The following is a 56,542-nucleotide window of genomic DNA, read 5'->3' as shown; positions in this document are numbered from 1 at the left end:
GGCTTTGGCGCGTCAAACATGCACGAAGATCTTTATACGAAAGATTATGCCGAGATTATGAGACTGTTTTTGAAAGAGATAAATATCACTCCAACTCTTATCGTCGGACACTCGTTTGGCGGAAAGGTTGCAACCTTGCTTAAGCCTGCAAATTTAGCTCTTTTAAGCAGTGCAGGCATAGTTACTAAAAAGCCGTTTTTTGTGAGGTTTAAAATCACCATTTTTAAAATTTTAAAAGCTCTTGGATTTGGCTTTTTATATAAATTTTTTGCCACAAAAGACGTAAAAGGCATGAGCAAGCAGATGTATGAAACACTTAAAAACGTAGTTAATGAAGATTTTACGAATAAATTTAAAGAATACAAGGGTAGGGCGCTTATATTTTGGGGAGAAGACGATAGTGCAACTCCGTTAAAAAGCGGCGAGAGGATACATGGTCTCATATCAAACAGCGATTTTCATCCGCTTAAGGGCGATCACTTTTTCTTTTTGCTTCATGCAAGATATATCAGCGGAGTTATCGACTCTGAGCTAAATTTAAATGAGAAAGAGGAGCTAAAATGAGCGAAAATTTAACTCAAATTTTAACAAGCGGCGGATTGATTATTACTCACTCTTTATTTACTCTTGCGATTGGATTTTATCTTATCACCTGCTTGCAGTGGTTTTCGTACAAATTCGAGCGTGTGCTGTTTCACTTCACAAAGCCTGCTTGGCACGTATTTTTTGCGATAGTTCCTGTTGTGCTTTACTATACGACGGGCAAGTTTTTTTGGATATATTTTTACTTTGCGATGGTGCCAAGCCTATATCTTTGGAATAAAAGGCTTGACAAGAAGCTAGTTTTTACCCCAAGAGTTAAGCGATTTTTCATCATACTTATAATCGCCTTGGTGCTTGAAAATATATTTTGTTACATCTCGGTTAAGTGTCAAAATTTAGGCGTTATACTTCCGCTTGCAATTTCATTTATACTTAGCTTTATGCTTGAGAAGATGAATTTTAAGATGTATGAAAAAGCGGCTTTAAAAAAGCTTGAAAACATGAAAGAGCTTAAAATCGTTCTGATAACGGCAAGTTTTGGCAAGACAAGTATTAAAAATTTCTTGTTTGAAATTTTAAAAGATGATTTTAAGTGCCACAAAACTCCTCGCAGCGTAAATACTCTAGCAGGCTTGATTCAAGACGTGAATTCAAATCTTTCTAGCGACACGCAAATTTATATCGCCGAAGCAGGGGCAAGACTGAAGGGCGATATAGCTGAAATTACCGCGTTTTTACGTCCTCAAATCGTAATCGTAGGCGAAATAGGGGCTCAGCATATAGAGTACTTTAAAACACTTGAAAATATCCGCACAACCAAGCTTGAAGCGCTTGGATCAAAGCGACTCAAAAAAGCCTTTGTGCATAGCTCAACACTGGCAAAAGAGAGCGAAAAAATAGAAATTTTTGATAAGAATTTAAACGAGATAGAAGCAAATTTAGAAGGCGTAAAATTTAACCTTGAAGGTTTTAAATTCAGCTCGCCGCTACTTGGTAAATTTAACTGTGCAAATTTAGCAGCCTGCATAAAAACCGCTCTTTATCTAGGGCTTAAAGCGGACAAAGCACAAAACCTAATATCCAAGCTTAAAAACGTCGAGCATAGACTGCAGCGCATTGATGCCGGCGGTAAAATCATCATAGATGATAGCTTTAATGGAAATTTTAACGGTATGAGTGCATCTTATGAACTTGTCGCAAGCTATGAGGGCAGAAAAGTGCTTATAACACCCGGAATAGTAGAGAGTACCGCGGAAGATAATGAAAAACTAAGCAAGATCCTGAATGAAATTTTTGATGTAGTGATGATATCAAGCTCTTTAAATGCGGCTTCCTTACTAAAATACCTAACAAAACCAAAGATAATCATTATCAAAGACAAGGCTAAAATGCAAGAGATACTTGCTCAAAATACAAGAGCAGGGGATCTAATACTATTTTCAAATGATGCGCCTAGTTTTATGTAGAAATTTGGACTTTGATGAAAACTAATCTGCAAGGCTTTTGTTTAAAAATGGGCTTTGTGGATTAAAATTATTGCTATATTTAGAGTAATTTAATATAGGGCTTAAAAATTTATGTCATGCTGCAAACAAACTCCATACTTTGCCTCTTTGATGTTTTTTGTTTCTAGTTTATTTGATTATTTGCCGTTTTTTGTCAGAGCCGCCTTATAGCCAAATTAAATAAGGTTAAATACAAACTATTTTTACTATTTTATATTGAAAACTATAATTTTCAATTTTTTATTTATAGCTTTGAAATATCATACAAGCACTATCCTTTAGCATCGACAAATACGATATTAAAGCCAATTTACATTTTGAGTAATTTAAATTTATCCATTAAATAAAACGTATAGTTTTGCAAGTTATTTAGTATATATTTTTATGTATCGGTTTCTTTGTGTTTTTAATAAAAATATCAGATAAAAATTACAATTACTCCACTCCATATTTTTTTAATTTTGGATATTTATGCAAATATTTTTAGAAAAAATAATGAGAAATAATATACTTGAAAGAGTTCAGTCTTTGTTTTTATGTTTCTTTGGGTAGTCAAAAAATAACGCTTTGCCGCTATGCTCTGAAATTTCAGAAAATTGGCATTCAAACTCTATGCAAAATATCCCGCAAGTAGGTATATTGCCTATCACAGCATCGCTTAAAAGCTCACAAATTTCAGTTATTGTGTCATTGTGCGAAACTATAAATACGCCACTAAAACTATCCTCAATGCCCTTTATAAATTTCAGCATATCCACAACGCTTGCTTCGTAAAAGATATCTACAAATTTTATTTTTTCTTTAAATTTTACCGCATCTGCCATTTTGTTGGCAGTTTTTACGCAGCGTTTAGCAGGGCTTGAAAATATAGCTTCCGCCCTCACCTTGTGTTTTTTAAGCCTATCGCACATCAGCGCAAGATCTTTTTTGCCTCGCTCGTTCAAATCACGCTCAAAGTCGTTTTCGCACTCTTTTTGCGTAGCCTTTGCATGTCTTATGAAGTAAATCTTTTTCATCTGAATTTCCTATATATTCGCCCTACTTTTGGCTATTTGCTTGATACGCTCAAGCTCGCTTGCGCTAAAGCCTGATTTTAGCCTTGCCTCTTCGTTTAGCTCTCTAGTTTGCAAAAAAGAATTTGGATAAATTCTTTGAACAATAGCAATATATTCGCTTGGATCAACTCCCTTGCGTTCGCATTCGAATTTAAACCACCTATCGCCCTTGCTTACGTGTGAAATTTCCTCGTCCAAAATAACCTGCAAAATCTCTTTTAAACCGGCTTTCGTATCGTCATTTTCAAGTTTTTTAAGCATAAAAGCGTTTGCGTCAAGCCCGTTTGCCTCCATATATCTTGGAAGCACAGCCATGCGCTCAAGAAGAGAATTTTCAGTCATCTTAAGCGCTACAAAAAGTCCGTTATGCACCTGCATATCGCCGTATTTTACTCCAAAATTTTGCATATATTTTTCTATCATCTTGAAGTGTCTTATCTCGTCTTCAGCCACCTCAAGCCAGTCGTCATAATACCGCTTAGGAAGCCCCCTGAAGCGATAAGCGGCATCAAGTGCGATATCTATGGCGCTATATTCTATGTGGGCGATTGAGTGAAGAAAAGTGGCTTCTTTGTTTTGTTTTTGGGATTTTTTATCTAAATTTTTCATCTCTACTACATCACAAAATTTAGCGTAACTAGGCTCTTTGAGAGGTAAAATTTCGCCATCATCTACTATATCGTAATGTCCAGCCTTGTAGCCGTCGTAAAAATTTTTAAATGCAGCAAATTTCTTATCCTTGTCGCCACATCTTAAAATTTCGCCAAGCTCTTTAAAAAACCTCATAAAACTCTCGCTTTCATTATCAAATACCCAACGCCAAAGCCGATTATGTGAGCATACCAAGCTATATTTACTCCCATCATCAAAGGCACAAAACTCATAAGCAAGATAGCCATCAAAAGCCCTTTAGCGCTACTTCTATCAAGAAACGCAACTATACCAAGCAGCACGCTTATAGCCCCACTTGCTCCTACTAAATTTATAAAAGAGCCGTTAAATTTATAGGCAAAATAGATATAAACAAAGCTTAAAAGCGAAGTCGAAACGCCTCCGAGCAGATAAACGGCGCTAAATTTTAAAGCTCCGAATTTATACTCCAGCATAGAACCAAACTGAAAAAGAACCGCCATATTCATAAGCAGGTGAGTTAAATTTGCGTGCATAAACATCGAAGTTAAAGGTTGCCAGATCAAAAGAGCATCGATAAAATATAAATTTAATCCAAGCACGAGATCGTTACTAAAATTTGCATAATTAACCAAAAAATATATCAGGCAATTTAGCGCTATAATAGGTGCGGTTACGTTCAATTAGGCTCCTTAAAAAGCGCTATGATATAAAATTTCTCCCTAAAATTAGCTAAAATTTCACGCTACCAAAGCCTGCAAATCTATTTGAAGCAAGGCAAGAGCTATTTTTCTTTTTACAATTTACGATGTAAGAATTTAGAACTTTATCTTTGCTTTTATGTTTGTTTTTTTCACTGAAATTCATAAAGCCATGCTTGCTTTTTTTGCCGCTATGATGAGTAAATCTAATAGTTCCGTCTTCATAAATTTTATCCACGATTCCGATGTGAGTTATCACTTTAGTTTTTTTGTAGTTTTTTGTCTTATCGGTGGTGTTGTTAAAAAATATAAGATCCCCTACTTTGGGTTCGTTTTGGATAATTAAATTTTGGCTTTGATAAAGATTAAATATCGCTTCTGATTTAAGCCCTCTTTTGGTATAAAATTTATCCAAATTTCGCTCTTTAAAATAAATATTTTCGCTTTTTTTATTGATTAAAGAGACAAAACCCGAGCAGTCCCTGCCGTCTCTTTTGTTTAGATATTTATTCATCAGGCTTGATATCTCGTTTGATTTTTTTAGCCTAGATTGCATCGCAATCTTACTTAATGCTTCATTTGCGCCTCCTTGCATAACAAAGTCAAAATCAAACCTCTCTTTTGGTTTTATCTCGGGCGATACAATAGAACACCCCGTCAGTAAAAAAACGCTAAATGTTAAAAAAGTTATATGTTTTTTAAATTTCACTCTCTATCCCTAAAATTTAATAAACTCAATTATATACGCAAATGAGTAAATATGAGCCGAAATTTAGGCTAAAATTTCTTTTTATAAGCTAAATTTCATTACAATATCTTTTTTATATAAGGATTTATTATGCACTATTTAGAGATTGAAGGCAATGCCAAACTAAGCGGAGAGGTTACCATAAGCGGAGCAAAAAACGCCGCTTTACCATTAATAGCCGCAACGCTCATAATGAAAGATGAAGTTACTATATCAAACGTTCCAAACGTAGCAGATATCAAGACGCTAGCTAAACTGCTTGAAAATTTAGGCTCAAAATGCAAATTTACAGATCATAATACGATTAAAATCAATACAAACGAGATAAATTCCACCAAAGCCAACTACGATATCGTTCGCAAAATGCGCGCCTCAATCCTTACTCTTGGACCGCTTCTTGCGCGCTTTGGGCACTGCGAAGTAAGCTTGCCGGGAGGTTGCGCTATAGGTCAGCGTCCAATAGATCTACATTTAAGCGCACTTGAAAAGATGGGTGCCAAGATAGATATAAAGCAAGGATATGTAGTAGCAAGTGCTCCTGATGGGCTAAAAGCAGCTGAGATAGTGTTTGATAAGATAACCGTAACGGGCAGTGAAAACATCATCATGGCGGCAGCCCTCGCTCACGGAGTAACAAAGCTTACAAACGTGGCAAAAGAACCTGAAGTAGTGCAACTGTGCGAGGTTTTAGCAAGTGCCGGAGTGCAGATAGAAGGTATCGGAACCGATGAGTTAAGCATAAAAGGCACAGGTCAAAAATTAATAAATGTAAAATCCATAGAAGTTATTCCCGATCGCATAGAGGCAGGCACCTATCTATGTGCAGGAGCCATAACCAACTCAAAAATCACGATAAAAAAAGCAAATGCAAACCACTTAAAAGCCGTCTTAACTAAATTTAAGCAAATGGGCTTTAGCATAGAGGTTCAAGATGACGCCATAACCATACTTCCTGCGGATAAAATTCTGCCTACCGAGATAGTTACTACCGAATATCCGGGCTTTCCTACCGACATGCAAGCGCAGTTTATGGCTTTAGCGCTCATGGCCGAGGGAGTTAGCACTATAGATGAAAGGCTCTTTGAAAACCGCTTCATGCACGTTAGCGAGCTAACCAGAATGGGTGCGGATATCAGGCTAAACGGGCATATCGCAAGCGTTTATGGCGGAATTAAACTAAACGCCGCAGACGTCATGGCGACTGATCTTAGAGCAAGCTCGGCTCTTATCTTAGCCGCACTTGTTGCCGATGGCACTAGCAGAGTGCATAGAATTTATCACCTTGATAGAGGCTATGAAAATTTAGAAGTTAAACTTGCAAATTTGGGCGCTAAGATAAGAAGACTGGAGGAATAGATGCTAATACAAGAAGCTCTAAAAAAGATATTTGAAAACATAAATTTAAAAAACTCGAGCGAATTTACAAGTATAGATAATGCGGTTGATAAAATAATAGCAGAAGACATTGTTGCCGTTAAAAATCTGCCCTCGTTTGACAACTCCGCACTTGACGGTTATGCGATAAATTTTGCCGATAGAAAAGCTCCTATTAGCATTACGGATACGGTATTTGCTGGAGACGGTAGAGAAATAAGCATAAAAAGCGGCGAATGCGTAAAGATAATGACGGGCGCTAAGATGCCAAAGGGTGCCGATACGGTGGTTCGTTTTGAGGATGCGATCATAGAGAGCGGCAAGCTAATAGTGGATGAGCGAACAAAGCAGTTTAGCGCGTTTAGACACAAAGGCGAGGAGATAAAATCAGGTGATGTGCTGTTTGGCAAGGGCACAAGATTAAGTGCTACTCACGTGATGATGCTAGCCGCGCAAGGAATTTCGTTTGTAAAGGTATTTTGCGAGCCAAAAATAGGAATTTTTTCAAGCGGAGACGAGATAGTAGAGCCTTGGCAAAGCGCAAGCGAAGATCAAATTTATAACGCAAACGCAATCGGCATGCAAGCTCTTTTGTCCAAATTCGGCTTTAAATCTAGCTACTTAGGAATCATAAAAGATGACTTAAACGATACTATAAACGCTATAAATTCTGCCGATATGGACGTGCTTATCTGCTCCGGAGGAGCTAGTAAAGGAGAAGCTGACTTCATGAAAACCGCCCTGCTTTCACTTGGATTTACCGAGCTGTTTGGCTATATAGATGCTCGTCCCGCTCGTCCAAGCAAGGCTTATGTAAAAGATAGCAAGATAGTTTTTATAATGCCTGGAAACCCGATGTCGGCATTTTTAAGTGCGTTTTTGCTGATAGTTCCGTTTTTGCTAAAAAGACCGCTTGAAGCAACTAAAGCTTACATAATGCAAGATCTTAAAGTAAAATCAGGCCGTGAAAACGTAGTTCTAGGAAGGCTTGAAGAGGATAAATTTTACGTAACGGATGATAATAAATACGGCTCGGGCATGATCATGCCGCTTGTAAAAAGTAATGCGATCTGTCTTTCAAATTTTGATCAAAGCGAATTTAGACAAAACGATGAAGTTTTGGTCTATAAATTTTCTTGACAAACGGATATGATTTTGCTAAAATTGCGACTTCTTATCCGCGGGAATAGCTCAGGGGTAGAGCACAACCTTGCCAAGGTTGGGGTCGCGAGTTCGAATCTCGTTTCCCGCTCCATTTTTTTTACTCTATTTTTTCCGATTTTTTTATTTGCAAACTCCATCACTATAAATCCTATGTATTGTATAAATGATGATGCCATAACTCTTAAGACATTAGGATTTAACGGCAAAAATGAAGAAATTTTAAATCTAAACCAGCAAAAAGCCGCCAAGATAAATTCAAACAAAATGGCTGAAATTTTAAAATTTCATCTCATAAATTTCACCGACAAAAGCGGTGGAGAGATAATCTTCGTAAAACATTGCGATGAAATTTTAAAGCTTCAAAGAGATTTTTTAGTAGCCGTTACAAAAGAATATCCACGCATTAAATTTAGCCAAATTCCAACTATTTCTGCGCAAAGCGAACTTCCGAAAGATTTTTCTACATATAAATTTGAAAAACTTTTCATAAACTCTCTAAATAGCCAAAAAGGAAGCTTTAGAGCTACTTTTATCCTGCCTGATAGTAGCGTTAAAAGCATATTTTTCAGATACGAATTTAAAGCTAAAATGCCGATCTTAAGATCTAGCAAACAAATTTCAGCCAGACATATTTTAAGCGTGCTTGATTATAGGTTTGACGAAATTGATTTTGGCGATTTTTCAAAGGATTATTTTACCGAAATTCCCGTTTCAAAAATGATATCAAAACAAAACATAAAAGCAGGCGAAATCCTTGCAAAAAGGCAGTTTCAAATGCTTTCGATGATCAAAAAAGGAGACAGCATTCAAGCCGTTTTTAACGACGGCTCACTAAATGTAAGCATAGAAGTAAAAGCCTTGGAAGATGGAAATTTAGGCGATGTGATAAAGGTTAGAGGAAGGGATAAAAAGGTATTTTATGCTACAATAATTTCAAAAAAACAGGTGCTAATCAGATGAGCAAAATTCTAGTGGCTATCAGCGGTGCAAGCGGGGTAAATTTAGGCGTTAAGCTTGCTAACGAGATAGCTAAAACAAGCGAGTGTCACGTCATCATAAGTCATAACGCAAAGCTTGTGCTAAGCAAAGAAGAAGAAATTTCACTTGAAGATAATAATAAATCTAGTGAAATTTTTCAGATTTACAAAAATCTTAAAAATACGGCTAAAATTTATGATGATAGCGATATCTCAGCCTCGCTTGCTTCAGGCTCTTTTGGCATAAGAGCTTCCATCATAGCGCCCTGCTCCATCAACACGTTAGCAAAAATTCATGCAGGCTTTGCCGATACGCTTATAACTCGTGCCGCAGCGGTTGCGCTTAAAGAGCGAAGAAAGCTAATACTTGGGGTTCGCGAAATGCCTTTTTCTACCATCGTGCTTGAGCAGATGGCAAGGCTATCAAGTATAGGCGTTATCATTGCTCCTCCTGTTTTGGGATATTACGCAGATATCAAAAACGTAGAAGATATGGAAAATTTCATCATCGGCAAGTGGCTTGACGCACTTGGCATAGAAAATCAAATTTATAAAAGATGGGGTAAAGAGTGAAAAAATCTTGCATATATCCGGGAACTTTTGATCCTATCACAAACGGACATATAGACGTTATCAAGCGCGCTACGAAAATTTTTGATAAGGTGATCGTGGGCGTTGCTAAAAGCGAGAGCAAACAGCCTTATTTTAGTATCAAAAAGCGCGTTGAGATGGCTAAAATCGCAACGGCAAATTTAAAAAACGTAAGTGTGATTAGCTTTGATAACTTGCTTGTGGATTTTGCAAAAAGCTATGATATAAACATCGTTATACGCGGGCTTCGTGCGGTTAGCGACTTTGAATACGAACTTCAAATCGGCTACGCAAACGCTACTCTTTGGGATGAATTTGAGACGGTTTATCTCATGCCAAGCCTTAAAAATGCCTTTATATCAAGCTCTATAGTGCGTTCGGTTTTAAGACATAACGGCAATGTAAGCAAGCTGGTGCCAAATGAAATTTTAGAAATTTTAAAGGAAAAAAATTAGATGTATATCCTGTTTGAAGGGGTTGATGGAGTAGGTAAAAGTACTCAGATAAAAAAAGTGGCGAAATTTTATGAAAACGCCGTTATCACTTATGAACCGGGCGGAACAGAGCTTGGCAAAAAACTAAGAGAAATTCTGCTTGGCAAAAACTCACTTAGCAAAGAGGCTGAAATTTTGCTGTTTTTAGCTGATCGTGCCGAGCATTTTGATAAGGTTATAAGCAAGAATAAGGATAAGATAATTCTAAGCGACAGAGGATTTATCTCAGGAATGGCTTATGCGATGGCAAATGAAAACCGAGCCGTCAAGGCGTGTGATGAAAGCTATATGAAAAAGCTTCTTGAGTTTAACAAATTCGCTCTGCAAGGAAATCTGCCCGATAAGATAGTGTTTTTTGAAGCGGATTTAGAGCTTTTAAATTCTCGAGTTTTTTCTCGCGGGCTTGATCACATAGAAAGTCGCGGAGCGGAATATCTGCTAAAGGTTCAAGAGTGCATGAAGCGCGTTTTAAACTCACTTGATATAAAATTTCTAGCCATAAATGCAAGCGACGAAATGGGCAAAATAACAAATTTGATAAAGGAATTTATAGATGATTAGCGCATTAAGGGGTATGAAAGATCACCTGCCGCCAAGCGGGCAAACTTACGAATACGTTATCAAAATTTGCGAAGAGGTAGCTAAAAACTACGGGTATGAATTTGTATTAACGCCGCACCTTGAGCAAACCGCGCTTTTTAGAAGAAGTGTCGGAGAAAGTAGCGATATCGTAGGAAAAGAGATGTATCAGTTTATCGATAAAGGCGAAAATGACGTCTGTTTGCGACCAGAAGGAACTGCCGGAGTCGTGCGGGCTTTTATCGAAGCGAAATTTGATAAGGCGGGAGGTGCGAGAAGATACTTTTATCACGGCTCAATGTTTCGTTACGAGCGCCCGCAAAAGGGACGCTTAAGGGAGTTTCATCAGTTTGGATGTGAGTGCTTTAACGAGCCAAGCGTCTATGAAGATGCAAGCATTATTTTGATGATAGATGAAATTTTTGCCAGACTAAACATAAAAACTGCTCTTAAGATAAATTCGCTAGGAGATAGCGAGTGTATGCCTACTTACCGCCAAAAGCTGGTTAAATTTTTAGACGAGCATGAAGCTGAAATTTGCGAGGATTGTAAAAGACGCAAACTTACAAATCCTATACGCGTGCTTGATTGCAAAGAGCAAAAATGCCAAACAATCTACAAAAACGCGCCTTTAATCATAGAAAATTTAAACGATGAATGCAAAGAGGACTTTAAAAAGCTACAAGAAATTTTAACTACAAACGGAGTTAAATTCGAAGTAGATCCAAGGCTTGTGCGGGGGCTTGACTACTACTGCAAGACGGCTTTTGAGTTTATCAGCAACGAGATAGGAAGCCAAAGCGCGGTTGCAGGCGGCGGCAGATACGATAAGCTGGTTGAGTATCTTGGCGGCAAATCAAGCTACGGAGTCGGCTTTGCCATGGGAGTTGAGCGCATAATGGAAATTTTAAGCTCAAGAGAAAATAGCAGCGACAGAGAAGGAATTTATATCTGTGCGCTTGATAAAGAAGGTCTTGATATCATCCATCAAGCCGGTATAAATTTAAGAAAAAAACACAAGACAAACATATCTTATGAAGCTAAAAATTTACAAAAACATCTTAAAAACGCTGATAACCTAAATGCCGAAATTTTTCTTTGCATGGGCGAAAACGAGCTTAAAGAGGGTAAAATTTGGTATAAAAATCTAAAAAATAAAGCTGAAAAGACAATAAATTTAAATGAGCTTGAAGGAGTGCTAGGTGAATAACTACGGTTTAAATTTATGGGGTGATTCAAATTTTATCATCGAAAACGGCAAGGTATGCATAAATAACGGCTCAAAGCCCGCTATCATAGATATCGTAAAAGATATTAGAAGCGAAGGCTATAGAGGACCCTTGCTGCTTCGCTTCCCGCATCTAATCAAAAAACAAATTCAGCAAATTTATTCAAATTTCAAATCGGCGATTAAAGAATTTGACTACAAAGGCGACTTTAATGCCGTCTATCCGCTTAAAGTAAATCAATACCCTGGCTTTGTAAAAAACCTGGTTAAGCACGGCAAAAGCTATGGATACGGGCTTGAAGCGGGCTCTAAAGCGGAACTTTTACTTGTAATGGCTTACAATAACGAAAACGCTCCGATAACGGTAAACGGCTTTAAAGATAAAGAGATGATAAATATCGGCTTTATCGCTGCTGAAATGGGTCATAATATCACTCTTACGATAGAGGGGTTAAACGAGCTTGAAGCTATCATAGCCACGGCAAAAGAGCGCTTTGCGCCAAAGCCAAACATCGGACTTCGTATCAGGCTTCATAGCTCAGGTTCGGGAATTTGGGCAAAGAGCGGCGGCATAAATTCTAAATTCGGACTAACTGCAACCGAGCTGATTGAAGCCGTAAATTTGCTAAAAGAGGCGAATTTGCTTGATTGCTTTAATATGATTCACTTTCATATCGGCTCTCAGATAACCGAAATCCATCCGCTTAAAAAAGCACTAATAGAAGCGGGTAATATATACGCAGAACTACGAAAAATGGGAGCAAAAAACCTTAAAGCTATAAATTTAGGCGGCGGTCTAGCGATAGAATACTCACAGTTTAAGGAAAACTCAAGCCGCAACTATACCCTAAGCGAATACGCAAACGACGTCGTTTATCTGCTTAAAACCATAGCCAATCAAAAAAAGGAGCTTGAGCCTGATATCTTTATAGAAAGCGGTCGCTTCGTAGCTGCCTCTCACGCAGTGCTTGTTGCGCCCGTGCTTGAGCTCTTTAGTCAAGACTATACCGAGGAAAAACTAGCGCTTAAAAAGAAAAATCCTCAGCTCATAACCGAGCTGGTTGATCTACTAAACACTATAAAACCGTCAAATGCGATGGAGTATCTGCACGATAGTATGGATCACATGGAGAGCATTCTTACGCTCTTTGACTTGGGATATGTTGATCTGGTAGATCGCTCAAACGCTGAAATTTTAACTCATCTTATCATTAAAAAAGCGGTTAAAATGCTTGGAGCTAAACAAAACAATCCCGAGCTTTTAAAACTTCAAGAAGAAGTTCAAGAAAGATACCTCATAAATTTCTCGCTCTTTCAGTCACTGCCTGATTTTTGGGGGCTTAAGCAAAATTTCCCCGTCATGCCGCTTGATAGGCTTGATATTCGCCCTACCCGCTCGGCTTCGCTTTGGGATATCACTTGTGATAGCGACGGCGAGATAGGCTTTGACGATGAATTTAATCCGCTGTTTTTACACGATATCGACGTGGAAAAAGAGGAGTATTTCTTGGGATTTTTCATGGTAGGAGCATATCAGGAAGTGCTTGGAATGAAGCACAATCTCTTCACTCATCCTACCGAAGCGACGATAGATATAGACGAAAACGGCTATAAAGTGGCTCACCTGCTTGAAAGCCAATCGATCCTTGATATCATGGAAGATCTTGACTACGATATATACGAAATTCAAGACACTCTAAACGAACGAATCGAGAAATCAAAACTAGTAAATGAGACTCAAAAAAAGCAAATTTTAGGCGAGATGTATCTCTTTTTAAACGATAATGGTTATCTAAAAACCATATCTTAAATTTCACAAAAAGGAAAAACATGCTGTCAAATAGAGTTCAAGTATTAAGCGAATCGCTTACCATAGCTATCAGCTCACTTGCTAAAGAGATGAAAGCAAAAGGCGAAGATGTCGTGAGTTTTTCGGCTGGCGAGCCGGACTTTGACACTCCAAAAGCCATAAAAGACGCAGTCGTAAAAGCACTTGATAAGGGATGTGGCAAATACACGGCGGTTCCGGGCTCTCCTGATGTCTTAAAAGCTATCGCTTCAAAGCTGGAGCGTGAAAACGGGCTAAAATACGAGACAAGCCAGATCATAACAAACGTAGGCGCCAAGCACTCGCTTTTTAATATCTTTCAAGCGCTGATCGATGACGGCGACGAGGTTGTAATCCCAAGCCCTTACTGGGTGAGCTATCCTGAGATGGTGAAATTTAGCGGCGGTGTGCCTGTTTATATAGATACGTGCGAAAATAGCGGATTTAAGATAACACCTGAGCAACTAAAAGCGGCAATCACGCCAAAGAGCAAAATTTTAGTTCTAAACAGCCCTTGCAACCCGACAGGAGCGATATATAGCCGTAAAGAGCTGCTTGCTCTTGGCGAAGTTTTAAAAGATACCAAAATTCTCATAGCAAGCGATGAAATTTACGAAAAACTTAGCTACGACACTCCTTTTACCGCAGCTGCAAGCGTGAGTGAAGATATGTTTAAGCGCACCATCACCATAAACGGACTGAGCAAATGCGGAGCGATGCCCGGCTGGAGATTTGGCTATATGGCAAGCGTGATACCTGAGCTAAATGCCGCGGTTAAAAGGCTTCAAAGTCAAAGCACAAGCAACATAAGCTCGATCGTCCAAGAAGGAGCGATAGCAGGACTTTCAGGAAAAGCCGATGAAGATATGGCTATGATGAGAGCGGAATTTATCAAGCGCAGAGATAAAGCGTGCGAGATGATAAACTCCATAAACGGACTTAGCGTGCTTAAGCCTGAAGGCGCGTTTTATCTATTTGTAAACTGCTCTAAGGTTGAGGCTGATTCTATGAAATTTTGCCGCCGCTTGCTTGAAGAGGCGAAAGTAGCTTGCGTGCCGGGAGTTGGATTTGGTATGGACGGATACTTTAGACTAAGCTTTGCTACAAGTATGGAAAATATCATAAAAGGTATAGATCGTATAGCCGAATTTGTGAAAAACTACTAAAAATTTAAGGACGAAATTCGTCCTTAAATACTCACTTTTTTATTATTTATTTTTAACTTAGTCAAAATTTTGCTCATATTTACACTATTGATTGTATAATTGTTTAAAATACGTTAATAAAGGAATTTGTATGAAAGCCTGTATAAGGTGTAGTCTTGTGCTTTCGCTTATCGCGACAAGCTTACTAGTAGGAGCAGGAGAAAATATAACAATAAGCGAATCTTCCACTAGAACTGATTATGTCAACTATATATCGCATGAGGATTTTTCAACTCAAAAGTTTGAACTCTCCGGAGAAAATAATATTTTAACATGGGATGGCACACCCACTGATATTAAAAAAGAAATTTTCAGTATTACTATATCAGCAGGGAGAGATAATCCTGCCAAAAACATATTAAATTTTAATGGCAATACTACAGATAAGATAAAAGATATCTACGGAGGAAACGGAGAAGGCATCGCTAGTGAAAACACTTTAAATTTAAATGGCGGAAAACTGAATGAGGCGGCATATGGCGCTTATAGTGAGGGTGATGCGATAAAAAATACACTAAACATATTTGGAACACAATTCACTAGTAAATTGCCTGAGTTATTCGGCGGATACGGCTCAAAAGGAAATGCCAATGAAAACAAAGTAATCATAAACATAGGCGCCAAGATAAAAGCGGGTTCTACAATTTACGGCGGACGATCAAACGACTTAAATAACTCAAAAGAGGCGAACGGCAATACAGTAGAGATAAAAGGCGGAGCATTTCAAGAAAACGTCAAAATATATGCTGGACGTGCCGCACCGAAAGGACAAGCTACAGGTAATGAGGTTATCTTAAACTCGGACGGTTTGGATTTAAAAAATGCGAAAATTTACGGTGGACATACAGGTGGAAATACCGATGCCTTTACCGGCAACACCTTAAACGTAAAAAGTAAAAATATAAAAGCAGGCAGCATACATAACTTTGAGTTTTTAAATTTCTATATACCTGTTGGCTTTATACCTGCTAATGATAAAATGCTTACATTAAATACTGCTCCCGATCTATCCAGATCTAAAGTAGGCGTAGCCATGATGCACGGAGGAGTTTTAAACCGTGGAGATAATATAACTCTTATAGAGGCTACGAATGGCGACATAAAATATCCAACCGACATGACAAACCATAAAGGCAGACTGCAAGCCGGAATTTCTGCTCTTTATAGCTTTACTCTTGCAGGGGACCCTGCTAAGAAAAAGCTATTTGCCATAGTAGGTCCGCCTACAAAGTTAAAAAACCTAACCGTAAATACTGACACACCGCAAGCAGAATATGAAATATACGATACATCCGCCATAGGAAGAGAATTTAGTCTTGATGGAAGCAAAAATTCTCTTACTTGGAACGGAACACCTAATTATGTAAATGAAAATACTGGTATAAAGGCAGGATATAGTGACGCTGAGGATGTCAGCGAAAATACTTTTAATTTCAATGCCAACGATAGTTCATACATAACACATATATACGCTGGGTATTCAAATAAAAGAAACGCAATCAATAATAAGCTGTATATAACCGGCGGAAAAATACTAGCTGGAGCATATGGAGCACTTGCAGACCTAGATGCTAAAAACAACCATGTTTATATAACAGGAGGAGAATTTGATAATAGTCGTTCTACTATATACGGTGGATACTCTAGCAATAACGGAGAGGCTAGTGCAAACAGTATAACTATAACAGGTTGGGAATCTAGCAATAACAGTAAAAATGTGGATATTGTTGGAGGGTTCTCTGAAAACGGTAAAGCTATAAATAATACAGTAAATTTAAAGGCCGACGGTATTATCTTGGGAGGCATTTACGGAGGAGAAGTATCTCCTGGAAGTATGGAAGAAAATTTAATAGGCAACACACTAAACATAAGAGGCAAAAACATAACTGCCGCTGCTATTGAAAATTTTGAAAAGCTAAATTTCTACATACCTGTTGGCTTTATGCCTGCTACAGACAGGATGCTTACATTAACCGAAGCTCCTGATCTAACAAATTCTAAAATAGGCGTAGCCATGATGAAAGGCGGGGTTTTAAACAATGGAGATAAAGTTACTCTTATAGAATCTTTAGGCGATCAAATAACATATCCGGACAAAATGGAAAACAATACAGCCGAACTTCAAACGGGAATTTCAGCCAAATACAAATTTACTCTAAAAGCAGATGAGACAAAAAGAAAGCTACTTGCGGTAGTAGAACTTATCAAAAAGCTTATTATAGACACTACAACCTCTGAGGCAAAATATAAAGAGTATCAATTCGGAGATTATTTAAGCCTTGAAGGAAGCGATAATACGCTAATTTGGGACGGCACACCTACTGATCTTGCTTCAAATATAAATCTAAAAGCAGGATATAGCAATACAGGCAATGCAAACCAAAATACCTTAAATTTCAATGCAAATACTACCGATCTCATCAAAAACTTATATGGAGGAAAAGCCGACAACGGCAAAGCTCAAAATAACACTCTAAATATATCAGGCGGAAATATCGCAGGATATGCCTATGGAGGTTACGGTAAAACAGGATCTTTAAATAACACATTAAGAATTTCGGGTGGAAATTTTACTATCGATAAGCCTATTTTGTACGGCGGATACTCTGAAGGCGGAAAGGCTCAAGGCAATAATGTTATCATAGAAAATTCAGCTACTATACAAAACAATACTCTTATATATGCCGGCCAAGTAAATAATGCCTTAGAAGACGCTACAAGTAATAGCGTTACAATAAATCAAGCAAATTTTGAAGACAATATACATATCTCCGGAGGATATTCAAATAAAGCAAATGCCACAAACAATAGCGTTACAATAGCACAAGCCAAATTTGGAAATAGTAACTATATACATGGCGGATATTCGATTGAAGGCGATACGTCAGGCAATATCGTTAGTATCAATCAAGCAACATTTAAAAGCGATAGCATTATCTATTGCGGCAACTCAGAACAAGGAAACGCCATAAATAACACCGTAAATTTAAATAAAGATTCCCTTTCTTTAGGCAAAATTTTTGGCGGGTATACAAAAAATAGCGCAAGAGATCATTTTACGGGCAACGAGTTAAATATAAGAGGCAAAAATATCAGAGCAGATTATATCTATAACTTTGAAAAACTAAATTTCTATATACCGGATGGATTTAATCCCGATACCGATAAGATGCTAATCTTAAACAATGATATCGATTTAAAAAATTCCAAAATCGCAGCAGGAATGGCTATAGGCGCCTCTATGCAAAACGACGTTAGGCTAACTCTTATAAACGCCCCGCTCATAACATATCCGACCGACATAACAAACCACTATATGGATATACAGACAGGAATTTCGGCTAAATATAAATTTAATCTTGAAAAAGACCCAAACAATGAAAATTTATACGCTACATTAGGCTCACCATCTCCTCTTGTATTAAAAAATTTTGCCGTAGAAACCACAACCGCCAAAAGTGAATATAAGCGCTATTTGCAAGATAATAATTTCCGTCTTTTAGAAAGTGATAATACGCTAACATGGAACGGAACCCCTTTAGATATAACATTTGACATAGATATCTTTGCCGGATATAAATTTTACGGCAATGTATCAGATAATACTCTTAATTTTAATCAAAACAATACAAACCACATAAAAGAGATACGTGCAGGCTTTGCTTATGATGGTATTGCTATAGGCAATAAGCTAAATATTTCTAACGGAAATATAGGTATTAGCGCCATATCGGGAAGAGGTAGTAAAGGGGCTTTAAACAACACTATAAAAATTTTAGCAGGCGATTTTATTGGATTTACGAAAATTTATGCCGGTTCTTCGGAAATAAGGGATGTTATAAACAATGGTATTGAGATAGAAAACGGCACTTTTACGCAAGAAGTTGAAATTTATGCAGGATATACCCATGCAAATGCCGTTGTGTCAAATGCTATAAAGAATTATTTGGATATAAAAGATGGATCTTTTTCCGGTAAAGTTAAGATTTATTCCGGTTATTCTAAAAATGGCAGCGTTGAACAAAATTCTTTAACGATAAGTGGCGGGTCTTTTGTTGATCAGGTTGAAATTTACGGCGGATACTCCGAGTTGGGAGATGTTTCAAATAACACCATAAATATAACCGGCGGTAAATTTGCTAAGACTGTTAAGATATACGGCGGACGCTCAATAAATGGTCCTGCTATAAACAACACTATAAATTTATTAAATGCAGATAATCTGAATTCCCCTTATATATACGGTGGCTCAAGTCAAACCGATGCCTTTACAGGCAACACCCTAAATATAAAAAATAAAAATATAAATGCAAGCGATGTAAAGAACTTTGAGTTTTTAAATTTCTACATACCTGTTGGTTTTAGCGTAACAAATGACAAGATGCTTACATTAACCGAAGCTCCTGATCTAACAAATTCTAAAATAGGCGTAGCCATGATGAAAGGCGGGGTTTTAAATAGCGGTGATGAAGTAACTTTGATATATTCTGATGCCGGCATAATTTATCCAACAAAAGAGAATATGAAAAATCACAAAAATCAAATTCAAGCAGGAATTTCAGCAAAATATGATTTCACTTTAAAAGAAGATAGTGAAAAGAAAAAACTGCTGGCCAAAGTAGTTAATGAAGAAACTCCGCCGGAAAACAAACCTGAATCTGGTAAACAAGAAGACAGTAGACCAAACATAGAAAAACCAAAAGAAAACATACCCGAAGCGGATAAACCCGAAAACAACAAACCAGAAACAACCAAACCTGAAATAAATAAACCGGAAGTGGGCAAACCTGAAGATAACAATCCAGAAATAGAAAAACCAGAATCCAGTAAACAAGAAGACAGCAAACCTGGCATAGAAGAACCAAAAGAAAATATACCTGAAACAAATAGACCACATCTCCTTCCCTACCCTAAAAACGTAATCGAAACAACCATAGGGGAGCTAGGCATGCTACTATCAAGCTCTGATCTAGTATCATCCATGAGTCTTAGCACTGATAGCAACGGAGCCTTTGGCTCTACAAGCGCATCAAACACTAGACTTAAGTCAGGCTCGCACGTAGATCTAAAAAGCTTTAACGCAGCAGCGGGAGTCGCTAAAGAATTTGAAGGAAACAGTGTAGGAGCGTTTGTAGAGTTTGGTGGAGGTAAGTATGATAGCTTTAACGACTTTGACAAGATAGACGTAAGAGGTAACGGTAAGTTTAAATATATAGGTCTTGGTATAGCTACTAAGTTTAGTCTTCCAAATAACTTTTATCTAAGCTCAAGCTTTAAAGCAGGCAAGATCAAAAGCGACTATGAAAGCGATATGCCTGCTGTAACTACTCCTAAATATGAAGCTAAAAGAATCTACTATGGAATGCATTTAGGCTTAGGCAAGACGATAGATATAAGTGATATATCAAATATAGATATATACTCTAAAGTACTCTTTAATAAGCTAGGAGAAAAAGAGATAGAGGTAGATATAGTAGGAGATAGAATTCTTTTAAAACCTGCTAAATCCTTATCGGCTAAGATAGGAGCTAGATACAACCATACTATAAACGAAAGATTTGATCTTTATACAGGTGCTAGCTGTGAAAGAGAGTTTAAAGGCGAAGCTAAAGGATATAACCTAACTCATAATGTAGATATAGATAGTCCAAGCATTAAAGGAAGCACTTATAATGCAGAGATAGGTGCTAAGCTAAACAGTACAAATAACCTAACGCTAGACTTTAACCTACAAGGCATGACAGGTAAAAAAAGAGGTGTTAATGGCGGTATCGGTGTGCAGTGGAGGTTTTAAGTTTAGATAAAGAAACTTTTTAGTTTCCTTATCTAGCTAATATATACAAACAGAGGCAAATTTATCGCTTGCCTCTGTTTAAATTTCTTGTATTCATACTTCGCAAATCAAAAAATCATTAAATTTCTAATCACTAAGACAACGCAAAGCAAATTTAGAGGATTTAAAGATTAAAATCCGATTAAAAATCTTAGTATTTTTTGAATCCTAATAAATTTCCGCTTTTTATTTATTCCTAAATTTGCATAAACGAATAGAAATTTGCTCGTATAAAGAGTAAATTTAAGGCAATATACGAGCGTTTAAAATCTAATTTTTCTTAAAAAATCTTAAAATTTTAGCCTGAAGTTTGAAAAACTCGCCAAGCTCCATTATCGGATAAGCTCCTGCGTATTTCTTGCCACCTTCGATATTCTTGCCGACTCCTCCACGTGCGGCAATCTGAGCAAAATCACCGACTTTAAGATGCCCTGCCGTGCCGCTTTGCCCGCCCATCACGACGTTTCTACCAAGCTTAGTTGAGCCTGCAAGTCCTGTTTGAGCTACTATTAAGCAGCCCTGCCCCAGCTCGCAGTTGTGTCCGATTTGAACTAAATTATCTATCTTAGTGTGACGCTTGATGATGGTCGGCTCGAACACTCCGCGATCTATAGTAGTGCATGCTCCGATCTCGACAAAGTCTTCTAAAATCACGTTTCCGTTGTGATAAATTTTGATATGCTCGCCAGTTTTGGTGTGTGCGTATCCGTAGCCGTCAGAGCCGATAACGGCATTTGCGTTTATATGACACTCATCGCCGATTACGCAGTCGTTATATACGACTACATTTGGATGCAAGATGCAGTTTTTACCGATCTTTACATTATCACCCAAAAACACTCCCGACATTAGCACACTGCCCTCGCCCAGCGTTACGCCTGAGCCTATATAAACGTTTTGCATTACTTTGGCACTGGGTGAAATTTGAGTCTCTTTTGGAGAGCTTGCAAAAAGCTCTTTTGCAAAAAATTTGCTTAAAATCGCAAATGCCAAATGCGCGTTTTCAACGATTATAGCATGCGTATCATTAGGCACAAATTCCTTTAAATTTTCACCTATCAGTATAGCTCCTGCCCTAGAATTTGAAATAAATTTGGCGTTTTTTTCGCCGTCACAATAGCTTAATTCGCTACTTTTTGCATTAGCAAGCGAATTTAGTGCAGTTACTTCAAAATCATTACCTTTAAATTCAATCTCTAAAATCTTATAAATTTCACTTAGTTTCATCACATATCCATTAAAACCGACCCGCCGCGAACGATATCGGCAGGATTGTATTTTTTGATAGCTTTTAAGAAGTTATTAACCCTAATCGTATCGTCAGCCACCATAACAACGATAAAATTTTCATTTGTGTTCGCAACTATACCGTTATATGCCTTAAGTATAGCGTCAAGTCCGCCGAAATTTTCGCTTAGCGGAATTTTTACGAGCGCCATCTCTTTTTCGACAAATTCGCCTGTTTCTATTACTTTATATGTCGGTATCAATTTATGTAGTTGCTTTACGATCTGCTCTAGCACTCTTTCATCGCCCACCGTTACGATACTAAGGCGAGATAAATTTGTCTCCGGTATCGGAGCGACCGTAAGAGTATCGATATTATACCCACGTCCTGCAAAAAGCCCTGAGATACGCGAAAGCACTCCGTGTTCGTTAAGAACGATGACTGAAATTACTCTTCTTATACTCATCATTTATTCCTTGCTTTTTAGTATCATATTGTATATCGCAGCTCCCGCAGGCACCATAGGAAGCACATCTTCAAAGCGATCGACCCTAACGTCAAGCATAGCTACCTTGCCAAGCTTTATCGCTTCTTTTAGCGCATTTCTAAACTCATCTTTGGTTTTGCAGACAAACCCTACTCCGCCAAAGCCCTCTACTATCTTTACGAAATCAGGCTGGACGCTAAGATCGGTTGATGAGTAGCGCTTCTCATAAAAAAACGTCTGCCACTGGCGCACCATGCCTAAAAAGTTGTTGTTTAATATGATGTTTATAACCGCTATGCCGTTTTCTGCGGCTGTCATTAGCTCTTGGATATTCATTAGTATCGAGCCGTCGCCTGTAAAATTTATAACCGTTTTACTAGGATCTGCGCACTTTGCGCCCATTGCTGCAGGTAGTCCGTAACCCATCGTACCAAGACCTCCGCTGGTAATCAGCTGTCTTGGGCGCAAAAACGGATAAAACTGCGCCGCCCACATCTGGTGCTGTCCGACGTCAGTTGATATGATCGTATCATCGCCTGCTATCTTGGCAGTCTCTTCTATGACCCACTGCGGCTTTAAAATTTCATCGCTATCGCTGTATGCAAGCGGGTTTAGCTTGTCGTAGCGAGAGAGGATATCCTTCCAGTCTTTGATGTTTTCAGGATTTACTTCAACTCTTTGTATGAGCTCTTCAAGGACGAAATTTAGATCACCAACTATTGGAAAATGCGCGTTTACTATCTTTGAGATCGAACTTGGGTCGATATCTACGTGAATGATTTTCGCGTATCTTGCAAATTCGCTTAACTTACCGGTGATACGATCATCAAACCTAGCTCCAAGTGCGATAAGCAAATCAGCCTCGCTTAAAGCCATATTTGCGGCATAACTTCCGTGCATACCCGCCATCGCAAGCAAATTTTCATCATCATGAGATAAAATTCCAAGCCCCATTAGAGTCTCTATAGCAGGAATCCCTGTCTTTTTAGCAAATTTTCTTACAAGCTCGCTGGCATCTGAAGCCACAACTCCTCCTCCAAGGTAAAGAAGCGGTCTTTTTGCCGCAGATATCGCTTCGGCAGCCTTTTTAATCTGCTTTGCATTGCCCTTATAAGTAGGCTTATAAGTAAGCATCTTTATCTCCTCGGGATAATCAAAATTTCCCATTGCTGCGGTTATATCCTTTGGTATGTCGATATGAACGGGTCCCGGACGACCTGAGCGAGCGATATAAAACGCCTCTTTTAAAATTCTTGGAAGCTCCTCAATGCTATTTACCAAATAGTTATGCTTCACACAGGGGCGAGAAATTCCTACCGCATCAATCTCTTGAAAGGCATCCGTGCCGATAAGCGAGCTTGCAACCTGCCCGCTTATAAGCACTATAGGAATACTATCAGAATACGCCGTAGCAAGACCTGTAACGGCATTTGTAAATCCAGGACCGCTAGTAACGAAAGCTACTCCGACCTTTCCGCTTGCTCTTGCATATCCATCTGCGGCATGGACGGCGGCCTGCTCGTGGCGAACTAAAATATGCTTAAAGTATCTTTGCTTATAAGTCTCATCGTAGATATTAAGAGCCGCACCGCCAGGATATCCGAAAACTATATCAACACCCTCTTTATATAGTGCTTCGCTAATCATCTGCGAGCCATTTAACTCTTTCATTTTTTTGCCCTTGCCTTGAAATTTACACTTTATTATATCTTTAAAAATTTTAAAAATAGATGATATGTTCAAAAAAACCGTAATTATAGTCTTTAAAAATAATAGAATAAAATTTCTAAATTATATTAAAATAAAAGTTAATTTAAAAAATTCAGTTTAATTTTAATAATATAAAAAAGTAACTAAATTATAGATATATTTCTTAAGATTTAAATTACAAAAAGTGTATTGCAAAAAAATATAACAATAAATCGACAATATATTTTAAATAAATTAATTAATATTAAAGATTAATATTTATATAATTTTATCGATTTTTTACTTTTTAAAGAAAGGATACTCATGAGATTAGAATTTAGTTGTGCTGCACGCACTAACAAAATCGCACTATCAATTTTTGCTTGTATGTTTTTGGCAAGCAGTGCAAACGCTTACAAAGAAATGGGTGTTTTAGGAAACACTTCAAGTTGGGAAAGCGATGAGTATAAAAAAGACTGGGGTCTTAGCTCAATGGATTCCTCCACCGCTTATGCTATGGGTTTTAATGGGGGCGGAGTAAAAATAGGAGTCATGGACTCGGGCATGCTTATGTCTCACCCGGAATTTCAAGACGGTAGATTTTCTACCATTAAAAGCATAGGAGAATACAGCAAGAACGGCATGCGCTATCCTGACACACAGTATGGAAATTCCCCATTCAAAAAAGGCTCTAGCTCTGATTATGATAAATCAAATAAAGGTGAATTTAAAAAAGGAGAGTCATTTAACATAGGCGGAGAGTGGATAGCGGGCATAAACGACTCTCACGGTACTCATGTCGGTGGTACAATGGCAGCTAGCAGAAACGGTAGCGGGATGCACGGAGTTGCCTTTGGCTCAAAATTATATTCTGCCAACACCGGCGGTAACGATGGAATGACCTATGGACCAAACCAAGATTATAACTTCTTTTTAAAAGGCTATACTGCACTAGCCGATGCCGGTGTCAGAGTTATTAATAACAGCTGGGGGTCAAACAGAAAAGTAAATTCGGCATATCCCGGAGCAACCGGCTGGAAAATAGAATATTTAAGAGACAGTTCCGGAAAATACATTAGAAATCCTGACGGAAGCGTTAAATTTAAAATACACAAAACAAACGATCCTAAAGACCATATGGATCTTAAAGATCTTGATTCGGCTAAAAAAGCATACTATCAGTTTGTGGTTTCGGGAGAAAAAAGCTTTGTAGATGCGGCTTACGAAGTGGCAGTTAATAGACAAATCATTCAAGTATTTACCGCAGGAAATAGAGATAATATGGAAGAATCTTTTACTCGTTCTATGCTTCCATATTTTAGACCTGATGCGGAAAAGTATTGGATTAACGTAACCGGACAAAAAGAAAATGACGGACAAAGATTTAATCTTGCGGGACATTCTAAGTGGTGGACTATAGCTGCACCCGGCATGAACATTTACTCCTCTATAGTTGATATAAAAACAGGCAAATCCGACTACGCCAGCTGGGGAGGCACATCCATGGCTGCTCCTCACGTATCAGGAGCACTAGGAGTAATTTTTTCTCGCTATACATATATGAGTGCGGATCAAGTCCATGATACGATGCTAACAAATACTAGACAAACTCAGAAAAATACATCAACTCCGCTTGAAGGATGGACTTCGGCACTAGGTACGCCTGATGCAAGATGGGGTTGGGGTATCCTTGATCTTGGTAAATCAATGTTTGGCCCAGGACAATTTTTAGGAAAATTTGATGTTAGTATGGAAGTGGATGATATCTGGTCAAACAACATTTTGGATGTAGCAATCAAGCATAGAAAAACGGAAGATGACAATGAAGCTGCGACTTGGAACGCAAGGAAGGCTTTACTTAATGCAAAAGCTTCTTTAACGGCTGAAGAAAAAGCCGAGATGGTGTTTGAAACGGCAAGAGAAAAAGCAAGAGCTCAAAGAGCGACGGAAGGATATGAAGGCTCGCTTGTTAAAAGAGGAAGTGGCACGCTTACTTTAGTCGGAGATAATACCTTTACGGGAAATACCACTATCTACGGAGGTAAAATTTCAGCCTTAAATCAATCTTTAACAAAAAGCAATGTAGTCGTAGAAAATGGCGGCTCGCTTGAAATTTTAAAAGAAAGAAAATACTATGTTCCTTCAAGCACAGGCTGGAAAGAGGTAACTAAAACAAGCACATCAGATGTCGTAACGGCAACTATAAATAATGGCGGTGCGTTTTTGCTTACTAGACCAGGAAGTGCGAACGTAAATGTAACTTTCAAAGACGGTTCTCTCGTAGGAATATCTGAAAATGCCGATGAATTAGTCGAACTAATGAAGTCTCCTTCATTAACTAGAGGCTATAGCGCTCAAGGAGTATTTATCGGGTATGAAAAGACAAAATTTGCTAAAGAGTATGCGTTTTTTAACCTCACAAAAGAATTTGCAAATGATAAATTAAAAATCAATGTAAAGAAAAACTCAAAGCAAATGGGAGATTTTGCCGCTTCGTCAAATCAAAAAGAAGTTGCAAATTTCATAGAGCAATCAGCGATTTTAGCTCCTTCAAATGCTAGTGTCGGATTTAGATCTGTGGCTAGAAACAATCTTAAAACAAGCGATCTATATAGAAATTTACTTTTTGCTACACCTGACCAAGCAAAAGCTACATTTAAGACGCTTGCAAACGATGGAAATTTTGCCGCACAAAACACATCTGTTTTAAATAGCATTTTACTTAGAAATTCTATCTCAGGGCACAAAGCGAATATAAATGCCGTAAATACCAACGACACATATAGCGGACTATCTTTTTGGACTACAACCATAGCCCACAACTTCAAATACAATAGCGTTGATGCCAAATCTCAAACATTTGGTCAAATCTTTGGCGCAGACGGCATGGCAAGCGATAACACAAGATTTGGCGGTGTGCTTGGACTAAGCAAAACACTGACAAAAATAGACGGCGAAAAAGACTATAAAGTTCTAAACTCAAATTTCGGTATCTACACTCAAACCGACATAAGTGACTTTAAGCTAAACACTATGGCAACTTACACGATGGGCAAACGCCATAAAGAAAGCAGCTCCAGCATAGTCGAGTATGTATCAAACACAAAAACCAAAAATAAAGAGGCTATCGCAATGGTATATGCAGATATTAGCCATAAAGGCATAGAGTCGGCAAATTTCGCTCTTTCACCTTATGTAGGATTTGGTTATATAAATGCAAGAGTTAAAACAAGCGAGCAACAAATAGGTGTTTATACCATGACTACAAGTAAAGATAACAGAGATGTTACCGTAGCTACTATAGGTATAAAACCAAGCTATGCTTTTGGTATTTTTAATGCAAATGCAAATATAGCTTATAATAGACTATTTGGTCAAAAAGCTCCTAGCACAACCGTAGGATTAGGAGCAAACGGTAGCATAGGACTAGAAGGAGAAAGACTAACCGATCTAACTACTATAGATGCCGGTTTAGAAGCGAAAATATTTAAAAACGGTTCCGTTAGACTATCTTACATAGGAGCTTTTGGAGATAATGTCAAATCAAACGGTTTAAATGCTAAATTTAGCTTTATGTTTTAATTAAATACAAAATAGCCCTCGAAATTTGAGGGCTATTAAATTTTAAAAAGGCCAAATAGCCTCCATAAGCTTCGTTCCCCACGGCTTTCTCGTTGATTTATCCACATCGCCTTCGGTTTTATATAAAATTTTTGCGTCCGCGATATATTTTGAGTCTATTTCATTAGAATTTGATATATCATAAGGTCTTATTACGCCGCTTAGTTGCACTATCTGCTTTTCGCCGTTAAGCAGTAGCTCGCGCGAGCCTTCGATGAAGTAGTTGCCGTTTTCAAGCACTTTAATAATGCGAGCCGATATGGTTGTCTTAAAGCTTTCGGTGCGAGAACTCAAAGCTCCTCCGCTAAATTGATTTTTAGTGCCCGCTTTAAAGCCTATATCGCCGAATTTGTTTAACTGATCCGCCGCGTGAGAAAGAGGCGAAGATCCTGCGGTAAACACCCCTCCTCCAAGCCCTATGGTGCTGTCTTTATTAGTGTTTCGTTTACCTGTGGAGCTTTGGTTTGCACTCTCGCTTATTACTACGGTTACGATATCATTTACGTTCATAGCCTTTCTATCTGAGAATAAAGGATTATCCCCTCGTCCAAAAAGACTACCCGTATTTGGCTGATTATTTATCTGCTTGGCGGGAAGCTGCTCTACATATACGGGCGGCTTCATGTCTATTTTAGGATCGGCGCTCGGCACACATCCGCTAAAAATCAGTCCGATACAAGCCATAGATAAATAAAATTTAGCTTTCATAAAATTTAACCTTAGTATAGATATTTATGATAAAATTAAGCAATTAAAGTTCCACTAATTAAGGAAAAAAGATGAAAACCGATAGGATTTATCTACTAACTGCTAATTTTTCAAAAATTTATGAAATTATATCAGCAAAATTTAAAAATATAACGATTTTTGAGCCTATCGGCGGATTTGTAAGCATTGAAGAGGCGATTTTGGCCTTTAGAGAAGATAGAGAAAAAGAGCTGATAAAAGATATCATAAAAGAATTTGATAGACTTAAAAAAGAGTACGAATTTATCGCGATTAGAGGATGTGAAGCATTTGGAAATATCGGCAAATTCGAGCTAAATTTAATGCTTGCCAAGCACCTTAACGCTCCTGTTTATTGCACCGAGAATTTAAAAGCGATAAACAAAAACTCAAAGCTCTTTATAAGTTCAAATTTGGATGAAATTTTAGCTTATAAACAAGACATTAGCACTCCTTATAAATTCGAAAAAGAGCTTGTAGATAAGGCAAAATCAGATAAAAAAACCATAGTTTTGCCTGAAAGCGCCGATGAGCGGATATTAAAGGCTAGCGAGCTTTTAATAAAAACGCAAGCGGTGAATTTAATCCTACTTGGAGATGAGAGCGGGATTAAAACCGAGGCAAAGAGTCTTGGCGTAAATTTAGAAGGAATAAAATTCATAAATCTAGACAAAAACGAGTATCAAGATAGCTTCGCAAGCAAACTTCATGAACTTAGAAAGCACAAGGGCGTAACGCTTGAAAAAGCAAAAGAGATGATTTTAGACAAAACTTACTTTGGCACCATGATGGTTCAAACAGACTTGGCCGACGCCATGGTAAGCGGAGCCATAACCACCACCGCCGATACCATACGCCCCGCATTTGAAATCATAAAGACAAAACCTCAAACACCGCTTGTATCAAGCTCGTTTGTGATGTGTATGGATGAAGAAATTTTAATCTACGCAGATTGTGCGATAAATCCAAAGCCCGACGCGCAAACTCTGGCTAGGATAGCGATTGATTCGGCTAATACCGCTAGCTACTTCGGGCTTAAACCTAGAGTCGCCCTGCTTTCATACTCTACGGGAGATAGCGGATACGGTGAAGATGTGGATTTGGTTCATGCGGCACTTAAGATAGCAAAAGAGCTTGAGCCAAATTTAGTCATCGACGGACCTATGCAATATGACGCGGCCATCGACATGCAAGTAGCCAAAAAGAAGCTGCCAAATAGTGACGTAGCCGGCAGAGCAAATGTATTTGTATTTCCAAATTTAAGCTGCGGCAACATCGGATATAAGATAGCTCAACGCAGCGCAAACTGCATCGCCATAGGACCGCTTTTGCAAGGACTTAAAAAACCCGTAAACGACCTAAGCAGAGGGTGTTCGGTAGAAGATATAGTAAATACGGTTTTAATCACCGCCATACAAGCAGGAGGCAAATAGTGAAAATTTTAGTTTTAAACTCCGGTAGCTCATCTATAAAATTTCAGCTTTTTGATATGAGCAACAACAACGCAATCGCGACGGGACTTATCGAGCGCATAGGAGAAAGCAACTCTTATGCCAAATTAAAAGATACAAAAACAGACAACATTTACGAAGAAAAGCTGGCGATCAAAGATCACCACGAGGGTCTTGAGATCATGAATAGGCTATTTGCGGTATCAAATATCTTGCACAACCTAAGCGAGCTTGACGGCATAGGGCACAGGATAGTTCACGGCGGAGAGAGTTTTAGCGCTTCAGCCAGAATTGATAGCGAAGTAATCGCTAAAATCGAGCAAAATTCAGCCCTAGCTCCGCTTCATAACCCGGGACACCTAGCAGGCATAAGAAACGCCATGAAAGAAAGCGGCGAAAACGTCCCTCATGTGGCGGTTTTTGATACGGTATTTCATCAAAGTATGCCTGAATTTGCTTACAGATACGCACTGCCTTATGATCTAGCCAAACGCTTGCATATACGCAAATATGGCTTTCACGGCACCTCTCATCACTACGTTACCAAAACCGCAGCCAAAATGCTTGGCATGGAGTATGAGAATTTTAACGCCATATCGCTTCATCTTGGCAACGGCGCTTCGGTTTGTGCAGTTAAAGAGGGTAAAAGCGTAGATACTTCGATGGGACTTAGCCCGCTTGAAGGTCTTATAATGGGCACAAGAAGCGGGGATATGGATCCTGCGATCATCACTTATCTGCTAAATTTAGGCGAACTAAAGGCTAATGAAATCGATACTTTTTTAAACAAAAAGAGCGGGCTTCTTGGAATTTGCGGTTCAAACGATATGCGCGAAGTCGTTGCTAAAATGGAGCATGACGAGAGAGCTCATCTTGCTTTTGAGATGTTTTGCTACCGTATCAAAAAATACATAGGAGCTTACTACGCCGTGCTTGGACGCGTTGATGCGCTTATATTTACAGGCGGTATCGGTGAAAACGCACCAAATACAAGAAGTAAAATTTGTAGCGAGCTACCGCACCTTGGTATCAAGATAGATCACGAGCTAAATTTCGCTAGATCAAGCGGCGCAAGATGTGTTGATGATAAAGAGGCGGTCATAAAAACGCTGATAATACCGACGAACGAGGAACTAGAAATAGCGCTTGAGACAAAAAGAGTGATAGAAAACAGTTAAAATAATGCGCAAATTTAAGCATTATTTTTTCTTATATGGTATTAAATATGTTAAAAAAGCAGAAACTATTAAGTATAGGACAGTTCCTATAGCAACCGAAACCAAAAATGTGCCGTCAGCATTTGAAAACAACATTTCTTGTGTAAAATGAGCAAAAACTATTACAATAACGGGAGATAGAAAAGTGATATTCTCTACCAAAAAAGTAAAAAACCCTGATGGCTTAAATTCGCTCTTGCAGTTTTCGCAAACTAAATTCTTTTTTACGAATAGATCTTTAAATTTAGATATCTTCTTTATCTTATTGCTGCAGTTTGGGCATTTAAAATATAGCAAGCTCATACAAATTTCCTAAATTTAAACCTGTTTTTCATCACGCTTTGCTTTCTTTTTCTTTTTTACTTTTGGCGGTTTAACAAATTTAGGTTTTGTAAAATCTCTACGGTTTAAAAACCATACTATAAGCAGTAAAAAGACGGCTATCTTTATACATGCATATATCAAATTTCTATCTTTTTGCGGCGTTTTAAGCTCCTCTTCATAGTCATACTCTATATGAATTTTACCGTTTTCATCTTCTAGCTGAAGGATATCTTCTCCTAAAGGCATAGTCTTACTATATATAGTTACTCTTTTACCTATAACAGGTTCATAAATTTTCTTATCTCTCTTATCTATATGGTAACGCATATAGCCACCCTTATCGGACTTTACTATGAGCTTACCTTCTCCTTTTAACCAGTAATTTGCCGCCTCTACTAAGCCTGTTGTTTTAGTAAGCTCATTTAATGGCTTAAAGTCGCTATAAAAAATCATATTTTTTATAACAACAATAATCATAAAAAAACAAGCAAAAACCAAAACCATCAAAGAAGCAGATGTAAGAGTTCTTAAAAATGAGCCGTTGCCTTTAAAAGGTCTTTGTATGAAGACTATAAACAGATATGAGGATATGATTTTTTCTTTAAGTTTTTCCAAGATGATTCCTGTTTGCTTTTTAAAAGAGATATTTTACTATGTATTTAAGAAATTTAGGCTAGCCAAGATAGCTAGCCTAGCGCCTAAAAGGCTAAATTTTATAGATATTTGCAGGTAAAGCTTGTCTAGCGCAGGTTCCTACAAGCCAGTCGTTAAGGCTAAATTTGCCTTTGCGTTTTGGATCAAGCAGTCCTAATAGGTTGTGATTTATACCCACTTCGGTTCCTTCTATCCTGAGTGCCGGTTTGCCGTCTATATAGTGAGTCCTAGCGCCAAATTCTGTATGACCAAAGCCATGCTCAAGACTTATGACGCCTTTTGCAACGCCGTTTGTTACAAATGCCGTGCCTTTTGCGCTTGCGTATGGAGTTACGACTTTAACCTCATCGCCCGTTTTGATATCCTGCTCTTTTGCTATATCTTCGCTGATACGCACGAAATTTACGGGATGTATGCTTCTCATCCTATCGCTCATTATAGTGTAGTAGTGCTGCGCGTTTGATTTTTTCGAGCTTACCAGATACTTCCACTCGGATTTCGGGAAGAATTTTTCAAGCGGAGTTCCGTCGCTTGCCACAGGCTTCATCAGCGTAGGCGTACCCGGCATGTATTCGCCCGTGATAGAGTGGCGATGTCCGCCAAGCGGCTCGTAGTATATAGAGGCAGGATTTGGCGCAGGCACTTTTACAGTCGCCTTATCACCCTTATATGCAGTCGTATAATCATCGTATCTTCCGCCTTTTGCAAGTACGTGAGCGACCTTTGCCACCTCTTCTTTTTTGAGGTATTTTTCTATTTTTGGCATAACTCTGTGAATTTTACTAAGCTCGGCATCTTCTTTGCTAATGTCGCTTACCGCTTCGCCGTCAAAGGCTAAATTCGCAAGTGCGGCAGCATAAAACTGCTCTTTATTATCTAAATCCATAGCATTGCCGTCTTTATCTTTAAAGGCACCCTTGCCAAAACCTTTTAGTCCAAGCTTCTTAGCGATAGTGATATAAAATAGCTCGACATCTATCGGTGTGCCGTTTTTATCCTTATCTTGTCTTGGAGTTACCGCAGGATAGCGCACGACTGAAGTTTTGGTTATAGTTCCCCAAAGTGCGTTTGGCATACCCCAGTTTTCTAAATTTAACCCGTCAGGCACTATGTAGTCGGCATACGCGTTAGTTTCATTCATAAATGCGTCTATACCGATGAAAAGCGGCAGATCGCGACTATCTTTTAGAGAGTCTTTCACCGCCGTTTCAAGTCCCGCTTGTCCGTAGATGACGTTTGTCATGTAGTTTATAAAAATTTTAGCCTTATAAGGATATCCGACAGCATGACTTGTAAGAGTTTCATTTATAAGCGGCATAGAGATAGGATACCAAGGTTGAGTCGCAGGATAGCCCGTGCCTCCGGCTGCTACTTTGCGCTTAAATTCCGAGCTTGTCTCGTAGTATTTGCCGGAGCGGGACAAATTCACACCGCTTGGCTTATATGCGCCCTCAAATTTCTCAAGCTCATATCTGCCGCTCATAAATTTATGCGTGCCTGCGCTTGCGTTTACGTTTCCGCCTTTGTAGCCGTAAGTGCCCATGAGTGTATTTAAGCAAAGTATCGCGTAAGTACTCATTGCAGCTTGCGTATGCATCATGCCGCCGTGCACGTTCGTGCTTACTTGGCGACCGTTTTTTGTGAAATTTTCACAAAGCCAAAGTATATCGTCCATACTTACACCACAAAGCTCTGAATACTCTTTCATGGTGTGCTTGAAGGCTGATTCTTTAAGAAGCTGCATAGAGCTTTTTACGGCTACTTTTTTGCCCTCTATTTCTATCTTGCCTTTGTAGTAGAGTTTAGCAGGCTCATTTACTTTATAGCTTTGGATTTTACCGCTTTGCGAGCATACTTGCCACTCGTCATTAACTCGCGCAAATTTGCCGTAGTCTTTATGTCCTTTTTGAGTTATGACTAGGTGAGTTGCGTTGCACCAGTGAATTTCACCAGCCAGCTTGGCTTGCTCCAAATTTGGCTGGATGAGGTAGTTTGTAGCGTATTTTTCATTTTCGATTATCCATCTTATCATCGCCATAGCAAGCGCTGAATCCATGCCGGGCTTTATGCCTATCCAGCGAGCCTTATCACTTGTGGCGTATTTGATGGAATTTGAAACCGTCGGATCGATAACCGCGTAAGTAAATCCGTTATCCGAGCTTCTTGCATAAGACACCATCTTAGCTTGCTTTTGGAAAGGATTTCCGCCATTGCCGGGTGCCGTTCCCCAGTAAATGCTAAATTTAGAGTGCTCGTAATCAGGCTTAGTATGAGCAAATCCACCCGCATTGTGAGCTATCTTACCACCCGCTCTAAATCCGCCGCCGCAAATTCCTCCGTGCGAGTAGTGATTAACGGTGCCAAATGACTTTTTCATAAATCTATCAACAATATCGCTTCTACCGTCATATAAATAAAAGCTTAAGAGCTGGTTGCGCTTGGTGCCGTATTCGGGATTTTCGGGATCGATTAGCTCATCGGAGTAGATAGCGCGAAGACCGTCTACGTGTCCTTCTCCAAAGAGATCGCCACCCTCGACAACCTCTTCTATGAGCTGCTCAAAGCTGATAGTCTGCCACTTGCCCTCGCCTCTTTTGCCAACTCTTTTAAGCGGAGAAAGAATCCTAATCGGCGAATAAAGCATCTCAGGAAGCATAGCGCCCCTAACGCAAACGGTAGCCCGCTGATCGTCATTGCCGCTTCTGGTTGTAGCTATTAGCGCATCGTTTATAGAGGTGTTGTAAGGCATCCAGTGGAAATTTGCAAGCGGATGGAATGGATTTCCCACCGAGCGAAGAACGCGATCATTTTTATCGTCTATATGAAGCCTAAGACCGCATTTTGTGGTGCACCCGTGACACATAGAAAATACTATCGAGTGCCCTTCATTCATCACGACTTTACCGTCTATTACTTTAAATTCCGGTTCATGGGAATTTCCTTGAATCTTATAATCATCTATCTTTTCATCTTTATTTGCAACGGCAGCCACAGGAAGAGCCGAGGCAATCATAGCTTTTTTAATAAAATCTCGTCTTTGCATCTTTAGCTCCTCTTAAAGTGTTATCTCTTCGTTCCAATGAACGACTCGTTTATAGCCTGCTTCCTTCTCCGCTTCTACGTCGTTTTTGGTTAAAACCTCGCTAACTCCGTAGTAAAACACCTGCGGATTTGTATTTTTCGGACTATCTATAACCATAGTCTCGTGAGTTGCTAAAAATTTTCTGATATTTGAATTTGGATCGTTTAAATCGCCCATTATACGGCTTCCGCCTACACAAGTTTCCACACAGCTTGGAAGAAGTCCCGCACGAAGTCTATGATCACAGAATGTGCATTTATCGGCTTTTAGAGTAGTTGAATTAAAATATCTTGCGTGATACGGACAGGCCTCAACGCAAAGCGCGCAGCCTATGCACTCGCTACTGTTTATCTTAACGATACCGTTGCTTCGTTGATGACTTGCGCCGGTTGGACACATATCGATACAAGCAGGGCTTTCGCAGTGATTGCAAAGTCTTGGAAGTGAAGCCATAGCAGCTCTTTTGCCGTCTTTTGCGTAAGCTTCATATTCTGAAACTATAGTTCTAAACATCCCTGCGGGAACGTCATTTTCCATAGCACAGTTCATAGTACAGGATTGACATCCGATACAGCGCGTAAGGTCTATCACCATACCAAAGCGCTCCCCTTTACCCTCTTCAAACTTAGTCGGTGCGGCTTTTAAAGCGGTAGCCGCGACAAACAGTCCCGCAGTAGCCATAAAACTGCGACGCGAATTACAGGTTGATTGCATTCTTTTCCCCTTTATCAAAAAAGTTTAAAACTTGAGAAATTTAACATAAATTAACTTAAAGTTATTGTTAAATTTAACTTTTTATTTTAATTGTATTTTCAGGTGTATAAATTTGATATAATTTCCATTATTTAAAATTTGGCAAGGAAAACATTTGAAATACCCGCTTGATTGTAAAGATAGTTTTGAAAAGTCATTTCTTTTTTGGCTAACGAGATACGTTAAATTTAAGCTAAGTTCGCTTTCAAACAAAGAGCTAAGAGATCCAAAAGCTCTTGCTAGCGTAAATTATTCCTTAAGTCGTAGCGTAAGGAGTATAAACGAGCTTGACGGACTTGTAAAATCAGCCAGAAACGCTGGGCTTACCGGCATAAATACTTATTTTAACCCGCTTAAAAAAATTTATGAGACGCTTTGCTTTTACGAGCTTGAGAGCTTAAAACAGATAGACGAAGAACTTTTAAGCGAAATTTTAGCTAGCACGACAGGCGGACTAAGCGATGCAAGTAAGAAAAACTACAGAATTTCGGTTATAAATTTCTTTTCGTTTTTAGATAAGCAAAACGAAGAGGACGGCAGAGCCCATATATACGATATCTCGCTTAAAAACTGGGGCGGCATAAGCGGAACGCGGGGACAAAAACTGCCTGAATTTATGAGCGAAGAGGAAGTTAAGAGGTTTTTAGAAGCTATCGAAAATAGCGACTTTAAGGTAAATACAAACAGAAACAAGCTCATCATAAAGACGATAATATTTACGGGAATTCGCGTAAGCGAGGCTCTGAATTTAAAGCGCAAGGATATAACGGAAGATGGCGATTTATACACTATAAGAATTCGCGGCAAAGGCAACAAATACAGAATAGTAATGATAAAGCGCCATCTTATCGAAGCTCATCTTGACGCGATAGCGATAAACTATATAAACAAAGAAGGATATCTCTTTATAAACAAAAAAGGTACGCGCCTAACGCAAGCTTACGTAAGCAGGATAGTGGAGCAAATTTTGTTTAAAGCAGGAATTCGCAAGGAAAAAAACGGCGCTCACATGCTTCGCCACACCTTTGCGACAATGTTATATAAAAAGCAAAAAGATCTCGTCTTAGTCCAGGAAGCACTCGGGCATGCAAGCTTAAATACATCGCGAATTTATACGCACTTTGATAGCGAGAAGCTAAAGCTGGCAGCCCAAATCGCAGAGGATATGAATTCAAAAAATTAAGATAAGCTAAAGCTTAAAACAGCTTTGAAGTATATAAATATTTGACTTAAGTTTCATTAGAAAAGCTGTTTGTGTCGCAAATTTTACTGCAAGTTATCGCGACTAATCAAAATAATAAAGAGTAAGTAAAGAGCCTTAAATAGGCTCTTTAAACTATCTTAAAACTTCTATGGATATATCTTCACTGCTTGAGTTTATCACGATCTCATCACCGCTTTCAAGCTCGTCTTTTAGTATCATATCGGCTAAACGATCTTCAACAAGCTCATAAAGTGCGCGTCTAAGCGGTCTAGCGCCATATACTATGTCAAATCCGGCTTTGGCTATAAATTTCTTAGCCTCTTCATTAATGCTAGCTTTAATGCCGCGATTTAGAAGCGTCCTTTCAAGCTCTTTAAACATAATTGCTACGATTTGAACCAAACCTTCTTCGCTTAGCGGATTAAAGATGATAGTATCATCAAGCCTGTTTAAAAATTCAGGCTTAAAGTAACTTTTCAGCTCGTTTTTAACTGCTTCTTCCCTCTCTTCGCCCCTTAAATCCATGATAAAATTTGAAGCGATGTTTGAGGTTAGGATAATGATTGTATTTTTAAAATCAACAGTCACACCCTTATTATCCGTCGCTCGCCCGTCATCCATAATTCCAAGCAGGATATTAAACACATCTTTATGCGCCTTTTCTATCTCGTCAAATAGTATCACGCTATAAGGACGCCTTCTAACGGCCTCGGTTAGCTGTCCGCCCTCATCATATCCTACATATCCCGGAGGCGCTCCAAGAAGCCTTGAGACGCTATGTTTTTCCATATATTCACTCATATCAAAGCGTATTAGAGCTCTTTCGTCATCAAACAAAAATTTAGCCAGAGCCTTAGCCGACTGGGTCTTGCCCACGCCTGTTGGACCAAGGAAAAGAAACGATCCTATCGGACGAGAGCCTTCATTAAGTCCCGCTTTATTTCGTTTGATAGCTCTTGCTAAAGCGTGAAGCGCAGGATCTTGTCCCACGACGCTATCTCTTAAGTGATCCTCTATCATCAGGTATTTTTGCTTCTCGCTCGTTAGCATCTTTGAAACCGAAATTCCCGTCCACTTGCTTAAAATTCCCGCAACAAGCTCTTCATCAACTTGATTTTTAAGCAACATGCCCGCCTTTTTCATCTCTTCCCACTTTATTTCAAGCTCTTTTTGGCGGTTTGAAGCGTCTAAAATTTTGCCGTATTCTATCTCGGCGGCCTTTTGAAGATCACCGTTTCTACGTGCTATCTCAGCCTCGTTTTTAAGAGTTTCTATCTCTTTTTTTGCATTTGAAATTCCGTTAAATACGCTCTTTTCATTTTCAAATTTCACTTCAAGAGCTTGCTTTTTCTCGTTTAAATCGGCGATTTCTTTCTCTATCTCTTTAAGGCGCTCTTCATTTTTAGTCTCATCTTCCATCTTAAGCGCCTCTTTTTCAACCTGCAAGGTAACTATCTCGCGCTTAATCTTAGCCAGCTCATAAGGCTCGCTTTCTATCTGCATCTTAAGCTCGGCAGCTGCCTCATCGATTAAATCTATCGCCTTATCGGGCAAAAAGCGGTTTGAGATATAGCGGTCGCTTAGCTTTGCAGCCGCTACCAAAGCGCTGTCGGTTATGCTTACGCTATGGTGAACCTCTAAACGCTCCTTTATACCGCGCAAAATTTGCAAGGCCTCATTTACGCTTGGCTCTTTTACGTCAATAGGCTGAAATCGGCGCTGAAGCGCGGCGTCTTTTTCAAAATATTTCCTATACTCTTTTAGTGTCGTTGCACCCACGGCATGCAGCTCTCCTCTTGCAAGTGCAGGCTTGAGGATGTTTGCCGCGTCCATACTCCCCTCGCTCGCTCCCGCACCGACGATAGTATGAATTTCATCGATAAAAAGTATGATATTTCCCGCGCTTTTTACCTCGTTTATGACAGCTTTTAGCCTATCTTCAAATTCACCCCTATACTTTGCGCCCGCAATAAGAGCGCTCATATCAAGCGCGATAACTCGCTTGTTCATAAGACTTACGGGAACGTCTTTTGAAACTATCTTTTGAGCTAGTCCTTCGACGATAGCCGTTTTTCCCACGCCCGGTTCACCTAAAAGGATAGGATTATTCTTGCTCTTTCTTATTAGAATTTGCATCATCCTAGTTATCTCTTCATCTCGTCCGATAACCGGATCAAGCTCGGCGTTTATAGCCTTTTTGGTTAGATCGATACCGAATTTTTCCAAACTATCAAGAGTTTCGTCGCTTGTTTGAGTGTCTATCTTGCGCCCTGCTCTAATGGCTTCTAAACTCTTTTTGATCTCAAGAACATCGGTAAATTTAGCTAAAATTTCTCTTATCTCTTTAAGCTCTAAAGCGGAAATTATCCAAGTATCAACGGCTATAAAGCTATCGCCCATACTTACCATAAGAGCTTTTGCACTCTCAAGCGAATTTAAAAGCTCGCGAGAAATTTGGATGTTTTCTTTGCTTACATTTGAGCTTGTCGCAAGGCTTGAAATTTTGCTTTTGACCTCTAAATCAACAGCATTTTTTGAGATCGACATCTGATTAAAGACTTGATTTAGTATGGAAGCCGAGTCCGTAACCAAACCCCAAAAAACATGCAAAGGCATAACTTGCGGATTTTTAGCGTGCAAAGCTAAACTTATACCGTTTTCAAGGGTTTCTTGCATCTGTGCAGTTAAGCTTTCACCTATGTTTGCCATTTTATCTCCTTATTTAGTTTTATATTATTTATATTATATAACTTTAGTGAAGTATTGTCAAGTTTCATTAGTGAATTTACTAAGTTTAATCTTTTAATATGTCAAATTTTAAGAGCTATTATGTTCAAATTTTAATAAATCATAAAAAATTTATTTTTGTATTTTGAGATAATTTTTAAAATCACTAAAAGCTAAATTTGGTGTGTATTTTCTTATTTTACTTAATACAATTTCTTTTAAATTTAGCCGATTTTTAGCCAAATTTCATTAAAATTAATCCCACTTAATAATGTATAGGAGAATTTTTTGAACAAGAAAAAACTTTTTTTTGCTTCAGGCTTTATCTCGACAGTTCTTGCAGCCGGCTTAATAACCATAAATTTAAACGCAAAAAACAACGAAGATGACGCAAGTGCTAGACTTGAAGCTTTATCAAAATTTACAAAAACAATATCAACCGTTGAAAAATACTATGTAGATGATATGAAATTCAAAGAGATCGTAGATAAGGCGATCGAAGGGCTTTTAAACAACCTTGATGCGCATTCTGGATTCTTAAACGAAAAAGCCTTTAAAGATATGCAGGTTCAAACAAACGGCGAATTTGGAGGACTTGGCATAACAGTCGGCATAAGAGACGGCGCACTTACGGTTATATCGCCTATTGAAGGCACTCCTGCGGATAAAGCGGGGGTAAAAAGCGGCGACATCATCTTAAGAATAGACGGAAACGCGACACTTGGAACAACTATAGAAGAGGCCGTTAATAAAATGCGCGGCAAACCAAAGACGCCAATTACTATAACGATAGTGCGAAAAGGCGAGCCAAAGCCGTTTGACGTAAAGCTAATCAGAGATATAATATCGGTAGAATCGGTATATGCCAAGATGATAGAAAATGAAAATATCTTATATCTTCGCGTTACAAATTTCGATAAGCACGTAACCCAAAAAGCCGAAGAATTTATTAAAAAATACCCAAAAGCGCAAGGCATAATTCTTGATCTTAGAAATAATCCGGGCGGACTTTTAAACCAAGCCGTAGGTCTTACGAATTTATTTATAGATAACGGCGTGATAGTATCTCAAAAAGGCAGAAACGCAAGCGAAAATTCAGAATACAAAGCCTCTAAAAGCAACAAAATAACAAACCTTCCGCTAGCTATCTTAGTAAACGGCGGAAGCGCAAGCGCAAGCGAGATCGTAAGCGGTTCTTTACAAGATCATAAGCGCGGTGTAGTTATCGGCGAAAAGACATTCGGTAAAGGAAGCGTGCAGATAATCCTTCCGGTAGATGACAAAGAGGCCATCCGTCTAACTATCGCAAGATACTATCTACCAAGCGGTCGCACTATACAAGCCGTAGGCGTAACGCCTGATCTTATCGTTCATCCGGGCAAAGTTCCGCTTGAGGACACTCACGCGTTTGCCATCAAAGAAAACGAGCTTAAAAAGCACCTTACAAATGAGCTTAGCAAGCTAGATGACGGCAAAAAAGATACAAATTCAACCGCCAAAAAAGACGAAAGCAAAGAGGATAAAACGACACTATCACAAGAAAAAGTAAATGAAGACTTGCAATTAAAATCAGCAATTGACGCTATAAAAGTTCTAAAATTCAAATAAGGAGACAAGCTTATGGAAAAACGAGAGTTGGTTTATGAAGGAAAAGGCAAAAGGATGTACGTAACCGATGATCCTGATCTTTTGATTGCCGAATTTAAAGACGATCTGACAGCTTTTAATGCAGAAAAAAAAGGCAATGAAGCAGGCAAGGGAGCGCTAAACAACAAAATTTCTACGCAAATTTTTGGACTTATTAAAGAAAAAGGCATAGCCACCCACCTTGTAAGAACCATAAGCGACACGGAACAACTTGTCAAAAAATGCCAAATCATACCGCTTGAAGTTGTAGTAAGAAACATCGCGACAGGCTCTCTTACCAAAAGACTAGCCATACCTGAAGGGACTGTTTTGCCTTTTGCTTTGGTTGAGCTATATTACAAAGACGACGCGCTGGGCGATCCTTTAGTAAATGACGAACACTGCCTTGCTATGGGACTTGTAAAGAGCGAAAACGATCTTGACAGACTTAAACATATCGGCAGAGAGATAAATTCCACTCTGTTTAAATTCTTTGCGGATAGAAATTTAAAGCTGGTTGATTTTAAAGTCGAATTTGGCGTAGACAAGGACGGAAATATCTTGCTTGCCGATGAAATAAGTCCTGATAGTTGCAGATTTTGGGATGCAACCACAAATGAAAAATTAGATAAAGATAGATTTAGACAGGATTTAGGAAGCGTAAAATTGGCTTACGAAGAAGTATTAAAAAGAATTTTATCTTAAGGGCAAAAATGAAAGCAGTAGTAAATGTATCGCTTAAAAACGGTGTCTTGGATCCTCAAGGAAAAGCGGTAGAACACGCGCTAGAATCACTAGGCTTTAGCGGGATTTCAAACGTTCGTATCGGCAAACAAATCGTACTTGATATTAACGCCTCATCATCGCAATCGGCAAAAAAAGAGCTTGAAAAGATGTGTGAAGAGTTGCTGGCAAATACCGTGATAGAAGATTACGAGATCATAGTATGAAAGTCGCCATAGTCTTATTTCCCGGAACAAACTGCGAAACGGATACCGAGTATGCTTTTGAAATTTTAGGATGCCAAACGGAGATAATTTGGCACAAGCAAGACGAGATAAATGCCGATCTTATAGTACTTCCGGGTGGCTTTAGCTACGGAGACTATCTTAGAACGGCAGCGATAGCTAAATTTTCTCCTGCCATGAAGGCCGTCTTAAAGCACGCTCAAAAAGGCGGATATGTCTTAGGAATTTGCAACGGCTTTCAAATGCTTTGCGAGCTAAAACTGCTTGCAGGCGCAATGAGAAGAAACGAAAATTTAAGCTTTATATCAAAGTATCATCATCTTAAAGTTGTAGCCAACTCAAATAAATTTCTTTCAAATTTAAAAGTCGGCGAGATAGTAAATGTCCCGTTAGCTCACGGAGAAGGGAACTTTTACACCGATGAAGATACTCTAAAAAGCATGTATGACAACGAACAAGTGCTTTTAAAATACTGCGACAAAGACGGCAAAGAGCTAAATCCAAACGGCTCGGTTGATGCGATAGCGGGAATTTGCGATAAAAGCAAAAGAATTTTCGGACTCATGCCTCATCCCGAGCGAGCTTGTGAGAAAATTTTAGGCACGGATGACGGGCTTAAGATGCTTAAAGGGCTAGTTTGCTAAGGCTTTTTACCGCTCTTTTTGTGGCTCTTTTTGCTTTAGCTCAAGAGCCAAGCGTCTTTGATATGATGAAAGAGGAGCGAAGCGATAAGGTTATAAAACATCCAAAAATTCCGGAAAACATCGCTCCTACCAATGAGCCTGAATTTAACCTAAAAGATACGCAAATTTATCAGCATGTAGAGCCAAATAAGCTCATTTTAAAACCTTCAGGTATGCCAAAGCAAGCCTATGAAGGCGAGATTTTTAAATTTACTCTTACTGCCGATACTCAAGATAATATAACCGTTGATATCCAAACCGTAATAGAAGAGAGCGAAAGCATCAAATGGCTAAATCCGAATTTGCAATGGGAGCATAGCGGAAACGGAGTATATAAGAGCGAAATTTATCTAGAAGCAAACTCCTCAAAACCTCAAAACCCTAAAATCACCCTTAATCTAAAAAGAAACGGTGAGTTTTTTCAAACTGCAAGCACAATCGTTACTCTGCCTAAATTTAACGAGGTAAAGGGCGATGAGAAATTTAGCCATGTGGTAGCCGATCTTCTTGAAGTAAAAAAGCATAAAACGAGTAAATTTGACGATAAAAACCTCATAATGGTCGTAGAGATAAGCTCTAAAAACGGCAATATAGCCGACTTTTATATGAACGATAAGGGCATTATCAAACAAGGGGTTGACTCTATAAGCGGGAATTTAACCTCTCAAAACGGATATTATTTTGCCGTATTTGAGCCGACAAGAGAGAATTTTGATTTTAATTACTTTAGCCTTAAAGAGAAAAAATTTATCAGCTTTTCGCTTCCTATCTTGGTTGAAGATGACGAGATTAGCACTCAAATAGGACTAAATCCAAAGCAAAGCAAGTTTGAAAATTATAAAAACATAGCAGGCTATACCCTGCTTGCGGTTTCTTTTGTGATGTTTTTAATCAAAAAAAGCTACATATACCTAATCGCGACTCTCATTTTTGGCTCTTACGGACTATACACCTACAATCCGTTTGGAAGTGCGACTCTAAAAGAAAATATCAATGTAAAAATTTTGCCTACTCAAAATTCAACCGTTTTTCACACTACCAAAGAGCAGCAAAAAGTTGAAATTTTAGGCGAGAGAGAGGAGTATAAAAAGGTGCTTATGCAAGATGGTAAGATAGGATGGGTTCTAAAAGATGATCTTTTCAAGAATTAAAGCGGCATTTTTCGCCGTTACTTTTATCCTATCTGTCTTTTGGGTGGTCTTTTCTATGTGGGCTTTTAATAAGCACAACCGCCCTATCAGACGAATTTGGGGAAAATTTCAAAGGCTCTGCGGAGGATACTCGCTAAAGATAGAAGGCGAATTTAACGATGAAGCCAATATGATAATAATGAATCACCAAAGCATGCTTGATATCATCGTCTTAGAAGAGGTTCATCCTAAAAACATCTGCTGGCTTGCAAAAAAAGAGATCAAAAAAATCCCTATCATAGGTAAGATAATCGACATCCCAAAGATGATTGCAGTAGATCGCGAGAGCAAACATGCACTTGTAAAAATCGTAAAAGAGGCGGAAGATAGGGTGCAAAACGGACGAGTCTTGGCGATATTTCCCGAAGGCACTCGCTCTCGCACAAACAAACTTTTGCCGTTTAAAGGCGGAGCAAAAATCATCGGCGACAAGCTAAATTTAAAGATACAACCTATCGTACTTGTAGGTACGGATATCCTTGACGTTACGAATTTCAGCTTTAAAAACGGCGAAGTGAAGATCATCTGCCTTGATTTAATAGATACAAGCGACAAAAACTGGCTTGAAAACGCCAGGGAAAAGATGCAAGAGGTTTATGATGCCGAGCTTAAATCAAGACAAAACGCCAAAAAATAAGCTTATTTATCATTGGCGCCATATCTATTTTACGTTTTAATCTGCTCAAGCGGCTTACTCTCTTAATCTAGTGATTTAAATCAGATGTCAAATTTGAACCTAGCTTAAAAAAGGAAAAACATGAAAAAGATTTTTGCCGTTTTAGCCTTTATATTTACACTCTCTTCTGGTTATGAGTTAAATTTTGAAAAATTTTATGATGAAAACATCACAAATGAGCAGGTAGATAAGTATCTTGATGATATGCTTGTAGCCTTAGAGAAAAATCCAAATTTGATAAATAAAGAAACAAATGAATACAACGAACGAATTTTTTCATTTTTCATTATAAATAGCAAAGTCGGAAATACAGGCAAATTTGACTTTGACCGCATAGAAAAAGTTCTTAGCTTTAAGCCTGACCTAAACTACAATATATACGGCATAAACAATTCTTTTCCGCTTCATATGGCTATTGCTTTAGGTTTTGATCATGAGATCAAAAGCAGTATAAGCGAGGATGAAATTTTAAAGTTAGTTAAAGTCTTAGTTAAACATGGAGCCGATATAAACGCCAAAGAGCTTTTAGCGATGGCTTACTCAGTTAACAAATTTGAAATTTTTAGATACCTTATTGATAGTGGAGCAAAAGATACTGCTAGAATTATACTTTCTATAGCTGCCGATACAGCCATATTTATAGGGCAAAACAACTTTAATATCCATAGAGACAAATTAGAAAACGGTAAAGAAAGAGAGTTTGCAAAAACACAAAAATTTGATAAATTTTATAAAGAGAGGATTAGATTTTTAGAAGAAATTCTAAAATTTCAAGAGTTAAAAGAAATAGACTCAAAAGAGATAGAGCTTTTTATCCTCGTAAATGTAATATTAGATAACGATAGAGCCATTAAACTTTTACTACGGCACAGGCTTTGCGAGCTTGAAAATAGCTGCAAATTTTTAAAAGAGCAAGCAAAAATCTATGGCAGTAAAGAAATATTAAATCTGCTAAAAACAAATTAGCCAAATTTTATACAGTTTTAAACGATATCATTTGTATGTGAATTTGATTTTTACTCCTTTTGGTTTTTAAAATTTCACTCAAACTTGATACTATCTATATCAAGTTTATTATATTTATCTTGAAAATATTAGCAATTTGTAGTATAATCTGCTAAAAATTTTAAAACAAAAGGAAAAATATGCCAAAAAAAGCAGACAAATTTGAATTTCAAACAGAAGTAAGTCAGCTCCTTGATCTTATGATTCACTCTCTATACTCGAACAAGGAAATTTTCTTAAGAGAGCTTGTATCAAACGCTTCAGACGCGCTTGATAAACTAAATTATCTATCTTTAACCGATGAAAAATATAAAGCCCTAAGCTATACGCCAAGGATAGATATAAGCTTTGATAAAGACAAAAAGACGCTAACTATCAGCGATAACGGTATCGGAATGGACAAGGAAGATCTAATCAATAATCTAGGCACCATCGCAAGAAGCGGCACAAAGAACTTTTTAAAAGAGCTTAGCGATAAAGCGAAAAAGGATAGCTCTCTTATAGGTCAGTTTGGAGTGGGCTTTTACTCGGCATTTATGGTTGCGGACAAGATAGAGGTTTTAAGCAAGAAGGCGCTTGAGGAAGAAGCGTTTTTATGGAGTTCTGATGCAAAAAGCTACGAGATAAAAGAGGCTAAAAAAGAAAGTCACGGCACAACCATAACTCTACATCTTAAAGATGATGAATTTAGCAATATCTATAGAATAGAAAATATCATCAAGAAGTATTCAAACCACATCCCTTATCCGATATTTGCCGATAAAGAAGAGTATATACCGCCAAAAGAAGGAGAAAAAGAAGGAAGCTATGAAAGCAAAAACACGCAGATAAACAAGGCTTCTGCTCTTTGGAGAATAAATAAAACTAGCATAAAAGCTGGTGAATACAATGACTTTTACAAACAAATCAGCCACGACGAGACTGATCCGCTGCTTCATATACACACTAAAGCCGAAGGTAAGATCGAATACAGCACACTATTTTACATCCCTGCGACTGAGCCGTTTGATCTGTTTCGCGTTGATTATCAAAGTGGCGTGAAGCTATATGTCAAGTGCGTTTTTATAAGCGATGACGCCAAAGAACTTCTGCCTCCTTACTTGAGATTTGTGCGCGGAATTATCGATGTAGAGGATCTGCCGCTAAACGTAAGCCGTGAAATTTTACAAGAAAATGCGATAATGAGAAACGTAAAAGAGCAAAGCGTAAAGAAAATTTTGAGCGAGCTTTCCAAACTCAAAGATAAAGATAGAGAAAAATACGTAAAATTTTACGCAATGTTTGGCAAAGTGCTTAAAGAAGGGCTATACGGATTTGGCAACGACAAAGAGCAAATTTTAGATCTGTGCTTGTTTAAATCAAGCAAACGTGATGGGCTAATCAGCCTTAAAGAGTATAAAGAGGCGATGAACGCAGATCAAAAAAGAATTTACTACATAAGCGGCAACAACGAATCTATGCTTAAAAATTCTCCTTTACTAGAGAGCTTTAAGAAAAAAGGCATAGAAGTACTTATAATGGACGAAGAGATCGACACTATCGTTATGCCTATGGTAAATGAATTTGACAAAACCGCTATCAAATCTATCACTCATTCTGACGTAGATAGCGAGATAAAAGATGATAGTAAAGCTATGGACGAGAGTAAGCACGCGGGAATTTTAGCCAAGATGCGCGAAATTTTAAAAGATGAGGTAAAAGATGTAAAGCTTAGCTCGCGCCTTAGCGAATCGGCAGCCGTTTTAGTCTATGACAAGAACGATCCTGATTTTGCTATGCAGACCATCTTAAAACAAATGGGACAGTCAAATATACCAAATGCAAAGCCTATACTTGAGATAAATCCAGATCATGAAATTTTTGAAAAACTATCCGCAAATGAATTAATGGTGCATGATGTTTCAAATTTGTTGCTTAATATGGCAAAACTAAATGAGGGAATGAGCCTAGAAAATCCGTCCGAATTTAGTAAGAGTTTGATTAAAATAATATTAAAGGCTTTATAAAAAGTTATAATTTTATAATACTTTAAAATCAAAAAAAATATAATTACAAAACCTAAATTTGACGCGGAGTAAGGGGATTGCGCTCAATGACTAAGATAGTTTATTCGAAAAATTTTCAGAGAGTTGTTACTCTTTTTTGCATAGGTTTTATAGTTGCGCTTGGTTGTGTCTTTTTAAAAATGCAAGAGACATCAGCCAAGCTTACAAATTCTTCAAACAAACAGCTTATTTCATACAAACTAGCCGATGAACTGCGTCAAAGCTCGGATGATTTAACCAAATTTGTTAGATTATTCGTCGCTACAAACGGTAACGAAATATATGAAAAAGAGTATAACAAAGTCCTAGATATCAGAAACGGCAAAATCCCTCGCATAGATACAAATGAAAAAATACCACTAAAAGAACTTATGAAAAAAGAGGGTTTTAGCGATAGTGAGTTTAAAAAACTAGAAGACGCCGAAAATAGATCCCTCGATCTGGCAAAGCTTGAATTTGAAGCTATGGATATGATTAAGTCCGCTTCATTGCTTCACTATAATCAAAGCGAAACAAAAGAAAAAGCGATGAATTTAGTCTTTGGCGACAGCTATAATAGCTACAAAGCAAACATTATGCAGCCCATAAATGAGTTTTTTACTATGGTTGAAAATAGAACCGCAAACGAATTTAGCATATACAGACATAAGCTTGATAGTATGCAAAATATCTTTTTAATTCTTTCTGCGGTAGTAATTCTAACGATATTTTTCTTTGCATACCTTAGCACAAAGGTTACCGAAGGAATTTTAGGAGCAAAGCCTGCTCGCATCGAAAGTATTATGAAAGAAATTTCAAGCGGAAATTTAGCGGTAGAAATTAGCACCGATTTTAAAAATAGTGCCTTAGGACTTTTAAAAATAGCTACGAGCAACTTAAAAAGCTTGATATCTGAAGCCAAAAATTTATCAACTGAAAATTCATCAGTCGCCTACGAGCTATCGGCGACATCTTTGCAAACTGGACAAAACGTAGAAAAATCCTTGATAACAACAAATGAAACTACCGCAAAAGCTTCTTTAATCAAAGATCAGATAAAAACCTCCATAGAAGAGGCAAAACAGAGCAAAAGCGATATGCAAAACGCCATAAACCAGATCGATACGGCAAACGAAGCCATATCTCGCCTAAGCGATAAAATAAGCTCAAGCGTTCAAACCGAACTTGCGCTGGCAAATAAAATTTCAGAGCTAAACAAAGACGCCGAGCAGGTTAGAAATATACTATCGGTTATAGATGAGATCGCCGATCAGACGAATTTACTCGCTCTTAATGCCGCCATTGAGGCCGCTCGAGCAGGAGAACACGGAAGAGGATTTGCCGTAGTTGCCGATGAGGTAAGAACTCTTGCGGAAAGAACTCAAAATTCACTCATCGAGATAAATTCGACCATAAATGTCATAGTAGGAGCAATATCTGATTCAAGCGCGCAGATGAATTTAAACTCAAAGCAGATCAGTGAGCTAACTTCGGTTGTCGATGAGGTTAAAGGCAAGATAGTTTCTATGAACGAAAGCATCAAAAAAGCCGTTTTGATGTCAGATAAAGCAGTTGAAGATTATATCAAAACGGGCCAAGACGTAAATGCGATCTTGCAAGGCATGTCAGATATAGCCGAATGCTCCGCTCAAAATGCAAAAAGCGTTGAAGAAATCGCAAGTACAACCGAGCATTTAAGCAAAATGACCGAAACGCTAAACAACAAGCTATCTAAATTTAACACTTAGTTTTTATAGCCTAGCGTAGTTAAATTTACAATATTTATTGCTTAATCGCTAATTAAAATTTTATATGTCTATCAAGCCAAGTGTTCATAAATTTAGCTTTTAAAAAGCGAATTTATGAACTTATATTATTCAACTCAAAAGCACTTATTTAGTTTTAAACTTACTGATTTTTTATCTCTTGCGTTTCATAACCTTCAAACAATAGCTTTGACATACCGCCGCTTAAATTTATAATCTCTTTAAAAAGTCCGCTTGAAGCTAAAATTTCAGCCCCCATCAGACTTCGCACTCCTCTTCTACAAATAAGCGCCACGGGTTTATTTACATCCACAACGGCTAAAATTTCTTCTAAAAATTTTGGATTAAAGACTCTGTCGTTATCGTAAAAATACACTAGCTTAGCACCCTTGATAACGCCTGTTTCATTCCACTCGTAAGGAGTTCTTGTGTCGATTAACTGCTCAAAATTTTCGGCATTTTGCTTTGTGATCTCTATACTTTTTATCTCGTTAAAATTTATCTTTGGCACAATATTTCCTTAAATTTCACTCTTCGCCATCCCCGCCTCTACCAAAAAACAGCTTGGATGATAGTTATTTTTTTTAATTTTATCGTATTTTGCATAACTTAAAAAAAGCTCATCTCTAGCCCTCGTAACAGCTACATAAAACAGCCTTCGCTCCTCTTCCAAGCTTCCGCCCATACTCATAAGCTTTAAATTCGGAAAGCGATTTTGCGCAAGATCCACGATAAAAACCTGCTCAAACTCAAGCCCTTTACTCGCATGCACGCTTAAAAGATTTACCCCTTCGCCACTACTCATCTCGTTACTGCCTAGTGTGATGAAGTTATAGAAATTCTGCGCTTCGGAGTAGTTTTTAGACAGTTCGCTTAGCACCTCGGTCTTTGCCATTATCCGTTCTTTGGCCTCTTGCTTAACGCTTTCATCTACATTGCCGTTTTTCATAGTGGCACGCTTGGTTGCTAAATTTTCAGCCACAAGAGCGTAAATTTTGCTTGTTTTTATCTCATTTATCAAAGAATTTGGTCTGGTAAGCCTTTTTGCTCTAATTAAAAAGTTATAAATTTCATACAAAAACGTCGCCCCGCTCTCGCTTAATTTTTGCATTTTAAGTATCGGGTGAGCAAAAAATTTCTCGCTAAAACCAAGCTTAGAAAATCTTGACATCTCGCCGATCTCATCGATCTCATCAAAAAGACCAAGCTGATAGTTTCGCATCTTTTTTTCAAATAAATTCACGCTATCGTCAGGATTTAACAATCCCTCAACCGCGCTTCCGTGTCCAAGCTTAACTAAGGCATCAAAAATTTCCTTGCTAAGTGCGGCGCCGACTCCTTTTGCGTATTCAAAGATGTGGATAAACGCCATGATATCTTTTGGATTTATGATAATACCCATAAGTTCCATAAGTGCTTTTATCTCTCTACTTTCAAAAAAGCTTATCCCGCCTTTACGCTTGGAATTTATCCCACGCTCTCTAAGTGCGACTTCAAGACCGTCGGCGCTTGAGTTGTTGCGAAAAATGATAGCGATATCCTCGTGCTTAAATTTTGAGTTTGATATTATTTCGGCGATATTTGAGTACTGATCAAAAAGCTCTTCATAAACCAGTAGGCGCGGAGGTGCAAATTTCTTATCATCTCTACTTACGATCAGCTTTTTTTCATACAAGCGCGGGTTGTTTGAGATGACTTTATTGGCAAGTGCAAGTATGCTTGAACTGCTTCGATAATTCGTATTTAGCGCATAAATTTTAGCGTTTAAGAAGCGATCCTTAAAAGAGCCGATTATCTCGATATTTGCTCCGTTAAAAGCATAAATGCTTTGATCAAAATCACCGACGCAAAATAAGCTTTTGGTGTTAAACGCTTCAATGAGCGAGCCTTGTAAGGTGTTGGTATCTTGATACTCATCGACTAAAATTTCATCAAAACTTAACGGGGCTCCCTTTTTAAGCTCTTTTCTCATCTTTATAAGCAGATCGTTAAAGTCCGCGTAACCAAATTTGGCCTTTTCTTCTTCAAATTCCCTTAAAACATCTTCGTAAATTTCAGAATATACGGCTTGTTCGTCATTTCGCTCTTTTAACCAGTCGGAGAAATTACCGTCTATGACGGAATTTTGAAATAGCGAATAAAGATCGTAAAGATAGGCTCCGCCGTAAGCCTTGATATCGCTTAAATGATAAAATTTACGCCTATCCACAAGGCTTTTAAGAAGCGTTTTTAGTTCGCTTGGCTGCTTTAGAGTTACGCCCTTATCAAGCGATTTTAAAAGAGAATAGGATACCGAATGAAACGTCCCTGCGGTAATCTTAGAAGTAATTTTTTTATCAAAATACCTATTTAAACGCTCTATCATCTCGCTTGAAGCTTTATTTGTAAATGTTAGCAAAAGTATCTTTTCCGCCTTAACGCCCAAATTTAGCAAGTGAGCTATGCGCGCTACGATGGTAGATGTCTTGCCTGTGCCTGCGCTTGCTATTACTAGATTGTGTCCGGCCGGAGCGGTAGCGGCGGCGTATTGTTCGGTATTTAGTCTTGAAAGGGGCATATAAATCTCTCTTTTAAAAAGACGTGATTATACGATAAGTTAAATTTGAAGTTAATAAATTTAATAGGCTTTTGTGAATCTAAATTTTAAATTAGCACGAATTTGCAATACAGCAAAAACAAATTTCAGCTTTAAATTTTATAAATTTTACATATCCATTTTGCTTTATAAATTTAACCTTAATAATCTCAAATTTCTGATACAAATTAACATCTTTGTAAGTAAATTTTAAGTAAAATCAAAGCCCAATTCAAAAAGCGGAGAGAGATTTTGCAAGTAGATCGACAGATATTTTACGCCTGTGTAGCGCTTATTGCCATAGGCATTATCTTTTCGCTATCTTTGCCTGTTTTTGCGGTACTTTACTTCAACTACGAAACATATCATTTTTTTATCAGACAGCTTGCGGTAGGTGCATTGGGGATATTTTTGATGTGGAGTATATCGCTACTTAATCCTGACAAAGCGCTTGTTTGGATAGGGTTTGCTCTTTTTATCGTTTGCGGACTATCAATGGGGCTTATGCACGCACTTCCAAGCTCGATGGTAACAGATGCCGGAGGTGCTAAACGCTGGATACGCTTGCCCGGTTTTTCACTAGCTCCGGTTGAGTTTTTTAAAATCGGATTTGTGTATTTTTTAGCGTGGAGCTTTGCAAGAAAGATAGATGACAGCAAAAAGAGCCTAAAAGAGGAATTTAAGCTTATCCTGCCTTACGCCTTTTTGTTTTTGATCGTGGTTTATCTTATAGCCGTGTTGCAAAACGACCTTGGGCAAGTGGTGGTTTTAGCTCTTACTCTTATCATGATGGCGTTTTTTGCGGGCACAAGCCTAAGGCTGTTTGGACTTGGTGCGATAGCCGCAATAGCGCTTGCAACTCTTGCCATAGCAACCTCTGAGCATAGAATTTTACGTATCAAATCATGGTGGGGCACGATACAAAACATGGTCTTATCAATGCTTCCTGAGAATTTAGCAAACGCTCTAAGAGTAGCTGATGCTCCCGAGCCTTATCAAATTTCACACTCGCTAAACGCTATAAAACACGGCGGATTTTTCGGTGAGGGGCTTGGCGCGGGAGTGTTTAAGCTTGGATTTTTAAGCGAGGTTCATACCGACTTCGTGCTAGCAGGTATAGCCGAAGAGATCGGGGTGCTTGGCGTATCGGCAATTACTTTTATAGTAATTTTTTTACTTTATAGAATTTTTAGAGTCTCTTCAAGAAGCGAAAACAAAGTATATCACCTATTTAGCCTAGGTATCGGGCTTCTTATCTCCCTTTCGTTTCTAATGAACTCCTACGGCATCACATCAATCACGCCGATAAAAGGAATCGCCGTGCCGTTTTTAAGCTATGGAGGAAGCTCCATACTTGCGCTTTGCATAGGTATAGGCATGGTGCTAATGGTAAGTAAAAGAGCAAAAGGATGATCATCATAAGCGGAGGCGGAACCGGCGGGCATTTGGCGATTGCTAAAAGTCTAAACGAAGAGCTTGTAAGAAGGGGTGAAAAGACTATGTTTATCGGCTCATCCAGCGGGCAAGATATGATGTGGTTTAAAGACGATGAGAATTTTGAAGATAAAATTTTCTTGCCAAGCAAAGGAGTAGTAAACAAAAGAGGCTTTAGCAAGCTTGCTTCGCTTGCAAATATACTTAATCTAGCCTTTAAATGCCGTAAAATTTTTAAAGAGGTCGGCGCTAAAGCCGTTATAAGCGTAGGTGGATATAGTGCGGCTCCTGCGGCATTTGCAGCGATTATCTCAAATTTGCCGCTTTTTATCCATGAGCAAAACGCCGTAACAGGCAAGCTTAATAAAATTTTAAAACCTTTTGCCAAAGGATTTTTTAGCTCTTACGAAGAAGTTAAATTCGACTACCCTATCGCAAGTAAATTTTTTGAAAAGTCAAGAGTTAGAAGCGAACTTAAAAACATAATCTTTCTAGGCGGCTCGCAAGGTGCGGCTGCTATAAACGAGCTTGCTTTAAATTTGGCTTTAGACTTAAAAAATATGGGTGTAAATATCATTCATCAATGCGGCAAAAACGGATTTAACGAGTTAAAAAAAGAATATCAAAAGCTAGAAGTTGAAGTTGATCTGTTTGAATTTAGCAAAGAGATAGAGGCAAAAATGAGCGCTGCCGATTTTGCCGTAAGCAGAGCCGGAGCAAGCACTCTATGGGAGCTTTGTGCAAGCGGTTTGCCGACGATATTTATCCCCTACCCTCACGCGGCTAAAAATCATCAATTTTACAACGCTAAGTTTTTGGTAGATCAAAATTTGGCTAAATTTTGCTTTCAAAAAGATGGCAAAATCTACAAAAATGAAATTTTAGATATTATAAGTTCAATAAATTTAGAAGAAATCTCAAGCCGATTAGGCGCTCAAATAAACCCCAACGGCTCTCAAAAAATAGTCGATGAAATTTTAGCTAAGATAACTTCTCGCCGATAGAATCGACCTTAAGTTCTTTTAGCTCATAGGTCAAATAATAATATATCAACTCATCGGTCTTTAAGCTCTCATCGCTAAATATCGGCTCTATCATAGATATAATCTTATCCGTCATTCCTGCGATCTCAACCAAAAGCAGCTCATCGTGTCGCTCCTTGGCAAGCTTGATACTATAAAGAAAAAATTTATAAAGCATCTTAAATTCTTTTAAGATTACATTGGATATCACTACGGCTCTAGTCTTAAGAGTCTCGTCAAGCTTCTTTTGAAATTCTATAAGCTCGGCTAAAGCGGTTTTGATCTTACGTCTTTGACCACCGTTTCTTGAAATCCAACGCTTTGAGTCCTCTTTGAGCAAATTTCCATACTCTACCGTTAAAACGCCGATTATAAATTTTATATTTTTACAAGCTTTTGCAAGCATATCACTAACCTCTAAGCTTACGCCTTTTTTTTCGGTTTTTATAGAAATTTTTCTAATTATCTGATCAAGATATATGCTTATGTTTTTATAATAATCCTCATTGTCAAAGACATTTTTAAAATACATACTATCCTTGCGCTCATCCAAGATATCGTGCTTCTTGATAGACTCAACCAAGGAGCTAAATTCAGCGACACTGATATTTATAGACTCATCTTCTATCTTAGTTTGACAAAGCGCCTCAATCTCGTTTTTTATCTCTTTTATATCTTTAAAAATTGAAGAATAATCCATCTTTTATCCACGTTGCAACTTATGAACCAACTCGTCATAAGTCGTATTGTTTTCTTTTAAGATTTTTTCAAGCAACTTGCTTGAAGCATCCATCCCACCGCTCTTTTCAGCCTCTAAAAGCTGCTTATAAACGCCTTCTATAAATTTTACGGCATTTTCATTCGGTCTTCTTCTTACCGAGTGATATCCCACGATATTGCCTTGAGCGTCCAAAGAGGCTGTAACATTTGCAAAAACCCAGTAAAATCCGCCGTCGAAACTTTTGTTTTTTACAAAGGCGAAAATCTCTTGTTTAGCCTTAATTCTATCCCACAAAAGCTTAAAAACCACTCTTGGCATATCGGGATGACGTATGATATTGTGAGGTTTGCCAAGAAGATCGGATGCCTTTGCTCCGACTATGCGTAAAAACGGCTCATTACAATAAGTAATTTTACCCTTTGTGTCAGTCTTTGAAACGATAAATTCATTCTCTTTTACAAAGTACTGTTTTTCTGCGCCCATGCTATCAAAAACTCCTTAAAATCACATCTAATAATCAGCGTATAATATAAAATTTCAAACTTTAGCAGTTTTGCGTAATTTTAATGTAAATTCCCAAACAAATTCAGTCGCCGATATCTATGTATATATTGTAGAATATAAAAAATAAAATATAGATATAATTTTTAAGATTTTTATAGATATTTTTAAAATTTATTTATATTTTTACAAAAAAGTATAGATTATATGATTTGCTAGAATAGATTCAATACAGCTTGATTCTTAAGTTAAATTTAAAAATCTTTTAAAAAACTAAAATTTTTTATTAAATTTTATAGCCAAAGTTATATTGTTTAAACAAAATCCACTTATAGCTTTACCACTTTCCGCTAGCTCCGCCACCACCGAAGCTTCCGCCTCCGCCACTAAAGCCGCCACCCGAAGAGCCTCTTGATCCACCGCCGCTTGAACCGCTGTAAAAACCACCTCCAAAACTGCCTTTAGATCTTCTTTTTTTGGCGCCATTCATCTTTTTAACCATAGGATAAAATAGTATAAAAAAAGCTGCGAGCAATAAAAAAGATACTAAAGCCACATCGCCTTTTAAAAAAATATCTAAAAAAGAGGATGAAAAAATACCTGCAAATGCAGACATAAAAGAAGTTAATCCAAAGTCTTTTAAAAATTTAAATTTAAAAATAACGCCTATAAAAAGCAAGACAAATCCACCAACCACCATAATACTAGTAAAGTTAAAAAAAGCATCCATCCT

Annotated in this window: 43 protein-coding genes, 1 tRNA gene and 1 pseudogene; 28 read left to right on the top strand and 17 right to left on the bottom strand. The window is 38.2% G+C overall.

From position 1 onward, the window contains the following. Both CDOM16188_RS09285 and CDOM16188_RS09280 read left to right on the top strand, forming a co-directional pair. Window positions 1-564: pseudogene (locus CDOM16188_RS09285) on the top strand (alpha/beta hydrolase); the annotation flags it as partial. Further along, window positions 561-2,009, top strand: a complete 1,449-nt coding sequence (locus CDOM16188_RS09280; RefSeq protein ID WP_172201624.1) for a UDP-N-acetylmuramoyl-tripeptide--D-alanyl-D-alanine ligase — start codon at window positions 561-563, stop codon at window positions 2,007-2,009. The pseudogene CDOM16188_RS09285 and the gene CDOM16188_RS09280, both read left to right, overlap by 4 nt. Window positions 2,010-2,569: 560 nt before the next feature. Here CDOM16188_RS09280 and CDOM16188_RS09275 read toward each other — a convergent pair. Genes CDOM16188_RS09275 through CDOM16188_RS09260 form a run of 4 tightly spaced genes read right to left on the bottom strand, consistent with a single transcriptional unit; the run spans window position 2,570 to window position 5,143 of the window. Then, entirely contained in the window at window positions 2,570-3,064 is a 495-nt protein-coding gene (locus CDOM16188_RS09275) for a histidine phosphatase family protein (RefSeq protein ID WP_172201622.1), read from the bottom strand. Window positions 3,065-3,073: 9 nt separating this feature from the next. Next, complete coding sequence (locus tag CDOM16188_RS09270) at window positions 3,074-3,889, bottom strand: ferritin-like domain-containing protein (protein WP_172201620.1); 816 nt, start codon at window positions 3,887-3,889, stop codon at window positions 3,074-3,076. Beyond that, window positions 3,886-4,416, bottom strand: a complete 531-nt coding sequence (locus CDOM16188_RS09265) for a rhomboid family intramembrane serine protease (RefSeq protein WP_172201618.1) — start codon at window positions 4,414-4,416, stop codon at window positions 3,886-3,888. The genes CDOM16188_RS09270 and CDOM16188_RS09265 overlap by 4 nt, the downstream gene beginning before the upstream one ends. Window positions 4,417-4,465: 49 nt before the next feature. Further along, a complete protein-coding gene (locus CDOM16188_RS09260; RefSeq protein ID WP_367649349.1) occupies window positions 4,466-5,143 on the bottom strand; it encodes an NlpC/P60 family protein in 678 nt (225 codons plus the stop codon). A 129-nt stretch (window positions 5,144-5,272) separates the two neighbouring features. Between CDOM16188_RS09260 and murA the strand changes: the two genes are divergently transcribed. The 11 genes from murA to CDOM16188_RS09205 all read left to right on the top strand — a co-directional run bounded on the left by murA (window position 5,273) and on the right by CDOM16188_RS09205 (window position 20,416). Then, on the top strand, window positions 5,273-6,538 hold the full coding sequence (gene murA, locus CDOM16188_RS09255; RefSeq protein WP_172201607.1) for a UDP-N-acetylglucosamine 1-carboxyvinyltransferase: 1,266 nt from the start codon (window positions 5,273-5,275) through the stop codon (window positions 6,536-6,538). Then, entirely contained in the window at window positions 6,539-7,696 is a 1,158-nt protein-coding gene (locus CDOM16188_RS09250; RefSeq protein ID WP_172201605.1) for a molybdopterin molybdotransferase MoeA, read from the top strand. A gap of 40 nt (window positions 7,697-7,736) precedes the next feature. Beyond that, window positions 7,737-7,811 (top strand) — tRNA-Gly (locus CDOM16188_RS09245). 59 nt (window positions 7,812-7,870) lie between these two features. Further along, a complete protein-coding gene (flgA, locus tag CDOM16188_RS09240) occupies window positions 7,871-8,680 on the top strand; it encodes a flagellar basal body P-ring formation chaperone FlgA (RefSeq protein WP_172201603.1) in 810 nt (269 codons plus the stop codon). Next, window positions 8,677-9,270 carry a UbiX family flavin prenyltransferase gene (locus CDOM16188_RS09235; RefSeq protein ID WP_172201601.1) on the top strand — a complete coding sequence of 198 codons (594 nt, stop codon included), beginning with the start codon at window positions 8,677-8,679 and terminating at the stop codon, window positions 9,268-9,270. Before flgA ends, CDOM16188_RS09235 begins: the two co-directional genes overlap by 4 nt. Continuing rightward, the gene (coaD, locus tag CDOM16188_RS09230) at window positions 9,267-9,743 is read left to right on the top strand and encodes a pantetheine-phosphate adenylyltransferase (protein ID WP_172201599.1); all 477 of its coding nucleotides are present in this window, start codon (window positions 9,267-9,269) and stop codon (window positions 9,741-9,743) included. The genes CDOM16188_RS09235 and coaD overlap by 4 nt, the downstream gene beginning before the upstream one ends. Next, window positions 9,744-10,343, top strand: a complete 600-nt coding sequence (gene tmk / locus CDOM16188_RS09225; protein WP_172201597.1) for a dTMP kinase — start codon at window positions 9,744-9,746, stop codon at window positions 10,341-10,343. Then, the gene (gene hisS / locus CDOM16188_RS09220; protein ID WP_172201595.1) at window positions 10,336-11,571 is read left to right on the top strand and encodes a histidine--tRNA ligase; all 1,236 of its coding nucleotides are present in this window, start codon (window positions 10,336-10,338) and stop codon (window positions 11,569-11,571) included. The genes tmk and hisS overlap by 8 nt, the downstream gene beginning before the upstream one ends. Further along, window positions 11,564-13,399, top strand: coding sequence for a biosynthetic arginine decarboxylase (gene speA, locus CDOM16188_RS09215; RefSeq protein ID WP_169940835.1), 1,836 nt, complete (start codon window positions 11,564-11,566; stop codon window positions 13,397-13,399). Before hisS ends, speA begins: the two co-directional genes overlap by 8 nt. Before the next feature lie 20 nt (window positions 13,400-13,419). Beyond that, complete coding sequence (locus CDOM16188_RS09210) at window positions 13,420-14,583, top strand: pyridoxal phosphate-dependent aminotransferase (protein ID WP_172201593.1); 1,164 nt, start codon at window positions 13,420-13,422, stop codon at window positions 14,581-14,583. Between the two features lie 130 nt (window positions 14,584-14,713). Continuing rightward, a complete protein-coding gene (locus CDOM16188_RS09205; RefSeq protein WP_172201591.1) occupies window positions 14,714-20,416 on the top strand; it encodes an autotransporter outer membrane beta-barrel domain-containing protein in 5,703 nt (1,900 codons plus the stop codon). Between the two features lie 309 nt (window positions 20,417-20,725). Here the strand turns inward: CDOM16188_RS09205 and lpxD are convergent, their stop codons facing one another. From lpxD to CDOM16188_RS09190, 3 genes are read right to left on the bottom strand one after another with little or no spacing between them, the layout of a single operon-like run. Next, entirely contained in the window at window positions 20,726-21,682 is a 957-nt protein-coding gene (gene lpxD, locus CDOM16188_RS09200) for a UDP-3-O-(3-hydroxymyristoyl)glucosamine N-acyltransferase (protein ID WP_172201589.1), read from the bottom strand. Further along, the gene (gene ilvN, locus CDOM16188_RS09195; protein WP_169941008.1) at window positions 21,682-22,143 is read right to left on the bottom strand and encodes an acetolactate synthase small subunit; all 462 of its coding nucleotides are present in this window, start codon (window positions 22,141-22,143) and stop codon (window positions 21,682-21,684) included. The genes lpxD and ilvN overlap by 1 nt, the downstream gene beginning before the upstream one ends. A gap of 9 nt (window positions 22,144-22,152) precedes the next feature. Next, on the bottom strand, window positions 22,153-23,841 hold the full coding sequence (locus tag CDOM16188_RS09190; RefSeq protein WP_172201587.1) for an acetolactate synthase large subunit: 1,689 nt from the start codon (window positions 23,839-23,841) through the stop codon (window positions 22,153-22,155). Window positions 23,842-24,183: 342 nt separating this feature from the next. Between CDOM16188_RS09190 and CDOM16188_RS09185 the strand changes: the two genes are divergently transcribed. Next, window positions 24,184-27,441 carry a S8 family serine peptidase gene (locus CDOM16188_RS09185; RefSeq protein ID WP_172201586.1) on the top strand — a complete coding sequence of 1,086 codons (3,258 nt, stop codon included), beginning with the start codon at window positions 24,184-24,186 and terminating at the stop codon, window positions 27,439-27,441. Between the two features lie 42 nt (window positions 27,442-27,483). Here CDOM16188_RS09185 and flgH read toward each other — a convergent pair whose 3' ends face one another. After that, on the bottom strand, window positions 27,484-28,188 hold the full coding sequence (gene flgH / locus CDOM16188_RS09180) for a flagellar basal body L-ring protein FlgH (protein WP_172201585.1): 705 nt from the start codon (window positions 28,186-28,188) through the stop codon (window positions 27,484-27,486). 71 nt (window positions 28,189-28,259) lie between these two features. Between flgH and pta the strand changes: the two genes are divergently transcribed. Next, window positions 28,260-29,639 carry a phosphate acetyltransferase gene (gene pta, locus CDOM16188_RS09175; RefSeq protein ID WP_172201584.1) on the top strand — a complete coding sequence of 460 codons (1,380 nt, stop codon included), beginning with the start codon at window positions 28,260-28,262 and terminating at the stop codon, window positions 29,637-29,639. After that, complete coding sequence (locus tag CDOM16188_RS09170) at window positions 29,639-30,835, top strand: acetate kinase (protein WP_172201583.1); 1,197 nt, start codon at window positions 29,639-29,641, stop codon at window positions 30,833-30,835. Before pta ends, CDOM16188_RS09170 begins: the two co-directional genes overlap by 1 nt. Before the next feature lie 357 nt (window positions 30,836-31,192). Here the strand turns inward: CDOM16188_RS09170 and CDOM16188_RS09165 are convergent, their stop codons facing one another. From CDOM16188_RS09165 to CDOM16188_RS09155, 3 genes are all read right to left on the bottom strand, one after another. Next, on the bottom strand, window positions 31,193-31,813 hold the full coding sequence (locus CDOM16188_RS09165) for a hypothetical protein (protein ID WP_172201582.1): 621 nt from the start codon (window positions 31,811-31,813) through the stop codon (window positions 31,193-31,195). 91 nt (window positions 31,814-31,904) lie between these two features. Beyond that, window positions 31,905-34,895 carry a molybdopterin-dependent oxidoreductase gene (locus CDOM16188_RS09160; protein WP_172201581.1) on the bottom strand — a complete coding sequence of 997 codons (2,991 nt, stop codon included), beginning with the start codon at window positions 34,893-34,895 and terminating at the stop codon, window positions 31,905-31,907. A gap of 12 nt (window positions 34,896-34,907) precedes the next feature. Beyond that, entirely contained in the window at window positions 34,908-35,648 is a 741-nt protein-coding gene (locus CDOM16188_RS09155) for a 4Fe-4S dicluster domain-containing protein (protein WP_172201580.1), read from the bottom strand. 154 nt (window positions 35,649-35,802) lie between these two features. Between CDOM16188_RS09155 and CDOM16188_RS09150 the strand changes: the two genes are divergently transcribed. Then, window positions 35,803-36,870, top strand: a complete 1,068-nt coding sequence (locus CDOM16188_RS09150; protein ID WP_169940814.1) for a tyrosine-type recombinase/integrase — start codon at window positions 35,803-35,805, stop codon at window positions 36,868-36,870. Window positions 36,871-37,023: 153 nt separating this feature from the next. On the opposite strand, the gene CDOM16188_RS09145 is transcribed toward CDOM16188_RS09150, so the two are convergent. Then, complete coding sequence (locus tag CDOM16188_RS09145) at window positions 37,024-39,600, bottom strand: ATP-dependent Clp protease ATP-binding subunit (RefSeq protein WP_172201579.1); 2,577 nt, start codon at window positions 39,598-39,600, stop codon at window positions 37,024-37,026. A gap of 306 nt (window positions 39,601-39,906) precedes the next feature. On the opposite strand from CDOM16188_RS09145, the gene CDOM16188_RS09140 reads away from it, so the two are divergent. From CDOM16188_RS09140 to CDOM16188_RS11445, 9 genes are all read left to right on the top strand, one after another. Then, a complete protein-coding gene (locus CDOM16188_RS09140) occupies window positions 39,907-41,226 on the top strand; it encodes a S41 family peptidase (RefSeq protein ID WP_172201577.1) in 1,320 nt (439 codons plus the stop codon). A gap of 12 nt (window positions 41,227-41,238) precedes the next feature. Next, complete coding sequence (gene purC / locus CDOM16188_RS09135) at window positions 41,239-41,949, top strand: phosphoribosylaminoimidazolesuccinocarboxamide synthase (protein WP_172201575.1); 711 nt, start codon at window positions 41,239-41,241, stop codon at window positions 41,947-41,949. Between the two features lie 8 nt (window positions 41,950-41,957). Further along, complete coding sequence (gene purS / locus CDOM16188_RS09130) at window positions 41,958-42,194, top strand: phosphoribosylformylglycinamidine synthase subunit PurS (RefSeq protein WP_169940805.1); 237 nt, start codon at window positions 41,958-41,960, stop codon at window positions 42,192-42,194. Next, window positions 42,191-42,856 (top strand): phosphoribosylformylglycinamidine synthase subunit PurQ, encoded by a 666-nt coding sequence (gene purQ, locus CDOM16188_RS09125; RefSeq protein ID WP_172201573.1) that lies wholly within the window; start codon window positions 42,191-42,193, stop codon window positions 42,854-42,856. Before purS ends, purQ begins: the two co-directional genes overlap by 4 nt. Beyond that, window positions 42,850-44,046, top strand: coding sequence for an SH3 domain-containing protein (locus CDOM16188_RS09120; RefSeq protein WP_172201571.1), 1,197 nt, complete (start codon window positions 42,850-42,852; stop codon window positions 44,044-44,046). Before purQ ends, CDOM16188_RS09120 begins: the two co-directional genes overlap by 7 nt. Further along, on the top strand, window positions 44,027-44,722 hold the full coding sequence (locus CDOM16188_RS09115; protein ID WP_172201569.1) for a 1-acyl-sn-glycerol-3-phosphate acyltransferase: 696 nt from the start codon (window positions 44,027-44,029) through the stop codon (window positions 44,720-44,722). Before CDOM16188_RS09120 ends, CDOM16188_RS09115 begins: the two co-directional genes overlap by 20 nt. 120 nt (window positions 44,723-44,842) lie before the next feature. After that, window positions 44,843-45,727, top strand: a complete 885-nt coding sequence (locus tag CDOM16188_RS09110; RefSeq protein ID WP_172201567.1) for a hypothetical protein — start codon at window positions 44,843-44,845, stop codon at window positions 45,725-45,727. 179 nt (window positions 45,728-45,906) lie between these two features. Next, window positions 45,907-47,772 carry a molecular chaperone HtpG gene (gene htpG, locus CDOM16188_RS09105; RefSeq protein WP_172201565.1) on the top strand — a complete coding sequence of 622 codons (1,866 nt, stop codon included), beginning with the start codon at window positions 45,907-45,909 and terminating at the stop codon, window positions 47,770-47,772. 86 nt (window positions 47,773-47,858) lie between these two features. Beyond that, window positions 47,859-49,538 (top strand): methyl-accepting chemotaxis protein, encoded by a 1,680-nt coding sequence (locus tag CDOM16188_RS11445; RefSeq protein ID WP_172201563.1) that lies wholly within the window; start codon window positions 47,859-47,861, stop codon window positions 49,536-49,538. A 160-nt stretch (window positions 49,539-49,698) separates the two neighbouring features. Here the strand turns inward: CDOM16188_RS11445 and CDOM16188_RS09095 are convergent, their stop codons facing one another. Further along, on the bottom strand, window positions 49,699-50,067 hold the full coding sequence (locus CDOM16188_RS09095; RefSeq protein ID WP_367649348.1) for a rhodanese-like domain-containing protein: 369 nt from the start codon (window positions 50,065-50,067) through the stop codon (window positions 49,699-49,701). A 9-nt stretch (window positions 50,068-50,076) separates the two neighbouring features. Then, a complete protein-coding gene (locus CDOM16188_RS09090; protein WP_172201561.1) occupies window positions 50,077-52,113 on the bottom strand; it encodes an ATP-dependent helicase in 2,037 nt (678 codons plus the stop codon). Window positions 52,114-52,383: 270 nt separating this feature from the next. Here CDOM16188_RS09090 and CDOM16188_RS09085 point away from each other — a divergent pair, with 270 nt between their 5' ends. After that, window positions 52,384-53,544, top strand: a complete 1,161-nt coding sequence (locus CDOM16188_RS09085) for an FtsW/RodA/SpoVE family cell cycle protein (protein WP_172201559.1) — start codon at window positions 52,384-52,386, stop codon at window positions 53,542-53,544. Next, window positions 53,541-54,569, top strand: coding sequence for a UDP-N-acetylglucosamine--N-acetylmuramyl-(pentapeptide) pyrophosphoryl-undecaprenol N-acetylglucosamine transferase (locus CDOM16188_RS09080; protein WP_172201557.1), 1,029 nt, complete (start codon window positions 53,541-53,543; stop codon window positions 54,567-54,569). The genes CDOM16188_RS09085 and CDOM16188_RS09080 overlap by 4 nt, the downstream gene beginning before the upstream one ends. Here CDOM16188_RS09080 and CDOM16188_RS09075 read toward each other — a convergent pair. The 3 genes from CDOM16188_RS09075 to CDOM16188_RS11215 all read right to left on the bottom strand — a co-directional run. Then, the gene (locus tag CDOM16188_RS09075; RefSeq protein WP_169940787.1) at window positions 54,547-55,287 is read right to left on the bottom strand and encodes an imidazole glycerol phosphate synthase; all 741 of its coding nucleotides are present in this window, start codon (window positions 55,285-55,287) and stop codon (window positions 54,547-54,549) included. The two genes, CDOM16188_RS09080 and CDOM16188_RS09075, sit on opposite strands and share 23 nt — an antisense overlap. Before the next feature lie 3 nt (window positions 55,288-55,290). After that, the gene (locus CDOM16188_RS09070) at window positions 55,291-55,791 is read right to left on the bottom strand and encodes a PAS domain-containing protein (RefSeq protein ID WP_172201555.1); all 501 of its coding nucleotides are present in this window, start codon (window positions 55,789-55,791) and stop codon (window positions 55,291-55,293) included. 355 nt (window positions 55,792-56,146) lie between these two features. Continuing rightward, a partial coding sequence (locus CDOM16188_RS11215) for a hypothetical protein (protein ID WP_216656274.1) occupies window positions 56,147-56,542 on the bottom strand: 396 nt, incomplete at its 5' end.

Origin of the sequence: Campylobacter sp. RM16188, from assembly GCF_012978795.1 — a bacterium.
GTDB lineage: Bacteria > Campylobacterota > Campylobacteria > Campylobacterales > Campylobacteraceae > Campylobacter_A > Campylobacter_A canis.
The sequence above is the reverse complement of the archived record's forward strand: the minus strand, read 5'-3'. Positions and strand labels throughout refer to the sequence as shown.

What these genes read in the sequence shown, in the direction of transcription:
- murA (WP_172201607.1), top strand. Translation starts at nt 5,273, where the DNA reads ATGCACTATTTAGAGATTGAAGGCAATGCCAAACTAAGCGGAGAGGTT.
- CDOM16188_RS09115 (WP_172201569.1), top strand. Translation starts at nt 44,027, where the DNA reads ATGATCTTTTCAAGAATTAAAGCGGCATTTTTCGCCGTTACTTTTATC.
- purS (WP_169940805.1), top strand. Translation starts at nt 41,958, where the DNA reads ATGAAAGCAGTAGTAAATGTATCGCTTAAAAACGGTGTCTTGGATCCT.
- CDOM16188_RS09190 (WP_172201587.1), bottom strand. Translation starts at nt 23,841, where the DNA reads ATGAAAGAGTTAAATGGCTCGCAGATGATTAGCGAAGCACTATATAAA.
- CDOM16188_RS09235 (WP_172201601.1), top strand. Translation starts at nt 8,677, where the DNA reads ATGAGCAAAATTCTAGTGGCTATCAGCGGTGCAAGCGGGGTAAATTTA.
- lpxD (WP_172201589.1), bottom strand. Translation starts at nt 21,682, where the DNA reads ATGAAACTAAGTGAAATTTATAAGATTTTAGAGATTGAATTTAAAGGT.
- CDOM16188_RS11445 (WP_172201563.1), top strand. Translation starts at nt 47,859, where the DNA reads ATGACTAAGATAGTTTATTCGAAAAATTTTCAGAGAGTTGTTACTCTT.
- CDOM16188_RS09205 (WP_172201591.1), top strand. Translation starts at nt 14,714, where the DNA reads ATGAAAGCCTGTATAAGGTGTAGTCTTGTGCTTTCGCTTATCGCGACA.
- CDOM16188_RS09080 (WP_172201557.1), top strand. Translation starts at nt 53,541, where the DNA reads ATGATCATCATAAGCGGAGGCGGAACCGGCGGGCATTTGGCGATTGCT.
- CDOM16188_RS09145 (WP_172201579.1), bottom strand. Translation starts at nt 39,600, where the DNA reads ATGGCAAACATAGGTGAAAGCTTAACTGCACAGATGCAAGAAACCCTT.
- CDOM16188_RS09275 (WP_172201622.1), bottom strand. Translation starts at nt 3,064, where the DNA reads ATGAAAAAGATTTACTTCATAAGACATGCAAAGGCTACGCAAAAAGAG.
- CDOM16188_RS09155 (WP_172201580.1), bottom strand. Translation starts at nt 35,648, where the DNA reads ATGCAATCAACCTGTAATTCGCGTCGCAGTTTTATGGCTACTGCGGGA.
- hisS (WP_172201595.1), top strand. Translation starts at nt 10,336, where the DNA reads ATGATTAGCGCATTAAGGGGTATGAAAGATCACCTGCCGCCAAGCGGG.
- tmk (WP_172201597.1), top strand. Translation starts at nt 9,744, where the DNA reads ATGTATATCCTGTTTGAAGGGGTTGATGGAGTAGGTAAAAGTACTCAG.
- CDOM16188_RS09270 (WP_172201620.1), bottom strand. Translation starts at nt 3,889, where the DNA reads ATGAGGTTTTTTAAAGAGCTTGGCGAAATTTTAAGATGTGGCGACAAG.
- flgA (WP_172201603.1), top strand. Translation starts at nt 7,871, where the DNA reads ATGTATTGTATAAATGATGATGCCATAACTCTTAAGACATTAGGATTT.
- CDOM16188_RS09185 (WP_172201586.1), top strand. Translation starts at nt 24,184, where the DNA reads ATGAGATTAGAATTTAGTTGTGCTGCACGCACTAACAAAATCGCACTA.
- purC (WP_172201575.1), top strand. Translation starts at nt 41,239, where the DNA reads ATGGAAAAACGAGAGTTGGTTTATGAAGGAAAAGGCAAAAGGATGTAC.
- CDOM16188_RS09210 (WP_172201593.1), top strand. Translation starts at nt 13,420, where the DNA reads ATGCTGTCAAATAGAGTTCAAGTATTAAGCGAATCGCTTACCATAGCT.
- CDOM16188_RS09090 (WP_172201561.1), bottom strand. Translation starts at nt 52,113, where the DNA reads ATGCCCCTTTCAAGACTAAATACCGAACAATACGCCGCCGCTACCGCT.
- CDOM16188_RS09160 (WP_172201581.1), bottom strand. Translation starts at nt 34,895, where the DNA reads ATGCAAAGACGAGATTTTATTAAAAAAGCTATGATTGCCTCGGCTCTT.
- CDOM16188_RS09070 (WP_172201555.1), bottom strand. Translation starts at nt 55,791, where the DNA reads ATGGGCGCAGAAAAACAGTACTTTGTAAAAGAGAATGAATTTATCGTT.
- pta (WP_172201584.1), top strand. Translation starts at nt 28,260, where the DNA reads ATGAAAACCGATAGGATTTATCTACTAACTGCTAATTTTTCAAAAATT.
- htpG (WP_172201565.1), top strand. Translation starts at nt 45,907, where the DNA reads ATGCCAAAAAAAGCAGACAAATTTGAATTTCAAACAGAAGTAAGTCAG.
- purQ (WP_172201573.1), top strand. Translation starts at nt 42,191, where the DNA reads ATGAAAGTCGCCATAGTCTTATTTCCCGGAACAAACTGCGAAACGGAT.
- CDOM16188_RS09250 (WP_172201605.1), top strand. Translation starts at nt 6,539, where the DNA reads ATGCTAATACAAGAAGCTCTAAAAAAGATATTTGAAAACATAAATTTA.
- flgH (WP_172201585.1), bottom strand. Translation starts at nt 28,188, where the DNA reads ATGAAAGCTAAATTTTATTTATCTATGGCTTGTATCGGACTGATTTTT.
- CDOM16188_RS09280 (WP_172201624.1), top strand. Translation starts at nt 561, where the DNA reads ATGAGCGAAAATTTAACTCAAATTTTAACAAGCGGCGGATTGATTATT.
- CDOM16188_RS09110 (WP_172201567.1), top strand. Translation starts at nt 44,843, where the DNA reads ATGAAAAAGATTTTTGCCGTTTTAGCCTTTATATTTACACTCTCTTCT.
- CDOM16188_RS09075 (WP_169940787.1), bottom strand. Translation starts at nt 55,287, where the DNA reads ATGGATTATTCTTCAATTTTTAAAGATATAAAAGAGATAAAAAACGAG.